The sequence below is a fragment of the Rhodococcus sp. IEGM 1305 genome, from assembly GCF_030058635.1.
Classification (GTDB): domain Bacteria; phylum Actinomycetota; class Actinomycetes; order Mycobacteriales; family Mycobacteriaceae; genus Rhodococcus_F; species Rhodococcus_F opacus_D.
On the sequence record NZ_JASHKX010000015.1, the window covers coordinates 103,362 to 143,733 of the forward strand.

Sequence of the window (40,372 nt, forward strand, 5' to 3'; positions counted from 1 at the left end):
AGCAGCAGGCGGAGCAGATCGCGGTCGCGACGGTCCCGGGTGGCACGGTCGCGAACGCCGAGCAGCAGCAGCGGGATGGTACGGCGGTGTGGCACATTCACATCCGCGACGCCAAGGGCTGGGATTACGACGTGAACGTCGACGCGGCGACCGGAGCCGTCCTTCCCGACAACTGACCGCAGTGGGTAGAACGACCCATGTTCCGCCCGGGGCGGGATGGGTGAATTTTCCGATGCCCGGGTGGTGACGTCGCTCTAGCGTCGAAGGCATGGTCAACACGTCAGTTCTCGTGTCGCGCTCCGACTTCCAGCGGTGGGCCGCCCGTGCGGGCGCAGCGGGACCGCTGGTGTTCACCGCGGGGTTCGTCGCCCAGGAGGTATTCCTCCGGGACGACTACAGCTCGATCGCCGACCCGATCAGCGCTCTCGAGGCGGACCCGAGTGGGTGGATCCAGCAGCTGAACTTCCTGGCGTTCGCCGTGCTACTGCTGATCTTCGCGGCCGGACTGCACCGCGGCATCGCGGCGACACGCTTCGGCTGGGCGGGACCGGCTCTGCTCGGCGCGGCGGCGGTGGGGCTGGTTCTTGCCGCCGGGTTCCCGTTGCGTGAGGACGCGACCGGGAACGCCTACGACCCCGGCCACCATGTGATCTCGGGGGTCACGTTCTTCTCCTGCAGCGCGCTGTCGCTGCTGGTGCTGTCGCGCCGGTTCGCCGCCGATCCGCGGTGGCGCGGCCTGGCGTGGTACACCGCGGTCGCCGGGGTCCTCGGACTGGGATGCTTCGTGATGCTGGGCCGGTTCGCGATGCCGGAGGGTGCCCCGCTGCACGACGTCGCCGGACTTCTCCAGCGGTTCACGCTTCTCGCCGTGACATTCCCGGCGCTGGTGACCATCGCCCTGCGGCTCCGTCGCCTCAACTGCCGGCCCCTGGATCTGATCCGGTCGTGAAGGACGGCATCTGTGCTCGCGCGAGGCAACTCGTGTCGTAGCTGCCGACCGGGTTCTCGAGAAAGCCGACCGTGACGGCCGGGGCGCAATCCGAGGACTGCAGCACGTCGTGGCCCAGACCGGGGAACTCGAGGACCTCGGACCGAGGCAGGGTTTCGGCCGCGGTCCGCGCCTGCGATCCGCACCGACACCCGCATGGTCCCGACGCTACGCGGGCGGCCTCCGCAGCCCACATACTTCGCGGTCTGTCGTCCAATTTGCCCTGGTGCGGCACCCGCGGCTGGCAGGATGAATTGGTGTCATCTGCGGCAACTCCGAAGGGCGAACGGCGCCGACAGGCGCTGGTCGAGGCTGCCGCCGATCTGCTGCTCGAGGGCGGATTCGACGCGGTCCGGCACCGCTCGGTGGCCACCCGGGCCGACCTTCCGCTCGCGTCGACCACCTACTATTTCGAGTCGCTGGACGACCTGATCGCGAAGGCCGTCGAATGCAACGGCAACCGCGATCTCGCGGTCATGCGCAGCCGCGTCGACGACGTCACGCACCGGCGCCGCGGCCGCGAATCCACCGTCGACCTCCTCCTCGAGCTACTCGTCGGACCGGCACTGATCAGTGAGGACTGCCGCGAGAGGCTGATCTCCCGGTACGAGCGGTTCACGGCCTGCGCGCGTCGCCCCGAACTGCGCGAGGTGCAGTTGCGGTTGCGCGCGCAACTCGACGACATACTCACCGAGGCCCTGCGACGCTCCGACCGCGACGTCCGGCAGGAGCAGCTCCGGCGGCTCGTCGCCGTCGTCGACGGAGCCCTGGTGACCGCGCTCGGCGAACACGACCCCGACCTGCGTGCCCTCGCCCGGGCCATGCTGCTCGACGTCGTCGACGTCGTCGCGCCGGCCCTCGACCGGCCGGACCACGTCGAGCTGTAGCACCGCCGTAAACTGAGGACTCGTGAGCCGCATCCCGAACGTCCTTGCCAACCGTTACGCCAGCCCCGAACTCGTCGAGTTGTGGTCGCCCGAGCACAAGATCGTCCTCGAGCGTCAGCTGTGGCTCGCCGTGCTGCGTGCCCAGGCGGAACTCGGGATCGACGTGCCGGCCGAGGCGCTCGCCGACTACGAGCGGGTGCTCGAACAGGTGGACCTCGACTCCATCGCCGACCGCGAGCGCGTCACGCGCCACGACGTGAAGGCCCGCATCGAGGAATTCAACGCACTCGCCGGGCACGAGCAGGTTCACAAGGGGCTGACCAGCCGCGACCTCACCGAGAACGTCGAGCAGCTGCAGATCCTGCGGTCGCTCGAGCACGTCCACGCGCACGGTGTCGCGGTCGCCGCCCGGCTGGCCGAGCGGGCCGCCCAGTACGGCAGCCTCGTCATGGCAGGCCGGTCGCACAACGTCGCGGCGCAGGCCACCACACTGGGCAAGCGGTTCGCGTCCGCCGCCGACGAACTGCTCGTCGCGCTCACCCGACTGCGCGAGTTGATCGACCGCTACCCGCTGCGCGGCATCAAGGGGCCCATGGGCACCGCGCAGGACATGCTCGACCTCCTCGACGGCGACGCGTCCAAGCTGGAGGCGCTGGAGCAGAAGGTCGCCGAGCACCTCGGCTTCTCCCACGTGTTCACGAGCGTAGGCCAGGTGTACCCGCGGTCGCTGGACCACGACGTGCTGTCGGCGCTGGTGCAGGTGGCGGCCGGGCCGTCGTCGTTCGCGCACACCATCCGCCTGATGGCCGGCCACGAACTGGTCACCGAGGGCTTCCAGCCCGGCCAGGTCGGGTCGTCCGCGATGCCGCACAAGATGAACACCCGCTCCTGCGAGCGCGTCAACGGACTGCAGGTCGTGCTGCGCGGGTACGCGACCATGGCCGCCGAGCTCGCGGGCGCGCAGTGGAACGAGGGCGACGTGTTCTGCTCGGTGGTGCGCCGCGTCGCGCTGCCGGACGCGTTCTTCGCGATCGACGGACTGATCGAGACGTTCCTGACCGTGCTCGCCGAATTCGGCGCCTACCCCGCCGTCATCGAGAAGGAACTCACCCGGTACCTGCCGTTCCTCGCCACCACCAAGGTCCTGATGGCCCTGGTGCGGGCCGGAGTGGGCCGGGAGACGGCGCACGAGGTCATCAAGGAACACGCCGTCGCCGTCGCGCTGGCGATGCGCGAGGAGGGCAGGGAACCCGACCTCCTCGACCGTCTGGCCGCCGACGACCGCCTGCCCCTCGACCGGGCCGCCCTCGACGAGGCCCTCGCCGACAAGAAGGCGTTCATCGGTGCCGCCGAGTCGCAGGTCGCCACGGTCGTCGCGCAGGTGCAGAAGCTCGTCGACGCCAACCCTGAGGCAGCCGCCTACCAGCCGTCCCCGATCCTGTAGGCGCGTAGCGCCCGTGCGCCTTTTTGGTAGCGGGGACTACCGAAAAGGCGCACAAGCACCGGAGGTGCCTACCCGTGAACTGCATTTTCTGCGAGATCGTGTCGGGCCGATCCGACGCCAGCGTCGTGCACGAGGACGACGACGTGATGGCGTTCATGGACATCCGGCCGTGGACGTCCGGACACCTGCTGGTGGTCCCGAAGCGGCACGCGAGCGGGCTCGCCGACCTCGACCCGGGCGACGGCGCGGCGGTGTTCGCGGTGGGACAGCGCATCGCGACCGCGCTGCGTCACGGGCCGATGCGTGCCCAGGGCGTCAACTTGTTCCTCGCCGACGGGATCGCCGCCGGCCAGGAGGTCTTCCACGTCCACCTGCACGTCGTTCCCCGGACGGCCGGTGACGGGTTCGGGCTGCGCGGAATGCCGAAGTCGCCGAGCAGGATCGCGCTCGATCAGACGGCGGGCGTCATCCGTTCCTCCCTCACCTGACGTGAGTGGCAAAGCGTGCGGGAGCACACTTTGTCACTCACGTGCGGGGAAGCGGACCTCGCCGGTGGGGCCGTTCTCGTCGAACCGTCGTTCGGTGATGTCGAAGGTGCCGTCCGGCCGGACCCGCAGCAGCGTCGACGCCCGCGTCCCGTAGTCGCCGTAGTGAATGAACCGGGACGACAGGGCGCGCTCGAGTTCGGGTTCGATGCCCGTGTCGGGCAGTGAGTCCCACGGTGCGGGGTCGCTGTCGGCGAGCACGTCGAAGTATGCCCCCGGGTCGGCCTCGGGGCTGCCGTCGTCGGCTGCGAGGGCGGCGGCGAATGCCTGCTTGCCGCCGGTCACCTTCGGCCACGGCGTGTCGAGTTCGGCGTTGGACAGGCCGTGGACGCCGGGTTCCACCCGCTGCCGCCTGCCGTGGGGCCGGTTGGTGGCCCACCACAGTTCCGTGGGGTCGCCGACGAGCAGGTTGAAACTGCCGTACTCGGCGCCGGTCGCGGCCACCTGTTCGGCGTAGTCGGCGGGTGACAGCCCGCCGCGGAGGTAGTCGACGGGCAGGGCGCCGCGGGACCGCGCCCCGGTCGAGGGGGCGCCGTTGCGGACGTTGGTGACGGCCGCGAATCGCTGGGAGTCGGCAATTCCCATCCAGGTGCCGCCGGCGAGCAGATCGCGGCCCGCGAGGAACCCGTCGTCCCACCTGCTCAGCGGTTCGGTGGGCCGGGCGTAGAACTCGTCGCGGTTGGCCGCGACGACGAGGGGGAGGTCGGGGCGGGTATGCCAGGCGAACAGGACCAGGCACATGCAGACGTCTCCTCGTCACCTCGATCATCCGAACTCGCTTGTGCATGCCCGAGCGTAGCCGCCCTCGTAATACCTCTGAAACAGAGCTATATTGATTTCATGGCACAGAACGAGTCGCCTGCCGAACAGCTCTTCGCCGCAATCGGATTGCTGCGCCGGCACACGCGCCGTCGAGTCGGGCGGCCGTGGCCGGAGACCCCGTTGACGGGGTCACAGGTGGAGTTGGTGCGTCTGCTCCGTCGCAGGCCCGGCACGTCCGTAGCGGAGGCCGCGGCGGCCCTGGGCCTCGCGGCGAACACCGTTTCCACCCTCGTGCGGCAACTGACCGACGCCGGGCTGGTCGAACGGGTGCGGGACGAGTCCGACCGCCGCGTCGCCCGCCTGGCGCTCACCGACGACGCTCGGGCACAGGTCGAGCGTTGGCGCGACCGCCGCAACATCGAGGTCGCCGCCGCATTCGACGGGCTGAGTGCCGAGGACAGGAAGGCCATCGAATCCGCCATCCCCGCCATCACCCGCCTCGCCGGAGCGCTCCACCCGGATCAGGCCGGGCCGACCGATCGGGAGGTCGTCAGATGATGTTTCGCAGGGCGCAGACCGCCGCACGACAGCGGTCGGCAGGCGACGCGCTGGAACTGTCGCACGTGACCTACTCGTTTGGGGACTACACCGCGGTGAAGGACCTGAGCCTCGTGATCGAGGCGGGGGAGTGCTTCGGCCTTCTCGGCCCCAACGGGGCGGGGAAGACCACCACGATCCGACTGCTCAACACCCTTCTCCCACTGCAGGGCGGCGACGTGAGCATCTTCGGGTTCGACGTGCGCACCCAGGCGATGGCCGTTCGACGGCTGCTCGGGTATGTGCCGCAACAGTTGTCGATCGAAGGCGCGCTCACCGCCCGTGAGAACGTGTCCTGGTTCGCCCGCCTGTACGACGTACCCCGGTCCGAACGCAGGCGCCGGGTGGACGAGGTGCTGGAGACGGTGGATCTCGCCGACGTCGCCGACCGGGTCGCGTCGAGTTTCTCGGGCGGCATGGTCCGGCGCCTCGAACTCGCGCAGGCGTTGGTCAACCGGCCGTCGTTGCTGGTGCTCGACGAACCGACGGTCGGGCTCGATCCGGTGGCGCGGGATTCGGTGTGGACCCGCGTCACCGAGATGCAGAAGCAGTACGGGATGACGGTCCTGCTCACCACCCACTACATGGAAGAGGCCGAGGCGCTGTGTGATCGGGTCGCGTTGATGCACCGCGGCGAACTGCGGGCGGTCGGTTCCCCATCGGGACTCGTCGCCGAACTGGGGCCGGACGCGACGCTCGACGACGTCTTCCGCCACTTCACCGGTGACAGCCTCACCGCCGACGAGAAGGGAGGGCTCCGGGATGTCCGTAGCGCCCGCCGCACTGCCCGCCGTCTGGGCTGAACCGCCGACCCGGGATGCGCTCCGGTTGTTGTCGCGGATCGTCACGTTCTGTCTGGTCGAATTGCAGAAGCTCCGCCACGACCGCACGGAGTTGGTGACCCGCGCGATCCAGCCGATCCTGTGGCTCGTCATCTTCGGGGAGACGTTCAGCCGCATCCGCGCGATCCCGACCGGCGACGTCCCCTACCTGGACTATCTGGCGCCGGGCATCATCGCCCAGTCGGCGCTCTTCGTGGCGATCTTCTACGGCATCCAGATCATCTGGGAACGCGACGCCGGGGTCCTGACCAAACTGCTCGTGACACCCACTCCGCGTGCGGCTCTCGTCACGGGTAAGGCGTTCGCGGCCGGTGTTCGCGCGGTGGCCCAGGCCGTGGTCGTCGTGGTCGTGGCGGCGCTGCTCGGCGTCGGAATGACGTGGAATCCGGTGCGACTTCTGGGTGTCGTCGCGGTCGTGGTGCTGGGAGCGGCGTTCTTCTCGTGCCTGTCGGTGGCCATCGCCGGGGTGGTGCTCAAACGCGACCGGCTGATGGGGATCGGGCAGGCGATCACGATGCCGCTGTTCTTCGCGTCGAACGCGCTGTACCCGGTGGAATTGATGCCGGGGTGGGTCCAGGCGATCAGCCGCGCCAACCCCCTGAGTTACGAGGTGTCCGCACTCAGGGGGCTGCTGATCGGCCAGCCGACGAACTACTGGCTGGACTTCGGGGTGCTCGTGGCGGCCGCGGTGCTCGGGATCGCCGTCGCGTCCGCGCTGCTGGGGCGACTGTCCCGATAGCCGGGTGGGGTCACGAAGTCACGAACGTCTTCTCCAGTGCCCGGCGCAGGTCGGACTTGCTGATCTTGCCGACGCCGGTGACCGGGAACTCGTCGACGAACACGACCTTGTCCGGCACCTTGTATTCGGCGAGTCCGCGGCCGCGGACGAACTTCTTGAGTTCGACGGCCTTCGGCTGCTCGCCCTGGACCACGACGAACGCGCAACTCCGTTCACCGAGATACGGGTCGGGCATCGACACCACCGCGACGTCGGCGACGGCGGGGTGTGCGAGGAGATGGTTCTCGACCTCTTCCGCGGCCACCTTCTCGCCGCCGCGGTTGATCTGGTCCTTCGCGCGGCCCTCGACGACGAGGTAGCCGTCGTCCGTGAGCCGGACGATGTCGCCGGTGCGGTAGAAGCCGTCCTCGGTGAACGCCGTCGAATTGTGTTCGGGAGCCCGGTAATACCCGCGGATGGTGTACGGGCCGCGGGTGAGCAGATGACCGGACGTGCCGTTCGGGACGGGCTCGCCCCGGTCGTCGACGACCCGGACCTCGTCGTCGGGGCTGATCGGTCTGCCCTGGGTGGTGACGATCGTGTCTTCCGGGTCGTCGAGCCGGGTGTAGTTGACCAGGCCCTCCGCCATCCCGAAGACCTGCTGCAGCGTGCACCCGAGTTCGGGACGGACCCGCTTCGCGGCCTCGGCGCTGAATTTGGCACCGCCCACCTGCAGCACCTCGAGGCTCGAGAGGTCGCGTTCCGTGCGACCACTGGCGGCGAGCCACGCCAACGCGAGCGGCGGCACCAGCGACGCGATCGTGACGCCCTCCTTCTCGATGAGCGCGAACGCGGTGTCGGGACTCGGATCCGGCGCGAGCACCACGCGACCACCGGCGTGCAGCACACCGAGGATGCCCGGTGAGCTCATCGGAAAATTGTGCGCCGCAGGCAGAACGACGAGCATGCGGGTGCTCTCGTCGACACCGCAGATGCGGTCCGACTCGCGCACCGAGTACAGGTAGTCGGTGTGGGTGCGCGGGATCAGCTTCGACACCCCGGTGGTTCCGCCCGAGAGCTGCAGGAATGCCACGGATTCCGGACCCACCGCCGGCCCGTCCGAGATCGGTTCCGCCGCCCGCAGTTCGTCGAGTGACGTGAACTCCTCCGCGTCCCCGGCCACGATGATTCGGGGCGGATTCTCGGCCGAGGCCACCACGTCGCGGGCGAGGGTGCGGTAGTCGAATCCTGCGTGCGTATCGGTGACGACGTAGGCCGCGGCGTTGGTGAAGCTGCAGAAGTAGGAGATCTCCTGGGCGCGGTGCGCGGGAAGCGCGAACACCGGCAGTGCGCCGAGCCGGAAGACCGCGAAGATCACCTCGACGTACTCGACGACGTTCGGCAATTGCACCACCACCCGGTCGCCGGGCTGCACCCCCGACGACTGCAGCCCGGCGGCGAGCCGGTCGGCGCGGTCGGACAGTTGCCGGTAGGTGAGGGAACGGTCGACCCCGGACGCGTCCGGCCCGGTCACGGCGATCGCGTCCCCGAATTGCTCGGCGCGGGCGCCCAGGAACTGCTGGAACGTCTCGTCCGTCCAGTACCCGGCGTCACGGTAGCGTGCGGCGAGGTCGGCGGGGTAGCCGACGGTGGTCTCCAGGGGAGCGCGAACGCTCGTGGTCATCGAAAGTCCTTTCACGGGCATGGCTGTTCGGGGCGTCAGGCTCGGAGGGTAGCGCCGCCGTCGACGTAGAGCGCCTGCATGGTGATGTGACGCGCCCGCTCCGACAGCAGGAACTCGACGGAGTCCGCGATGTCGGCGGCGTCGGCGATGCGGCCCAGCGGGATACCGACCTTGAACGAGCCCAGGTCGCCGTCGATCGCCCCGCGCGCTCCGGCGTCGTCGGCGGGATCCGACCACAGCGACCGCTGCATCGCGGTGTCCGTCGAGCCGGGGGCGACGATGTTGGCGCGGATCCCGTATTCGGCGAGTTCGAGGCCGAGTACCCGGACGATCATCGAGACGGCAGCCTTGGACGCGCCGTACGCGCCCATGCCGGTGCGGGGGACGCCCGCGGCGTTGGAACCGACCACGACGATGGAACCGGCTGCACGCTCGCGCATTCCGGTGCCGACCGCCCTCAGCACGTTGACGAGGCCGGTGACGTTGACGTCGAACACCCGCTGCCAGCTCTCGGGGTCGGCATCGAGCACCGAGCCGGTCTCGAGCACACCCGCCACGTGCGCGAGTGCGGTGATGGGTCCGTGCTCGTCCTCGATCCGGCGGACGGTGTCGGTGACGGCGGCGGTGTCGCGGATGTCGGTGACGGCGGTGCCGAGCGGCGGGGTGTCGAGCAGTGCCGCGGTGGCGGCGAGGCCGTCGGCGTCGCGATCGAGCAGTACCAGGCGGTGACCGGACCGCGACAGTGTGACGGCCGTGGCCCGCCCGATGCCCTGTGCCGCCCCGACGACCAGTGTCGTGCCGCTCATCGGGGGAGTCCCAGTGCGGCGAGGACGGTGCCCAGTTTGGTTGTGGTCTCGGCGAGTTCGTCGTCCGGTTCGGATGCGGCGACGATGCCGCCGCCGGCGTACGCCGTGACGGTGGTGCGGTCGGCGTCGATCTGCGCGCACCGGATGGTGACAATCCATTCGCCGTCACCGTCGGCGTCGGCCCAGCCCACGGCGCCGGCGTAGAAGCCGCGGTCGCCCTCGAGTTCGCCGATCAGTGCACGCGCCGCGTCGGTGGGGGTGCCGCACACGGCCGGGGTCGGGTGCACGGCGACGGCGAGGTCCAGTGCGGTCACCGAGCGGTCCCGCAGCCGTCCCGACACGGGCGTGCCGAGATGCCACAGTTGCGGTGTGCTGGTGAGGGTGGGCCGGTCGGGGATGTCGAGCTCGGTGCAGAACGGTTCGAGGCTCGCTCGCAGCGCCTCGACGACGAGGGTGTGTTCGCGCAGGTTCTTCTCCGACGACGCGAGGTTTTCCGCGGTCAGCCGGTCGATCTCGGGATCGGTGTGCCGGGGAGCGGATCCGGCGAGAGGGTGGCAGGTCACGGTGTCGCCGTGGCGACGGATGAGCACCTCGGGACTCGAGCCGACGAGGTGCCGTCCCGACCAGCCTGTGCCTGCGGCGCTCAGATCGACGCTGAAGCCGTTGCCGCCGAGGTCGTTCGCGACGAGTTGCGCGAGCAGTGCGTGCGGATGCAGCGGTTCGTCGGCGTGCAGGACGACCGATCGGGCGAGCACCACCTTGTGCAGTGTGGCCTCGGGTTCCCGCAGCACGTGAATGGCGGCGGCGACCCGGGAAATGTGCTCGTCCTCCGCGGGAATCGACGCACCGGCGCGCACGCGCGGAAGGGCCTGCAGTCGAGGGGACCAGCTTCCCGGGTGATGACGCAGCGTCTGTGGTGCGATCAGCGCGGCGGGATGTGACGGGTCGAAGGCGAGCGCGCCGACCACCGACGTCGCGGTGCCGCTCCGCAGGGCCGCGGCGGCGTCGTGGGCGGAGTCGTAACCGGTGCGGATGCCGTCGGCGATCACGGTGCCGTGCGGTCGGGAGAGAATGAACGGCGCGCCCGGCGGGAGGTCCGCCGAAGTCTCTGCGGACTCGGCAACGGCCGTCGACTGCATATGCGATCACCTTTCGTAGCGGACAACTGCGGTGCGTGTGGCGATGCGCACCGTCACGTCACGACCATATACGGTTAGCCTAACCTTTGGTGGTTCAGCTTGTCCGTCTGCGGTCCCGTTGCGACACGTATTCCGTTGCAGACCAGCGATTTCGAGTCACGACGTGGGGCGCGATATCAGCCGCAAACAGCATCTGGATTCTCGCCACCCCCGACTGGCCTAACATCGCATGCACACGTTGCATGGAGGGCAGGCGGCTGCAATGACCGAACGCAGGTTCTCGCTCGATCAGCGGATCGTCGCCGCCCTCCAGGTCGACGGGCGGTGCTCCTGGAGCCGCATCGCCCAGGCGCTCGGCGAACCCGAGCGGAACGTCACCCGGCACGGCATCGCGCTCCTCGAGTCCGGCCGGGTGGCCGTCACCGCCGTCGCGAACAGCGGCGGCACCGCGATCGTCCGCCTCCAGTGCTCCCCGGGAACGGTTCGGGTGGCGGCGAGCGCCCTCGCCCAGCGCAGCGACTGCATCTTCGTGTACATCCTCACCGGCACCGCCGACTGTGTGGCCGAGATCCACGTGTCCCGGGACCGCCTCCCGAAGCTCGTCATGGACGAACTGCCCGCGACGATGGGCGTGGTCCGAAGCTGGACCGACCCCGTGCTGCGATACTTCCGCACGGTCCGCGAGTGGGAGGCCGGGGTGCTGACCCCCGCCGAGAAGGAAGCGATCGGCGGGGTGTCGCCTCCGGCGACGTTTCTCACGGACCTCGAACGCGGCACCCGGGATCCCGTCGACCGGACGATCATCCGCGAGCTGATGCAGAACGGGCGGGTGGGAACCACGGCGCTCGCCCGGACCGCGGGCGTGTCCGAGGCGACGGCCCGGCGACGTGTCCAGTCGCTGCTCGCCGAGGGTGCGATCAGCCTCCGGGTGGTGGTGGATCCGGTCCTGTTCGGGCTGCGTGCCGAGGCGATGCTGTTCATCAAGACTCAGCGCAACCGGATCGAACCGCTTGTGCGGGGGATGCTCGAGATGCCGTACGTGCGGTACGCCGCCGGCACGGCGGGCGAGTACCAGGTGGTCGCCAACATCGCCGCGCCCGACGAGTCGGTGCTCTACGACTACATCACCACCGCGCCGTGGGTGGCGGACGCGGCGGCCCTGGAAACCAACATGGTGGTGCAGGCGGTCAAACGCAGCGGGCGGGCAATGTGACGGATTTCGACATCTGGCGGCCCCTCCGGCGCACCTGATTGCGATCTCCGACAGGCTGGTGGCCGATTTCGCCGAACCTCGTCCAGCTGTTGAGTGCTGTGATCCGCACCACGCATGCTTCCTCTACTCCCCGGATGGAAGAAGGAACAGCATGCAACGAGACGCCATTCTCGGGGCGATCGAGGATTCGCCGCAGCGCCGCTGGCTGCTGCTCGTCCCGGTCGCCCCGGTGCTCGCACTCGTCACCGCCGTGTGGCTGCCGTTTGTGAACACCGCCGACCTGTGGCTGGGAATGCCCCGGCTGCTCGTCTGGTGCTCGGCCTGGGTGCTCCTGCTGCTGCCCGCCCTGGCAGCGGTGGAGTTCGGCCTCGTCCGGCCGCACGAGGAGCGGAGCGACGACCGCCAGCTCGAGGAGGCGACGCTATGACGAACTCAGCTCTGTGGATCACCCTGGCCGGCATGATCGGATTGGCCGTGATCGCGGTCGGTGGACGCCGGAAACGCGCTCAGAACCTGAGCGAGTGGACGGTCGGCAAACGGAACTTCGGTGTGGTCACCAGTTTCTTCCTGCAGGCCGGTGAATCGTTCACCACGTTCACGTTCCTCGGTGTCGCCGGGATCGCGTTCACCGCGGGCATCGGCGCCACCTACGCCATCCCGTACATCCCGCTCGGCTACGTGGCCCTGTATTTCATCGGACCGCGAATCTGGAAACTCAGCAAGGACCGCGGCTACATCACCCAGGCCGACTTCTTCGCGGACCGGTACCGCAGCCCGCTCCTCGGCCGGCTCGTCGCCCTGTGTGGCATCATCTTCCTGCTGCCGTACCTGCAGCTGCAGATCACCGGCCTCGGTCTGATCGTCCGTCTCGTCACGGGCAGCGCGAGTTCGGGCACGCTGAGCATGATCGTCGCGACCGTCCTCGTCGTCGGATTCGTGCTGTGGGCCGGCATTCACGGCCTCGCGCGTACCGCCTACGTCAAGGACGTCCTGATCCTGCTCGCCGTCGTGGTGCTGTCCATCGTGATCCCGTTGCACTTCGCCGGTGGCATCGGCGACGTGTTCGGCCAGATCGCCCAGACCCACAGCGAGATGCTGACTGTGAATCCCGGCGACTACGACAAGGTCTGGTGGACCACGAGCCTGCTGATCTCCGCGATCGGCTGCGGGTTCCTCACCACTCCGCATCTCTGGCCGCCGCTGCTGGCCGCGAAGAACGGTCGAGTGATCCGCTCCAACAACACTTTTCTGCCGATGTACCAGGTGGTCATGATTCTCCCGATCATGCTGGGCTTCGTCGGGATCCTCGCGCTGAATCCCAACACCAGCAGCAACGCCGTCCTGCTCACGCTGGCCGGGGGAGCCCTGCCGAACTGGGCGCTCGGACTGATCGCGATCGCCGCCGCCTCCGCCGCGATGCTGCCTGCCGGCGCCATCTGCATCGGCATCTCGACGCTGGCGTCGCACAACCTGGTGAAGATCGAAAGCGAGCGCACGAAGCTCCGGTTCAACCATCTGGTCGTGATCGCGGCTGCCACCACGGCTCTCGTACTCGGCCTGACGCGCCCCGATCTGCTGGCCAACCTGTTGCTGCTCACGTTCGGCGGTCTCAGCCAGCTCGCTCCCGGTCTGGCGCTGGCTCTGCCCGAGAAGCCTCTGCTCGCCAAGCAATCCGTGTTCGCCGGACTCGTCGTGGGCATGCTCACCGTCATCGTGATGACCGTCTTCGAACTGAACCTCGCCAACATCGACGCCGGAATCTGCGGCCTGGTCCTCAACCTCGCGGTAATCGCCGTCGTGGAGGCCGTCGTCCGCGCCACCCGTCCCCGCACCCCGACCTCCGCGTCGTCGGAAGACCTTCCGGCCGCGACCCCGATCCTGGAGACCACGTAATGACCATCGATCACTACTCGACCGCGCGAGAGATGCTCGCCGCACTGCGTAGCAAGGACATCTCGGCCCGCGAGCTGCTCCACCTGCACACGGACCGGATCACGCAGGTGAATCCGACGGTCAACGCGCTCGTCAGTCTCGACCTCGACCGCGCGCACGCCACCGCTGCCGCCGCGGACGCGCAGACTGCGGCCGGGACCCCGGTGGGGCCGCTGCACGGACTGCCGTTCGCGTTCAAGGACACTCACGACGTCGCCGGATTCCCGACGGTGGCGGGCTCACCGCTCCTCGTCGACAACGTGCCAGAGACCAGTGAGCTGATCGCCGAACGCGTCATCGCGGCCGGGGCCGTCACGATCGGCAAGACCAACGTCCCCGAATTCGCCGCAGGCTCGCACACGTTCAACCCCGTCTTCGGGACCACCACCAACCCGTACGACCCCACCAAGAGCGCGGGTGGCTCGAGCGGCGGCGCCGCGGCGGCGCTCGGTGCGGGACTCGTCCCGCTGGCCGACGGCAGCGACATGGGCGGTTCGCTGCGAAACCCGGCGTCGTTCTGCAACGTCGTCGGATTGCGCCCCACCCCCGGCCGTGTTCCGTGCTGGCCCAACAGCGCGCCCTGGGACTCACTCGTGACGCAGGGGCCGATGGCCCGGAACGTCGACGACCTGGAACTGTTGCTGTCGGTGATCTCCGGACCCGACGCGCGGATCCGCAGTTCTCTCAGCGCCGACGCCGTCGCGCCGCGTCTCGGTGTCGCCGGCCTGCAGGGTCTGCGCGTCGCGGTGTCCGCGGATCTGAACGGCATCTTCCCCGTGGACGCGCCGGTCCGCGAGATTCACGACCGGCAGTCGTCGATCTTCGCCGCCGCGGGTGCCGTGGTGGCCGAGGACGCGCCGTCGATTCCCGACGCCGAGTGGGTGTTCCGCACACTGCGGGCATGGCGGTTCAAGATCGACCTCGGTGACCGCGCCGACGCCACCCCCGAACTGCTGAAGCCGTCGCTGCTCGACAACATCCGGCAGGCAGACCGGCTCTCCGCCGACGATGTCGCGAAAGCCATGGTGGCGCAGGCGGAGATCCAGCAGCGCGCCGTCGAGTTCTTCACCCACCACGACATCCTGGTGATGCCCGTGTCGCAGGTGCTCCCGTTCGACGCCGAGCTCGAGTACCCGGCGGCGGTCGACGGCCGTCGCTGCGACGACTACCTCGACTGGATGACGTCCGCGTTGACCGTGACGGTGCTGGGTTGCCCCGCGATCTCGGTTCCCGCCGGCTTCAGCGCCGACGGTCTGCCCGTCGGCGTGCAGATCGTCGCCGCCCCGGGCAACGACCTGTTCCTGCTCGACGTGGCACGGGCCTACGAGCAGCTCAACCCCGTCGGGGCCACGCGTCCGCACCTTCTCCAGAGGGCGGCAGCGTCTACTTCGTGAAGTCGTCCTCGCCGACCCGGTGGACGTGGATGAGGTTGGTGGATCCGACGGTGTGTGGGGGTGAGCCGGCGACGATGACGACGAGGTCGCCGCGCCGGTAGCGGCCCAGTCGGAGGAGGGCGGTGTCGACCTGGCGGATCATCTCGTCGGTCGATTCGACCGGGTCGACGAGGAAGGTTTCGGTGCCCCAGGTGAGGGCGAGTTCGTTGCGCACCTGGGGTACCGGGGTGAATGCCAGCAGCGGCAGCGGGGTGTGGAGCCGGGCGAGTCGTCGCACGGTGTCCCCGGACTGGGTGAACGCCACCAGCGCTGCGGCGTCCAGGCGTTCGCCGATGTCGCGGGCGGCGAACGAGATCACCCCGCCGTGGGTGCGGGGAGTGTGGGTGAGGGCGGGGACGGTGGTGGACTGGTGTTCGACGGCGGAGAGGATCCGCGCCATCGTCGCGACCGTCTCGGTCGGGTAGGCGCCGACGGAGGTTTCACCGGACAGCATCACCGCGTCGGCGCCGTCGAGGACCGCGTTGGCGACATCCGACGCCTCGGCCCGGGTGGGGCGGGAGTTGTCGATCATCGACTCGAGCATCTGGGTGGCGACGATCACCGGTCGGGCGTTCTCCCGGGCGATCTGCACGATGCGTTTCTGCACCAACGGCACCTGTTCGAGGGGGAGTTCCACCCCGAGGTCGCCGCGCGCGACCATGACGGCGTCGAAGGCGCGCACGATCGCCTCGATGTCGTCGACGGCCTCGGGTTTCTCGATCTTCGCGATGACCGGCACCCGACGGCCGATCCGGTCCATCACGTCGTGGACCCGGTCGATGTCGGTGGGGGCGCGGACGAACGACAGGGCGATCAGGTCGACTCCGAGCCGCAGGGCGAATTCGAGGTCGTCGATGTCCTTGTCCGACAGCGCCGGGACGGACACGTCCATTCCGGGGAGGGAGACTCCCTTGTTGTTGCTGATCGGGCCGCCCTCGGTCACCCGGCACACGACGTCGTTGCCGTCGACGTCGAGGACGGTCAGCGCGATCTTGCCGTCGTCGACCAGCAGTCGGTCACCGGGCCGCGCGTCCTGGGTGAGGTGGGTGTAGGTGGTCGAGACCCGGTGGTGGGTGCCCGCGCAGTCCTCGACGGTGATCCGGACCTGTTCGCCGGTCGCCCATACCGCCCCGCCGTCGGCGAAGCGGCCGAGGCGGATCTTCGGTCCCTGTAGGTCCGCGAGGATTCCGACGGCTCGGCCGGTGTTGTCGGCTGCGGCGCGGACGCGCCGGTAGTTGGCTTCGTGGTCGGTGTGGTCGCCGTGACTGAAATTCAGTCGGGCGATGTCCATCCCGGTTTCGACGAGACTGCGGGTGCGCTCGTCCGTGGCGGTGGCCGGCCCGAGCGTGCAGACGATCTTCGCCCTCCGCGGCGACAGCAGCGACGCCGCGCCGACATCGGCGGCGAGTGGCGAGGGGATGTCAGTGAGAGTCATCGTGGTCCTTCGTTGTGGAGAAGTGAGCTGCGGCCGATGTCGCACCCGATACGGGTGAGGAGTTCGCCGGTCAGCTCCGGGTCGGTGGCCGTGTTCCGGTCGGTGTAGTCGCCGAGGGCATGGATGTATTCGAAACCGGTGGGTGCCCAACGGTTCCGGGAGAGCGTGTTGCGGCCGGCGACGGCGATCACCGGGACCGGGTGGGCGCGGCGGGCGAGGACGGCGAGGAGTTTGCCGTGTTCGGTCTGCTCGTCGATGCTGCCCTCGCCGGTGATCACCAGGTCCATTCCTGCGAGGTAGCCGTCGAAATCGAGCAGGTCGAGGAAGTACTCGGCACCCGAGACCATGCGTGCTCCGAGCATCATGGCGGCGAATCCGATGCCGCCGGCGCTGCCGGCGCCGGGGGAGTTCGCGACCGTACGCGCCTGCGGGTGGCCGCTGCGGGTGAACGCGTCGACGAGGTTGTCGAGGCCGGCGTCGAGTTCGCGCACGGTTGCGGGGTCGGCGCCCTTCTGGGGGCCGTACACGGCGGCGGCGCCGTTCGGTCCGGTCAGTGGGTTGGTGACGTCGCCGGCGATCACGATCTCGATTCCGGAGAGATTCATTGCGCGGGAGGAATCGACCGTGTGGACCTGGTGCAGGGTCCGGCCGCAGGCCCGCAGTTGCCGGCCGTCGGCGTCGGCGAACGTGAATCCCAACGCGGCGAGCATGCCCATTCCGCCGTCGGTGCCGGCGGACCCGCCCAGGGCGAGGACCAACCGGCGGGGTCGAAACCGCAACGCCTTCGAGATCGCTTGTCCCATACCGAGGCTGGAGGCGTCGAGCGGAGCGCGGCGGCCGCCTGGGAGGGTGGCCAGACCGCAGGTGTTGGCGACTTCGATCACCGCTGTGGTGCCGTTGACTGCGATACGACCGCGCTGGGGTGTTCCGGTGGCGCCTGCGACGGTGACCGGGTGTGGAGTGAACCCGACGGCCACCGCCGCGTCGACGCTGCCGTCGCCGCCGTCGGCGAGGGGAAGCTGTGTGCTCTCGATTCCCGCCGAAGAAAGTCCGGCAGAGAGGTGTTCGGCGACATCGGCTGCGGAGAGCGAGCCCTTGAACTTGTCCGGGGCAACCAGAACCCTCATCGGCCTTCCTTTCTCGCGTGCAGTGCGGAGTGCGGTCATCGCTGTGCGGAGTGCGCGGGCGCCGTCGCGGGGTCGAGCCTTTCGTGGTCGACGCGGACCGCGTCCGGTTCCTTGATCATGTGGTGGTGCTTGTCCCGTGGTTCCTGTTCCAGGATCTCCATGTCGAAGTCGTTCTCGACGTCACCGTCGGGCGGGGGAAGTACTTCGCCGGAGAAGACGCGGCGGGCGCGGTCGACGTCGAGTTCGTGGTTCCATTTGGCGACGAACAGGGTGGCGACGGCGTTGCCGATGAAGTTCACCAGGGCGCGGCATTCGGACATGAACTTGTCGATACCGAAGATGAGCATGATGCCGGCTGCGGGGATGGTGCCGAGTGTGCTCAATGTTGCTGTCAGCGCGATGAATCCGCCTCCGGCGACACCTGCGGCGCCCTTGGACGTCAACAACATGACGCCGAGGAGGCCGAGCTGCTGCGGAATCGACAGGTCGGTGTTGGTGGCCTGCGCGATGTACAGCGCCGCGAGAGAGAGGTAGATGGCTGCCCCGTCGAGGTTGAAACTGTAGCCGGTGGGCACCACGAGTCCCACCGTGGGCTTCTTGACGCCGGCGTACTCCAGCTTCCGCATCAGGCCGGGCAGCGCGGGCTCGGCGGTGGAGGTTCCGAGAATGAGCAGGAGTTCTTCCTTGAAGAAGCCGAGCATCCGGAAGATGTTGAGCCGCAAGTACGCCATGACCGATCCGAGGACCACGAAGACGAAGAACGCGGACGTGACGTAGAACAGCAGGATCAGGCTGCCGAGGCTGGTGAGGGTGGAGACACCGTACTTGCCGATGGCGAAGGCCATGGCACCGAACGCACCGAGGGGTGCGAGTTTCATGATGAAGCTCAGGACCTTGAACACCACCGCGGTCAGGCGTTCGACGGCGTCCCGGATCGGTGCGGCGATCTGTCCTACCGCGTTGATGGCGACACCGAAGATGACGGCGAGGAAGATGACCTGCAGGATGTCGCCCTCGACGAACGGGCCGAACACACTGTCCGGGACCAGGTGGGTGATGAACTCCCACCACTGTTTCTCTTCACCGGTCTGAATCAGCTTGTTGGCCGAGTCGGTCGTTTCCAGCGAGGCGGCGTCGGCGTTCACCCCGTCCCCGAGGCGGAAGAGGTTGATCGCGACGAGGCCGGTGAGCAGCGCAAGGATCGTTCCGACCTGGAAGTAGGTCAGCGCCTTGATTCCGGTCAGCCCGACCTTCTTCAGGTCCGCGACACTCGCGATGCCGCCGACGATCGTCAGGAACACGATCGGACAGATCAGCATCTTCATCGCGGTGATGAAGGTGGTGCCGATCGGCTCCATCGCCTCGCCGGTGTCCGGCCAGAGCCACCCGACCAGGATGCCGAGCACGATCGCGATGAGAACCCAGAAGTACAGTTGCCTGTACCACGGTTTCTTCACAGTCGCCGGTTGGTAAGTCGCTGCGCTGCTGGGTATTTCCATGACGTTCACCTCGGGTGAGAGTGTTCGGGTGTGAAGACGGGGTGGCCGAGAGTTACCGACCGTTCGAGGGGTGAGGGCCCGGCTCGGCAGATCCTGCCGAGCCGGGCCGGCTGTGCAGATGGAAGGCGGTCAGGCCGGGGTCAGCGCAGTCTGCAGCGCGTGCACGATCGCCTCGGTGACGGCGTCGGTGTCCGACGAGCCGCCGATGTCGCGGGTCAGTGCTCCGCTCGCGGTGGCGGCCTCGATGGCGGCTTCGACGCGGCGTGCCTCGTCGTGCAGTCCGAAGTGGTCGAGCATCAGGGCGGCGCTGGCGATCGCGCCGATCGGGTTGCTGATGCCCTGGCCCGCGATGTCGGGTGCGGAACCGTGCACGGGTTCGAACATGCTCGGGAAGCGTCGTTCCGGGTTGAGGTTCGCGCTCGCCGCGACACCGAGGCTTCCCGCCAGCGCGGAGCCGAGGTCGGAGAGGATGTCGGCGTTGAGATTCGACGCCACCACCACCGACAGGTCCTCCGGGTGCAGGATGAACTTGGCGCTCATGGCGTCGACGAGAACGCTTTCGGTCGCGACGTCGGGGTAGTCGAGGGCGACGCGGTTGAAGACCTCGTCCCACAGGACCATGCCGTACTGCTGGGCGTTGGACTTGGTGACGCTGGACACCTTCTTCACGGTGCGGGTGCGAGCCAGGTCGAACGCGAACCGCATGATGCGCTCGCAGCCCTTCTCGGTGAACAGCGCGGTCTGCAGTGCGACCTCGTTGCCCGGTCCGCGGCCGCTGAGGTTACGTCCGCCGAGGCCCGCGTACTCGCCCTCGCTGTTCTCCCGGACGACGACCCAGTCGAGTTCGGTGTCGTCGGCCTTGCGCAGCGGGGACTGCACGCCGGGGAGGAACTTCACGGGTCGCACGTTGGCCCACTGGTCGAAGTTCTGGGTGATGTTGAGCCGCAGCCCCCAGAGGCTGATGTGGTCGGGGACGTTCTCCCATCCGACCGCGCCGAAGTAGATGGCGTCGAATGCCTTCAGGGTGTCGAGGCCGTCGTCGGCCATCATCTTCCCGGTCTGCTCGTAGTACCCGCATCCCCAGGGAAATTCTTCCCACTCGAAGGCGAAACGCCCACCGGACTGTTCTGCGAGGACGTCGAGCACGCGCCGTCCGGCAGCGACGACCTCCTTGCCGACGCCGTCGGCGGGGATCGATGCAATCTTGAACGTCTGCGGTGCCATGTCGTTGCCTCCATCGTGTTGTGCTCGTCACAGTGTGTGATGCATTCATTAACCCGTCACAATCGCGCAGCGTCCATGACCAAGAGTCGATCCGGCTTATAGGTTTGACCTAATCGAGCCGTGTTTTCGCAGGTAGAGTGAGTGTCCACGCCGCGGTCGCACTCCAGGGTTCGGCGCGGCTCGACGGGAATGAGGGGTTCGGATGGACGCGCGTCAGTTGAGGTACTTCCTGGCTGTGGTCGATCAGGGAGGCATCAACCGTGCGGCGGAAACACTGCTGATCGCGCAGCCCTCGCTGTCCCAGTCGATATCCGCGCTGGAGCGTGAACTCGGGGTACCGCTCTTTCACCGCGTCGGACGCCGGCTGGTGCTCAGTGACGCCGGCGAAACGCTCGTCGGTCCCGCCCGCGTGGTGCTGCGCGATCTCGCGGACGCGAAGGCCTCCGTCGATGCACTGAAAGGGTTGCGCGCCGGGCGCGTGGACCTGATCACGATGCCGTCACCCGGGATCGAACCCCTCACCACGATCCTCACCAGGTTCAGCCGCACCTATCCTTCGGTCACCGTCAATGCCGAGGCGGCGTTCACTCCCGAAGAGGTGCTGCACGCCGTGCGCACCGGCGTCTGCGAGATCGGGATCCTGGGTTCACCCGCCGCGGTGCGTGCTCCCGAACTCGACGTCGTCGCGCTCGAAAGCCAGCCGCTGATCCTCATCTCCGGCCCGGGCGCCGAAACACCGGCCCGCCCGGAGATTCGGAGATCGGAACTGTCGGGCTTCCGCCTGATCGTCTCGCAGCGGGGGTCGTTGATGCGAACACTCGTCGACGAGGTCCTCGCCAGTGGCGTCGCCGCCACCATCGTCGCCGAGGTCGCCCACCGGACGTCGATCCTGCCGATGGTGCTCAGCGGATTCGGGCAGGCCGTCATGCCGTCGTCGTGGGCACCGTCGGCCCGGCAGGCAGGCGCCACCGTGCACCGCATCGTCCCCGAGTCCTATCTGCACGTCGCCGCCGTCTGCCGGCGAACCCACCTCACACCACCCGCGCGGGCGCTCATGGACGAAGCACGACAGTACGCCGGACGCACACCGGCCGCCTGGGAGGCCCCCGTCGCGGAGAGCCCGCAAAACTCCTGAACGACAGTCGTGCCCACGATCCGTGCGGTTTCGACGCGCGGGGGACTCAGCCCAGGTCTGTCCCTTCGCCGGAGTTCTGTGGTGTCGGGTCCGGTATGCGCCTCATGCGGAACGAATTGAACACCCCGATGAGCCCGGCGAGGATGGGGATGAGCAGGGCGATTTGAAGGGCGAGCGGTCGTGCGTCGGTGTTGATGCGGATGATCTCGTCCTGAATCTCCGGGGGCTGGTCGACGAGCAACTGTTCGAGCTGGGTGTTGCTCATGACTTCGGCGTCGTCCTCGAGCACCTGCGCCACCTGTTGCTGCTCGGCGGGCGGGAGCACGGTGCTCGACTCCGCCATCGAGGTGAAGGTGAAGGACAGCGTTGCCAGCATGATGGCGCCGGCGAACGCCAGCCCGAACGAGAGCCCGAACGATCCCGCCGCGGAATTGACGCTGGCGGCCTCGCTGATCCGCTCCTCCTCGATCGGTGCCAGCGTGTAGTTGTTGAGTTGAGACACCAGCAACCCCAACCCGGATCCGGCGATCACCAACGGGATCACCAGGCCCCAACCGAACTCGGCGCGCGGCACGATCGGGATCAGCGCCGCGATCCCGATCGTCAGAAGCACGAATCCCCACCGGATGATGCTGCTCGGGCGCCGGTCGCCCGCCTTCTTGCCCGCGAGCACCGCCACTGCGAACATGCTGAGCGAGAGAGGTGCGAGGGACAAGCCAGCCTGCATCGCGTTGTACTCGAGCACCATCTGCAGGTAGATCGGTAGCGCGATCATCGTGCCACCCAGGGCGATCTGCTGGAGCATCTGCCCGGAGATGCCCAGTCGGAAGACCTTGGAGCGGAACAGGTCCGGGTCCAGCAGTGCCGGCTTTCCTTGGCGTTTGCGCCGCACGAGCCAGTACGCCAGCACGGCCATCGCAATCGCACCGATCACCAGGAGCGCACCAACGGATTCGCCGCCCTCCTGCCACACCAGGATTCCGAGCACGATCCCGCCCATGCCCAGAACGGAGAGGGCCGCGCCCACCAGGTCGATGACGCGGGGTCCGGTGTAGGGCACATCGCGGACCAGTTTGATGCCGGACAGGACGACCGCGATGATGACGACTTCGAGCACGAACCCGACGCGCCACGAGAGGTAGGTGGTGATGAAACCGCCGAGCAGCGGTCCGACGGCAGCGGCGATCGCGGCCGCCGCCCCGACCAGGGCGTAGACCTTCTTCTGAGCGGCGCCTTCGAAGTTGCCGTGGATGAGGGACTGCATGGCGGGCAACAGGAGTGACGCGCCGATTCCACCGAGTATCGCCCAGAAGATGATGATCGCGGTCAGGCTCTGTGCGAGTGCCATCGCCGACGCACCGACTGCGTAGCCGAGCAGGCCCAGCACATACGCCCGTTTGCGCCCGATGAGATCGCCGACCTTGCCACCGATGAGGATGAACGCGGCGGATACCAGCGCCTCGAGTGCGATCGCCGCCTGGACGCCGCTGACGGTCGTGTCGAGGTCGCGAACCACCGAGGAGATCGACACGTTCATCAGTGATGTGTCGACGACGAGCACGAACATCGCCATCGCCAGCAGCAGTCCGAGCAGGCGTTGAGGGCCCGCTACCCGCTTCGAATCACTGGAAGTCGGTTCTTCGGTCATCGGAGGCCCACCGTCCGTCCATCGCGCGCTGCACCGAGTGTCCCATGTGTGGGGACGACGAAGCTACATCTTCACTTTGTTCTCGGTTCGATCCGGCCACCGGTCTCGCGACAGTTACGGTGATGAGACACTGCACCGAGGTGAGGAGTCGCCGTGCCCAAACTGGAGATCAAGAGGAAGTCCGAGCTCTCCCGGAAAGAGGTGTCCGACCGGCTCATCGCGCTCGGACAGGCACTCGCGAGCGGCTCCGAGGTGGAACTGGGCTCCGGTGGCGACTCGATTTCGGTCGTCGTCGGCGACCGTGTCCAGTGGGAGCTCGAGATCGAGGTCGACGGCGACGAGACCGAGATCGAGATCGAAATCAGTTGGCGCGACGATCCGTCCGAAGAATCCACCGCCGACGCGGAACCGGAATCGGAGAACCCGCCGGTTAAGACTGCGCCTCCGGCCAAGACCACCGCGCGTCGTGGGCGGCCCCGCAAGAGCACCGCCAAGTGAGCTGTGCGAAGTCAGGCCGGTGAGATCGGTTCGAAGGGCCGGATTTCGTCGTCGCCCGGACGGACCACGCCGGCGGAGGATTCCGGCACTTCGTTCCACGCGCCTTCGAGGTCGCGGAGGGGTTCGGAGACCACGAAGCGGGTCTCCCCGCCCAGGTTGTGCAGGACCTCGACCTCCGGGTGGAGTGCGCGCAGCTTCGCGACCTCGGTGGAGAAGAACAGCGACCTCGACTGCCGCTCACTCGAATAGCGGAAGATCCACAGCGATTCGCCGTCGGTGGTCGCGACGGTCATCTGCACCGGATGCTCGACCCCGTACGTCCGGCCGACGTCTTCGACGAAGCCGACCGCCCGGGCGACAGCGCCGAAGGGGTCGTCGGCGAGGCCGAACGTCAGTGCGAGGAAGAACAGGGCCTCGGAGTCCGTGGACCCCTCGATGTCGGAGAACAGCGTCGGGTCGACGGCCATCACCAGGTCGCGTCTGATCTCGTGGAAACCGCGGAGTGCGCCGTTGTGCACCCACAACCACCGGCCGTGCCGGAAGGGATGACAATTGCTGCGCTGCACCGGCGTCCCGGTCGAGGCCCGCACGTGCGCGAGCAACATCGGTGTTCGCACCTGACCGGCGATCTCCCGCAGATTGCTGTCGTTCCAGGCCGGTTCGATGCTCTTGTACACCGCCGGCTCACTGCCTTCGCCGTACCAGCCGATACCGAAGCCGTCACCATTCGTGGTGGTCGCCCCGAGCCGCGAGTGCAGACTCTGATCGATCAGCGAATGAACCGGTCGGAACAACAGCTCCTCGGCGAGGATCGGCTCACCCGAGTACGCCATCCACCGGCACATACATCAATTCAAGCAGAACGGCACCGCCGAGCCCACCCCTTTGCCGATGAACCTGCTGGTATTTGCCGCCAACGCCCTCCGGGCGGAGGAGAATGGGCAACCGACAAGCCATATCGCGTCGCTCGAGGAAGGCAGACAGCCATGTCCGAGGAATCTACGGCGGCCCGATGACGAACTCCGCGGAACGCGACGACCGGGTGGCACATCCGAGCCGGGCCGAGCGCGCACAACGAGGGACGGCCGCCCGTCGAGACACTCCGCCGTCCGCGCTGGCGGAGCACGGTGTGGCCGATCGGCGCGATCCGGTGGGCCTCCTCGAGAAGCAGGCGACGGAGAGAGTCGCGGAACTCGTTCCGATCCGGTACGGACGTATGGCGGCGACGGCCTTCGCCTTCTACCGCGGCGGCGCCGCGATCATGGCCGACGACCTGTCCCACTCGCCTACCACGGGCCTGCGCACGCAGCTCTGCGGTGACGCGCACCTGAGTAACTTCGGAATCTTCGCCACTCCGGAACGTCGGCTGGCATTCGACGTCAACGACTTCGACGAGACGCATCCCGGTCCCTTCGAATGGGATGTCAAACGCCTGGTCTCGAGCCTCGCGATCGCGGCGCAGGAGAACGGATTCAGCGGCAAGAAGACCAGGAAGATCACCCGCGCGTGCGCCGCCGAATACCGCGAAACCATCGCCAGACAGGCGCAACTGGGAAACCTGGGCGTCTGGTACTCCCACATCGAGCCCACAGCGGAACTCGTGGGACTTCGAGACGAGCTGGACAAGTCGCAGAGGAAACGCGCCAGCACAGCTCTGGAGAAGGCGCGGCGCCGGGACAGCGTCCAAGCGCTCTCCAAGCTGACCGCCGTCGTCGACGGGGAGAGGCGGATCATCAGCAACCCGCCTCTGCTGGTCCCGGTCGAGGAGTTGTACGCGGGCGAAGACCTCGAATCGCTGTACCGAGACCTACGGCATCGCCTGAACGCGTATGTGCAGTCTCTGCGGTGGGACCACCGCGTCCTCTACGACCAGTTCCGGATGGTGCAGATTGCCCGCAAGGTGGTCGGGGTCGGCAGTGTGGGCACCCGCACCTGGATCATTCTGATGCTGGGAGCAGACGACGACGATCCGCTGTTTCTGCAGGTGAAGGAGGCGGGTCCGTCCGTGCTGTCGAGTTACGTCGACGGCCCGTCGTTCGCTGCGGAGGGCGAGCGAGTGGTCAGCGGACAGCGGCTGATGCAGGCCGCGAGCGACATCTTCCTGGGCTGGGAACGTGGCGCGGGCCCCGACGGCGTCGAGCGGGACTTCTACGTGCGCCAACTGAGGGACGGCAAGGGTTCGGCGGTGGTCGAATCCCAGACACCCGCCACGATGATGTTGTACGGGCGATTGTGTGCACGGGTCCTCGCCTATGCGCACGCGCGGGCCGGCGACCGGATCGCGATCGCCGCTTATCTCGGGGACGACACCGAATTCGATCATGCGATAGCAGAATTCGCCGAAACGTACGCAGAGCAGAACACCCGAGACCATGCGGCGTTGCTCGAGGCCGTCGCCGGGGGCCGCATCGTCGCAGCCACCGGTTTCTGAAGCAGCGACGCCGGTCGACTGGATTCGGCTTCGACAGTTGGCGAGGCTCAGAAGATCTGCATGAAGCGGTACCAGTCGGATTCGATGTGCTGATATCCAATCTCACCATCACGCTGGGGGCGCCCGATCTTGTCGGTCCCGTCCGGCAGACGAGCGACTCCGACAAGGTTGACCAGGCCGCCTTCGAGGAAGAAGTGGCAGCCGGTGTCCAGCGGCTCGACGCGCCAGGTGTCGTACAGGCCTATCCGCTGGTCCTCGGACGATGGTGTGCACGCCTGCGCGTACGCGGTCAGTGCGCCGACCGACAGCCGCCACCCGAGGTCGGACGGCACACCGAAGAATACGAGGGTCGCGGTCAGCGCCACCATGGCAGGCGCAAGGCAGATGCGTCGATCCCACCGGAACCGCCAGAGCTGCACGCCGGCGAGGATCAGCCACACGGCACCGAGAATGAGCAGGGCGAAACCGGCGAGCACGACGTACGGGAAGACCGGATCGATCGGAATCGTGATCACCAGCGTCGCAGCGCAGGCGAACGCGACGAGGGCGGTGAGGACGATTCCGGTCGCCAACCGCCACCACCGCGGCGTGTCCGTCCGGCGGCGGGGCCCGTGCTGGGCTGACTGTGCGTCGCGGCCGTCCATCAGGGTCTCCGTTCGCCCGGCGCTCTCCGAGAGGTGGTCAGGTCGGTAACCTCCGGTCAGGCTCGCATGGGCGGTGGGCCGCCGAAGCCGCGGAGGTCGCGGGCGGTGGCACCGGGTTCGAATGTGCTGCCGCCGGGGCCGAATCGTCCGATCACGGTGTGCCGGCTGTCCCAGAGCACCCCGCGGGTGGGAAGTGCCCAGCGGGTCGAGAAGGTGGACGCGTCGTCCTCGTCGTCCGTGGACGGGTCGTGCGCCGCGGCGATGTGCGCGGCGTAGGCGCGCAGCGCGACCGCGAAGGCGTTGGGTTCGCGGCCGGCGTCGAGGAAGTGCGCTCGGTCGCCGCACTGCGGGCAGTGCCACGACGCGCGGTCGCATCCGCCGGCGAGGCCGACAGCCGGTGGTTCGTCTCCGGGCGGACCGGCGGTGCGATACGCGTCGAACGGGTCGGGCTGCTCGATCCGATCGGGCGCCTGCCGTGCCGCCGCAACCATGTCCCGCCAGGCGGCGTGCACGTCGAAACCCCCGAGCATCAGCACCTCTTCGGGCATCGGGCCGATGAACGCCGAGCCCGCGCACAGCACCCGGCTGTGATCGCGGGCGTGGCTGTATTTCGGGTCGAGTGCCCGGGCGTGCCGCATCTGCTGCATGCGCTCGGTGATCGCGAGCCCGTGCCATTCGCGTCCACAGTGCGGGCAAGGGTCCTGGTTCACATTCGAGTCGTGCCCGGATCGGTTGTCGTGGTTCGCGAGTTGGTCGTGTACGAGCCGGTCGATCCGGTCGACGAGGTCACGGTCGGTCATGGTGGATACCCACGGTAGCGGCGGCGGCCGCTCTGTGCGGTCAGTATCCCGCGTCGAAGTCGAACTCGTTGATCAGCGCAGCGTCACCCGACAGGTAGCGTCCGAGATTCTCGACGAACAGATCCACGATCTTCCCGTTCTCGGACGGCACGTTGGCGGCGCTGTGCGGGCTGAGGATGACGTTGTCGGCCGTCCACAACGGCGAGTCCTCGCGGAGCGGTTCGGTGGAGGTGACGTCCAGGACCGCCCCGCCCAGCCTGCCAGTTGACAGTGCTTCTGCGAGAGCGTCTTCGTCGATGATCGGTCCCCGGCCGAGGTTGACGACCAGTGCGCCGTCCGGGAGGGCGGCGAGTTCGCGGCGTCCGATCAGTCCGCGAGTGTCGTCGGTGAGGGCGCAGGAGATCACGAGGATGTCCGCGGCGGGCAGGTGCTCGGCGATCCGGTCGGTGGTGGTCATGCTGTCGAAAGGCGCGCCTGCGGGGCGGGGGGTGCGGGCGACCCCGCTTGCGGTGACGGAGAAACACCGGAGGAGTTCCGCTGTGCGCGAGCCGATCTTGCCGGCGCCCACGATCAGCGCGTGGCGTCCTGCGAGCTCGGTCGTTTCCTGCTTGCGCCAGGTCCGGGTCTGCCGGTCGGCGATCAGCCGGGGGAGGCCGCGCGTGAAATGCAGAATGCCGGCGAGCGCGAACTCCGCCAGCGGATCGGCGTGGACTCCCGCGGCGGTCGTCACCGTGAGCGGCACGCGCGACAGCCCGAATTTCTCGATCAGCTGCCCGGCGCCCGCGGACGTCGCCTGAATCCAACGCAGATTCGGCGACTGTTCGAGGGTGCGTTCGGGGTGCCGCCAGTCGAAGTCGAACATCACGTCGGCGGTCCGCAACATCGACGACCACCGGTCGTGCTCGCCGGCCGTCAGATCACGCGGCACCCCGACGTGGTCGCTGTGCCATCGAGGCCGGGGGAGCAGTTCGGGTGCGTACGACACCCGGATCCGTGGGTCGCAGGCTGCGATCCTGTCGACCAGGTCCTGCTCGAGATACGAGGCGATCAGCACGTCGACGCACGGGTCGGGCACGGTCACTCCTTCACAGCCGGCGGTTCGGACGTCGGTGCGCTCGGCTCGACCTCCGGCGCGGAGGCGGACTTCGGCATCGCCGCCGCGGCGACGACGAGTACGACGGCCGCGCCGAGGGCGGCCACGAACACCAGATGCAGGGCGCCGGCCAGGTCGCCGGGGGCGGGGTTGTCGGCGCCGCCCAGTCGCGCGTTGACGAGGGCGCCGAACAGGGCGACCCCCACGGCGCTGCCGATGGACCGGGCGAACATGTTGGTCGAGGTGACGACGCCGCGCTCCGACCAGTCGACGCTCGACTGCGCCGCTATGAGGGTGGGGCTCGCGACGAGACCCATGCCGCCGCCGATGACGAAGCAGCAGATCGCCACCTGCCACACCGCCGAGTCGATGGACAGGCTCAACGTGAGAGCGGTGCCCGCCACGACCAGCAGACTCCCCGCGGTGGCGGTGACACGGAAGCCGAAGCGCAGGTACACGCGCCCGGACTGCGACGCGGCGATCGGCCAGCCGATGGTCAGGGTGGCCAGCGCGAACCCGGCCACCAGTGCGCCCGTCCCGAGGACGCCCTGGGTGAAGGTAGGCACGTAGGTGGTCAGGCCCAGGACGATCGCCCCGACCAGCAGTGACACGAGGCTGCTCGCCGCGAGAACCCGCCGGGTGAACACCCACAGCGGCAGCACCGGTTCGGCGGCGCGGCGTTCCACGAGGACGAAGACGATCAGGAACACGAATCCTGCCGCGAAGATGCCGAGGCTGATCGGGGATCTCCACGCCCAGGCCTGCCCGCCTTCGAGGAGTCCGAGGATGAGCAGTGTCGCCCCGACCGCCAGGATTCCGGCGCCGGCGTAGTCGATGGACCGCTGGGTGCGCGCCCGCTTCTCGTCGAAGTTGCGGATCAGCATCACGGCCGCGAGCAGGCAGAGGGGAATGTTGACGAAGAAGATCCACCGCCACGACAGGTACTCGGAGAACACCCCGCCGAGGGTCGGGCCGATCACCGCCGACATGCCCCACACGCTGGCCAGATAGCCCTGGGCCTTGGCGCGTTCGGCGAGGGTGTAGATGTCTCCGGCGATGGTCATGCTCATCGGCTGGACGGCCCCGGCGCCGAGACCCTGTACCGCGCGGAACGCGATCAGCGCGGGCATGCTCCACGCGATCCCGCACAGCACCGAGCCGACGCCGAACAGGGCGATGCCCAGGAGCATCACGGGCCTGCGGCCGAAGATGTCGGCCAGCTTGCCGTAGATCGGCACCGACACGGCCTGGGTGAGCAGGTAGATCGAGAACAGCCACGGGAACTGCGAGAAGCCGCCGAGGTCCCCGACGATGGTGAAGACGGCGGTGGAGATGATGGTCGCATCGAGCGCGACCAGTGACGTCGTGAGCATCAGTGACACGAGAATCGGTCCGCGTTCCGAACGGAACCCGACGTCGACCGGGGTCGTGTCCGTCGCCATTACCCACCTTCTCCGGTTACCGCGATCACAAGAGTTCCTGACCAACGGTAACGACAACGGGAGACGAAGTGTTCCGCGGCTGTGCCCCCGACGCCGTTACGCGGTCGCCGAGGATCCCCGGAACGCCGCGCGGTACGAATGGGGGCTGGTGCCGACTACGCGCTTGAACCGGTCGCGGAACGCCGTCGGCGACCCGAAGCCCACCTGCGCGGCGATGCGGTCGACGGAGTGCGTGGTGGTCTCCAGGAGGTACTGCGCCTGATGAATCCGGACGCGGTGAAGCCACTGCAACGGTGTGGTGCCGGTCTGCTCGCGGAATCTCCGATTGAGGGTGCGGGTGCTCGTCCCGGCTCGCCGGGCGAGGTCGTCGAGCGTCAGATCGTCGCGGCTGTTCTCGTGCATCCACCTCAGCAGCGGGTCGAGGCTCGTCATTTCCGCGGACGGTGGTCGTTCGTGAACGATGAACTGCGCCTGCCCGCCTTCGCGTTCCAACGGCATGACCGACAACCGGGCAGCGTCGGCGGCGACCGCCGACCCGTGATCCGAGCGGATCATGTGCAGACACAGATCGAGGCCTGCCGCGGCACCGGCCGAGGTCAGGAACTGGCCGTTGTCGACGTAGAGCACGGCCGGATCCACGTCCACCAGTGGGTGACGCGCGGCGAGGAGTTCGGCGGCCGCCCAATGCGTCGTCGCCCGTTTGCCGTCGAGTAGTCCGGTGGCGGCCAAGGTGAACGCCCCCACGCAGATCGACGCGATTCGGGTGCCACTGTCGGCGGCCCGGCGCAGCGCCTCGAGAATTTCGGGTGCAAGCGGAGCGGTGGGGTCGGCGAGCCCCGGCAGAATGATCGTGTCGGCCGCGTCCAGAATGCTCAGATCCCACGGCGCGCGGAGTGTGAATGCGCCGGCATCCACGTCACCGCCGAGGGCACACACCTTCACCCGGTAGGCCGCGCGCCCGTCCGGCAGCCTGGTGCGGCCGAAGACCTCGATCGGGGTGGCGAGATCGAACGCGATGACACCGTCGAGTGCCAGGACTGCCACGGTGTGCATGGCTACAACCTACGCAGTCGATCGATTTCCGCCAAGGGCGAATAACGGCGGTAAATGGCGATGCGAAATGCAGAAATCTGCGCAGATGGCGTGGCGACAATCTGTTGGTATGTGGCGAAAATGCCAGTTCTCCGGTCTCGATCGGCTGGCTAACGTCACTAGCGCCTCGTGTACTCGGCACGAGGCGGACAGGGAAAGGCACCACGGATGCATGTCCAGATCGCGCTGTTCGACGGGTTCGATCCGCTCGACGTCATCGCTCCCTTCGAGGTACTGCACGCGGGTGGCCTGTACGCCGACGGCGCGCTGACCGTCGAATTGGCCTCCGCCGAGGGCGTGCGTGAGGTCCCGAGCGGAACGGCGCCGCTGAGTCTGCGGGCCGCCGCCACGCTCGACGCGGGCCGGGCCGATGTGATCGTCGTGCCGGGTGCGTCGGGGCGCGTGGAGGAGCGCACCGAGGGCGACGACACCATCCCGAGAATTCTCGGACGGACCCTCGAGACACGGCTCCCCGAAGTACTGCGGGAGGCCTGTGCCGACCCGGACCTGATCGTCGCCACCGTCTGCGGTGGGTCGCTCGTGCTCGCGATGGCAGGACTCGTCGAAGGCCGCCACGCCGTCACCCATCACCTGGGGATGGATCTGCTCGACGCCACCGGGGTGGTCGCCGTGGACGCCCGCGTCGTCGACGACGGTGACCTCGTCACCGCGGCCGGCGTCACCTCAGGTCTGGACCTCGGACTGTATTTACTCGAACGGGAACTGGGACCGCGCATCGCGCACGCGGTCGAGACATTGTTCGCCTACGAGCGCCGCGGCACCGTCTGGCGTGCCCGTGGGCTCGAACCCACCACCATCTGAGGAGCAGAGCCATGTCTGTCGACGGCACCTGGAACGTCGTGATCGCCACGCCCATCGGAAAGCAACGAGTCGAACTGACCTTCGTCACGCAGGACGGGGAACTTCGCGGCATCGCTCGCGGAGCCGCCGAGGAAGTCCCGCTCACCGACCTGACACTCGACGGGAACCGGCTTACCTGGTCTCAGTCCATCACCAAGCCGCTGCGCCTCCACTTGCAGTTCGATGTCCTCGTCGAGGGCGACGAGATGACGGGGAAGTCTACGGCGGGACGTCTGCCCAGCTCGAAGGTCAGCGGCCGCCGGTCGGTGCCCGACCGATAGGCTGGGTCACCGTGCGCCCCTCACTCGATTCATACGCCCATCTGGCCGGTGGCAAGGTCCGCGACCTCTACACGATCGACGACGAGCACCTTCTGTTGGTCGCGAGCGACCGGATCTCCGCCTACGACCACGTCCTGAGCACCCCGATCCCGGACAAGGGGCGGGTGCTCACCGCGATGAGCGTCTTCTTCTTCGGCGTCCTCGGCGGCAACAACCATCTGGCCGGTGAACCCGACGACAGCCGGATCCCCGAAGAGGTCCTCGGCCGCGCGCTGGTGGTCCGGAAGCTGGACATGGTCCCCGTCGAGTGCGTGGCCCGCGGCTACCTCACGGGGTCGGGGCTGATCGACTACAACGAGACCGGCGCGGTGTGCGGCGTCGCACTGCCCGAGGGCCTGGTGGAGGCGAGCCAGCTTCCCGACCCGATCTTCACGCCCGCCAGCAAGGCCGAGCTGGGCGAGCACGACGAGAACATCAGTTTCGAGGCCGTGGTCGAGAAGGTGGGCCAGGACCTGGCCGTGAAGCTGCGCGACGACACCCTCGACATCTACGGCCGGGCGTCCAACTTCGCCGCGGACCGGGGCATCATCCTCGCGGACACCAAGCTCGAGTTCGGACTGGACCCGCAGGGCAACCTGGTTCTCGCCGACGAGGTCCTCACCCCCGACTCGTCCCGGTACTGGCCGGCCGACGGGTACGAGGCCGGGAAGGTGCAGCCGAGCTTCGACAAGCAGTTCGTCCGCAACTGGCTCACCGGCCCCGAATCCGGCTGGGACCGCGCGTCCGACACTCCGCCGCCGCCGCTGCCCGCCGAGATCGTGGAAGCGACCCGCGAGCGGTACATCGAAGCGTACGAGCGGATCTCGGGTCTGTCGTTCGCGGACTGGGTGGGCTGAGACATGACCTCCGAAGGCGCGAAACTGACCCCGCCGGTCGCGAAGACGGTGCCCACCGAACGCGTCCACCACGGTCACACGTTCGTCGACGAGTACGAGTGGCTGCGCGACAAGGAAGACGCCGAAGTCGTCGCGTATCTCGAGGCCGAGAACGCGTACACCGAGCAGGAGACCGCGCATCTCGCGCCGCTGCGGGACCAGATCTTCCAGGAGATCAAGTCGCGCACGCAGGAGACCGACATGTCGGTTCCCACCCGGATGGGCGACTGGTGGTACTACGCCCGCACCATCGAGGGCAAGCAGTACGGCGTCCAGTGCCGGGCACCGATCGCCGGACCCGACGACTGGACCCCGCCGGAACTGGCTCCCGGTGTCGAACTGCCCGGTGAGCAGGTGCTGCTCGACGGCAACGCCGAGGCCGAGGGACACGACTTCTTCTCCATCGGCGCCTTCTCCCTCAGCCACGACGGCACGCTCCTCGCGTACTCGGTCGACGTGGTCGGCGACGAGCGCTACACGCTGCGCTTCAAGAACCTCGTGACCGGCGAACTGCTGCCCGACGAAATCCCCGAGACCGCACCCGGCGCCACCTGGGCCATCGACCACAGTCACGTCTTCTATCTCACCGTCGACGAGTCCTGGCGCCCCGACACCGTGTGGCGGCACAAGCTCGGCACCGACCGCGCGCAGGACGTCACCGTGTTCCACGAGCCGGACGAGCGGTTCTGGGTGTCGGTCGGGTCCACCCGGAGCGAGAAGTACCTCATGATCTGGGTGGGGTCGAAGATCACCAGCGAAGGCTGGGTGCTCGAATCGGAGAACCCCGAGGGCGAGTTCCGGGTGGTGCTGCCGCGACGCGAGGGCGTCGAATACGGCGTGGAGCACGCGGTGGTCGCAGGGGAAGACCGCTTCCTGATCATGCACAACGACGTCGTCGACGGTGAGAAGGCCGAGAACTTCGTGCTCGCCGACGCGCCGGTGTCCGACCCGACGTCGCAAACCATCCTCATTCCGCACCGCTCCGACGTGCGGTTGGAGGAGGTCGACGCGTTCGCCGACCACCTCGTGCTCGGCTACCGCCGGGAGGCGTTGACCCGGCTGGCGATCTGGCCGCTCGGTGAGGACGGCTACGGCGAGTTCACGGAGATCGAATTCGACGAGGAACTCTTCAGCGTCGGGCTCGGGGCCAACCCGGAATGGCGGCAGCCGACACTGCGGATGGCGTTCACCTCGTTCATCACGCCCGGCCAGGTCTACGACTACGTGCTGTCGACGGGCGAACTCGCCCTGCGCAAGTCGCAACCCGTGCTCGGGGAATTCGATGCCGGCAACTACGAGCAGCAACGCGACTGGGCCGTCGCCGAGGACGGGACGCGCATCCCGCTCTCGATCGTCCGGCGCAAGACGAACGGCGTCGACGACCCCGCCCCGACCCTCCTCTACGGGTACGGATCGTACGAGGCCAGCATGGATCCCGCGTTCTCCGTCGCGCGGCTGTCCCTGCTCGACCGCGGAGTGGTGTTCGTGGTCGCGCACGTGCGCGGCGGCGGCGAGATGGGCCGGCACTGGTACGAGACCGGCAAGACGCTCACGAAGAAGAACACCTTCACCGACTTCGTCTCGAGCGCACAGCATTTGATCGACACTGGACGCACCACGCCGCAGCAGATGATCGCCGACGGCGGCAGCGCGGGCGGCCTGCTGATGGGTGCGGTGGCCAACCTGGCACCCGAACTGTTCGCCGGAATCCTCGCCAACGTTCCCTTCGTGGACCCGCTGACGTCGATCCTCGACCCCTCACTGCCGCTGACCGTCATCGAATGGGACGAGTGGGGCAACCCGCTCGAAAACCCCGAGGTCTACGAATACATGCGCTCGTACAGTCCGTACGAGAACGTCGAGGCCAAGGACTACCCGGCGATCCTCGCGATCACCAGCATCAACGACACCAGGGTGCTCTACGTCGAACCGGCGAAGTGGGTCGCCAAACTGCGCGCCACCAAGACCGGCGACTCGCCGCTCCTCCTCAAGACGGAGATGAGCGCCGGGCACGGCGGCGTCAGCGGACGCTACGAGAAGTGGAAGGAAGTAGCGTTCGAATTCGCGTGGGTGCTCGACACGATCGGCGATTAGGTACTGCGGCACGCGCGCCGAGGATGCGATACCTCGGCGTGTGAAAAGCATGGCGGGCGAGGCGGAAGTCGGCTTGTCAGGGGACTTTCCGCCTCGCAGGGCTCAAATGCAGAAGCTGATGCTGGCCGACCCCAGTGGCAGGTTGAGGCAGACCGAGATCGAACCGGCTGCCGGGGTCGGTGCGGGAGCGAGCGGTGCGGCGACAGCTGCGGGGGCGGCGAGAGCGCCGAGTGACAGGGTCATTGCGATTGCGGCGAGTGTGGTGGCAATTCTGCTAGACATGTGAAGGTCCTTGACTGAGTTACTGCGAGCCGGAGGTGACTCCTCTCCAATCGTCCACCGATGTGATGCAGGTCACAACCTCTGGCAGAGCTTTTCTCGACCGTCTCCGGTGGCGCCTTCCGTGTCATGTCAATTCCGTTGCGCCGCAATGGTAGTCGGATGTCATTTGTAGGAGTCGAGCATCTCCTTCGGTAGCGGCTGCTCCATTACGACCCTGGACCCGTCCCAGGAGTAGGTGATCACCGCGGGTCCGCCCGACGGGCAGCAATTGGCGTCCTGCTCGCCGAGCCACCTGTACTGCACCGAGACGGAGTCGTCGGTGGACCCGACCACCCGCGTGTAGGCATACGATTCGGCTGTCGCGGTGCCCAGATACGTGCCGTCGTGGAAGAACAGCACCTGGGTCGGTGAACTCACCGTCCCCATGGGTGTCTCCGCCGTGGCCCACAGCAGCGCGGGGCAGTCCTCGCCGGCGGCATCGGACGCGGCTCCGGGTACCCACGGATCGCCACCTGGTGCGTTGCCGAGCGTCGCGAACGCGTCGGTGACCAGTGTGGAATCGAGGTCGAGGCACGGTCCGCTGCGTACTTCTGCGGCAGAAGCGGCCTGTGGGACCGGGGAGGCGGCGGATTCTGCCGCGTCGTCGCTTCCGGTGCACCCGGTGAGCGCGGTCGCGGCCGCGACGGTCAGAAATGCTGCCACGTGAGTCTTCATGTGCTCTCCCTGCATCGTCCCCGACAGGAATTACTTCGCCTCACTCACTGTCTCGCGTGGCGTGGCCGGTTCGTTACGGGGTCAGCGCAGCGCGTACCGAATCTGCGGGCGCCCCGCCCGGCCGTACTCGGTGTGCCGGGCGAGCACCCCGTCGTCGGCGAGGCGTTCGAGATACCGCCAGGCCGTGACCCGCGAGACCCCGATGCTGGCCGCCACCTCGGCCGCCGTCAGCGGTCCCGCAGCGTCACGGACGCAGGCGGAGACGTGGTCGAGTGTCTGTGGTGCAACGCCTTTCGGGGACGCCGCGCGCTCGTCGGAGGTGCGCAGCGCCGACATCGCCCGATCGATGTCGTGCTGACTCAACGCGTTGCTTCCGGCGGGCAGGGCGTCGCGGAATTCCCGGTACCGCTCGAGTTTGTCGCGGAACGCCGCGAACGTGAACGGCTTCAGGAGATACAACGCGATTCCGCGCGCAACGGCGGTGCGGACCATCTCGAGGTCGCGGGCCGAGGTCACCGCGATCACGTCGGGGCTCGGTCGCACGCCGCTCAGTGCCGCCGCCACGTCGAGTCCGCTGGCATCCGGCAGGCCGATGTCGAGGAGGACGAGGTCGATGGGGTCGTCGCTGCCGTTCGCGGCGGCGACCGCGCGCATGGCGCCGTTGCCGTCGTGAACGACGGTGTGGACCGAAAAACCCGGAATGCGTTCCACATACGCCCGATGCGCCTCGGCGATGAGCGGTTCGTCCTCGACGATCATCACGCGGATCACGAGGCGGCCTCGTCGATCGGGATCTCGACGACGATCATCGATCCGAGCGACGGCTCCGTGTGGATCGCCCCGCCGTGCCGCGCCACCACCTGGGCCACCAACGCCAGCCCGAGTCCGCGCTGGCCCGACTTGGTGGAATAGCCGCGCGTGACCGCCTTGTCGAGTTCGTCGGCGGGAATACCGGGGCCGCTGTCGGCCACGCGCACCACCATCATCGAATTATCCTGACGGACGGTCACTTCCACCCACGCATCCTCTCCGGGGGATTCCGTCGCACCGCGGGCGGCGTCGATCGCGTTGTCCACGAGATTACCCACCAGCGTGACGAGTTCACGCGCACTGAGCGGCGCGACGGGTCCGAGAGCGGTGTCTTCGGTGACGGTCAGGTCGACTCCCCGTTCGGCGGCCACACCCACCTTGCCGAGCAGCAGTGCGGCCAGCGCGGGTTCGTGCACCGCCGTCATCAGGCGGTCGATCAATTCCTGCGACAACCGTAGATCCTCGGTGGCGAACGCGATCGCGTCGTCGTAGCGGCCCAGTTCGACCATCGTGATGATCGTGTGCAGACGGTTCGCCGATTCGTGCGCCTGCGACCGCAGCGATTCCGCGAATCCGCGCACGGAGTCGAGTTCGCCCATGACGCTTTGCAATTCGGTGCGATCGCGAAGGGTCAGCACCGTCCCGAGACGCTGTCCCTCCCACGTCACGGGCTCCCGGCTGACTAGCAGCACGCGGTCGGGGGTCACGTGTACCTCGTCCCGGGAATCGTCGTCCTGCGACTGCCGCAACGACTCCGGCAGCGCGGCCACCGGGACGGGGCCCTCCGGGAGATCGAGGAGGCGGCGCGCTTCGTCGTTCACCACCTCGGCCTTCGCGGTGTCACCGCTGTCGCGGCCGAGCACCACCAGGCCCTCGCCGATCGAGTGCAGGACGGCGTCGTGATGCTCGTACATCTGCCGCAGCTCGTCCGGCGCCATCCCCAGTGTCTGACGGCGCAGGCGCCTGCTCAGCAGGAACGAGCCGGCCGCCGACACCGCCAGACCGATCGCGGCGACCGCGAAGATGGTCGGCAAACTTGCGGCGAACTGGTCGCCGATCTTCTCACGCGTGACGCCGACGGACACGAGACCCGCGATCCGGTCGCCGTCGTACACCGGGGCCACGGCCCGGATCGACGGTCCCAGCGAGCCGGCATACGTCTCCGTGAACGTCTCCCCGCGGAGCGCGCGCTCGATGTTGCCGGAGAACACCCCGCCGATCAGCTCCGGATTGGTGTGGGTGAAGCGGATGCCGGCGGGCGTCATCACGACGATGAAATCGGTGCCGGTCGCGGCACGGATCCGCTCGGTCTGAGGCTGGAGAACCGCCGTTGGGTCGGGGGACCGCAAAGCCTCGACGGTGCCGTCCGACATCGCGAGCGTGGTCGCGACGGCCGTGACGGCACGTCGGGTGGTCTCGTCGCTGTCGCGACGCTGATCGACGATGGCCAGCGCGGTCCCGGCGCCGATGACCAGCACCAACACGACGAGCTGCAGGAGGAAGAGCTGCCTCGCGACGCTCATGGGCCGTCTCGGCGGATGGTGCGGCAATGCATTTCTCCTGAACGTAATGAACACAAACTTCTCCAGCCAAGCGATCGCTTAGAAGATTCTTCCAAGACGTGATCGCGGTCACTAACCGGCCTCACCGATCAGCTTGCCACTCGAATTGGAGGACAACCCCATGAGTACTGCGACAGGGAAGACCAAGAAGCGCGACCGGACACACTGGTTGTACATGGGGGTCATCGTCGCCGTCGTCGCGGGCGTCCTCGTCGGATGGCTGGCTCCGGGAGTCGGCAAATCGCTCGGCGTGCTCGGCACGATGTTCGTCGACCTCATCAAGATGATGATCAGCCCGGTCATCTTCTGCACGATCGTCCTCGGCATCGGATCGGTGAAGGCCGCCGCCAAGGTCGGCAAGGTCGGCGGACTCGCGCTCACCTACTTCATCGGCATGTCGACGGTCGCGCTCGGCATCGGCCTGCTGGTGGGCAACCTGCTCAACCCGGGCTCCGGCCTGAACATCAGCGCCGACACCGCGGGAACCGGAGCGGCGCTCGCCGAGAAGGCCCACGGCGCCGGCGGCACCATGGACTTCCTCCAGTCGATCATCCCCACGTCGCTGATGTCGGCGCTGACCGAGGGAAGCGTGCTGCAGACCCTGTTCGTCGCGCTGCTCGTCGGCTTCGGACTGCAGGCCCTGGGCAAGCAGGGTGAGCCGATCCTGCGCGCTGTCGGCTCCGTGCAGAAGCTCGTCTTCAAGATTCTGTCGATGATCCTGTGGCTCGCACCGATCGGTGCCTTCGGTGCCATCGCGAACGTCGTCGGCCAGACCGGTCTCGGCGCCGTCGTCCAGCTCGCCACGCTCATGCTCGGCTTCTACCTGACCTGCCTGATCTTCGTGTTCGGTGTCCTCGGATCCGTGCTCCGCGTGGTCGCAGGCGTCTCCATCTTCAAGCTGGTCCGGTACCTGGCCCGCGAGTACCTGCTGATCTTCGCCACGTCCTCGTCCGAGTCGGCCCTGCCCCGTCTGATCGCGAAGATGGAGCACGTCGGCGTCGAGCGCACCACCGTCGGTGTCGTCGTCCCCACCGGCTACTCGTTCAACCTCGACGGCACGGCGATCTACCTGACCATGGCGTCGATCTTCATCGCCGACGCAATGGGCCAGCCGCTGTCCTTCCCCGAGCAGTTGTCGCTGCTGGTGTTCATGATCATCGCGTCCAAGGGTGCTGCCGGAGTCAGCGGCGCCGGGCTCGCCACCCTCGCGGGCGGCCTGCAGAGCCACCGTCCCGAACTGCTCGACGGCGTCGGCCTCATCGTCGGTATCGACCGGTTCATGTCCGAGGCCCGCGCGGTCACGAACTTCTCCGGCAACGCCGTCGCCACCCTGCTCGTCGGTTCCTGGACCAACACGATCGACAACGAGCGCGTCCGCACCGTCCTCGACGGCAAGCTCCCGTTCGACGAGTCGACGATGGTCGACGACGGCCACGGCGAGGTCGTCGAAGAGCAGGCCACCGAGACCCCTGCCGCCGACGAGCCGCGGGTCCTCGTGAAGAGCTGACACCCACTCCGAAGTAAACCTCTGTGCGCCCGGGCGATTCGAAGCCTGGGCGCACAGAGGTTTGTTGGCTACGTTGGTGCGCATGACGACACCTGTTCAGAACATCGGCATCAACACACTCGGCGGCACCCCGACCTCGCTCGGCGAATACGACGGTCGCGCCGTCCTCGTGGTGAACGTCGCCTCGAAGTGTGGACTGACCCCGCAGTACAAGGGCCTCGAGAAGCTCGCCACCGACTACGCCGACCGCGGACTGACCGTGATCGGC

Annotated in this window: 39 protein-coding genes and 1 pseudogene; 21 read left to right on the top strand and 19 right to left on the bottom strand. The window is 67.9% G+C overall.

The window, feature by feature from the left end; translation table 11 throughout:
* From QM693_RS21150 to QM693_RS21170, 5 genes are all read left to right on the top strand, one after another.
* The coding region (locus tag QM693_RS21150) for a PepSY domain-containing protein (RefSeq protein WP_283353374.1) at nucleotides 1–176 on the top strand (176 nt) is incomplete at its 5' end.
* A gap of 92 nt (nucleotides 177–268) precedes the next feature.
* Nucleotides 269–949, top strand: a complete 681-nt coding sequence (locus tag QM693_RS21155) for a DUF998 domain-containing protein (RefSeq protein ID WP_283330596.1) — start codon at nucleotides 269–271, stop codon at nucleotides 947–949.
* A gap of 296 nt (nucleotides 950–1,245) precedes the next feature.
* Nucleotides 1,246–1,875, top strand: coding sequence for a TetR/AcrR family transcriptional regulator (locus tag QM693_RS21160; RefSeq protein WP_283330597.1), 630 nt, complete (start codon nucleotides 1,246–1,248; stop codon nucleotides 1,873–1,875).
* A 22-nt stretch (nucleotides 1,876–1,897) separates the two neighbouring features.
* Complete coding sequence (gene purB, locus QM693_RS21165; protein WP_283353354.1) at nucleotides 1,898–3,319, top strand: adenylosuccinate lyase; 1,422 nt, start codon at nucleotides 1,898–1,900, stop codon at nucleotides 3,317–3,319.
* Between the two features lie 74 nt (nucleotides 3,320–3,393).
* Nucleotides 3,394–3,807 carry an HIT family protein gene (locus tag QM693_RS21170; protein WP_280778775.1) on the top strand — a complete coding sequence of 138 codons (414 nt, stop codon included), beginning with the start codon at nucleotides 3,394–3,396 and terminating at the stop codon, nucleotides 3,805–3,807.
* Nucleotides 3,808–3,840: 33 nt separating this feature from the next.
* Here the strand turns inward: QM693_RS21170 and QM693_RS21175 are convergent, their stop codons facing one another.
* A complete protein-coding gene (locus QM693_RS21175) occupies nucleotides 3,841–4,605 on the bottom strand; it encodes an NRDE family protein (protein WP_283330600.1) in 765 nt (254 codons plus the stop codon).
* A gap of 99 nt (nucleotides 4,606–4,704) precedes the next feature.
* On the opposite strand from QM693_RS21175, the gene QM693_RS21180 reads away from it, so the two are divergent.
* Genes QM693_RS21180 through QM693_RS21190 form a run of 3 tightly spaced genes read left to right on the top strand, consistent with a single transcriptional unit; the run spans nucleotide 4,705 to nucleotide 6,804 of the window.
* Entirely contained in the window at nucleotides 4,705–5,184 is a 480-nt protein-coding gene (locus QM693_RS21180) for a MarR family winged helix-turn-helix transcriptional regulator (RefSeq protein ID WP_280778773.1), read from the top strand.
* Nucleotides 5,181–6,026 carry an ABC transporter ATP-binding protein gene (locus QM693_RS21185; protein ID WP_283330601.1) on the top strand — a complete coding sequence of 282 codons (846 nt, stop codon included), beginning with the start codon at nucleotides 5,181–5,183 and terminating at the stop codon, nucleotides 6,024–6,026. Before QM693_RS21180 ends, QM693_RS21185 begins: the two co-directional genes overlap by 4 nt.
* Nucleotides 5,986–6,804 (top strand): ABC transporter permease, encoded by an 819-nt coding sequence (locus QM693_RS21190; protein ID WP_283330602.1) that lies wholly within the window; start codon nucleotides 5,986–5,988, stop codon nucleotides 6,802–6,804. Before QM693_RS21185 ends, QM693_RS21190 begins: the two co-directional genes overlap by 41 nt.
* A gap of 10 nt (nucleotides 6,805–6,814) precedes the next feature.
* Here QM693_RS21190 and QM693_RS21195 read toward each other — a convergent pair whose 3' ends face one another.
* From QM693_RS21195 to QM693_RS21205, 3 genes are read right to left on the bottom strand one after another with little or no spacing between them, the layout of a single operon-like run.
* Nucleotides 6,815–8,467, bottom strand: a complete 1,653-nt coding sequence (locus QM693_RS21195; RefSeq protein WP_283330603.1) for a (2,3-dihydroxybenzoyl)adenylate synthase — start codon at nucleotides 8,465–8,467, stop codon at nucleotides 6,815–6,817.
* Nucleotides 8,468–8,502: 35 nt separating this feature from the next.
* Complete coding sequence (locus QM693_RS21200) at nucleotides 8,503–9,273, bottom strand: SDR family oxidoreductase (protein WP_283353355.1); 771 nt, start codon at nucleotides 9,271–9,273, stop codon at nucleotides 8,503–8,505.
* Entirely contained in the window at nucleotides 9,270–10,412 is a 1,143-nt protein-coding gene (locus QM693_RS21205) for an isochorismate synthase (RefSeq protein ID WP_283330605.1), read from the bottom strand. Before QM693_RS21205 ends, QM693_RS21200 begins: the two co-directional genes overlap by 4 nt.
* 262 nt (nucleotides 10,413–10,674) lie before the next feature.
* On the opposite strand from QM693_RS21205, the gene QM693_RS21210 reads away from it, so the two are divergent.
* The 4 genes from QM693_RS21210 (at nucleotide 10,675) to QM693_RS21225 (ending at nucleotide 14,951) form a co-directional block, all read left to right on the top strand.
* Nucleotides 10,675–11,625 carry an Lrp/AsnC family transcriptional regulator gene (locus QM693_RS21210; RefSeq protein ID WP_009477863.1) on the top strand — a complete coding sequence of 317 codons (951 nt, stop codon included), beginning with the start codon at nucleotides 10,675–10,677 and terminating at the stop codon, nucleotides 11,623–11,625.
* 151 nt (nucleotides 11,626–11,776) lie between these two features.
* Nucleotides 11,777–12,052, top strand: coding sequence for a hypothetical protein (locus QM693_RS21215; RefSeq protein ID WP_283353356.1), 276 nt, complete (start codon nucleotides 11,777–11,779; stop codon nucleotides 12,050–12,052).
* The gene (locus QM693_RS21220) at nucleotides 12,049–13,518 is read left to right on the top strand and encodes a sodium:solute symporter family protein (protein ID WP_280778762.1); all 1,470 of its coding nucleotides are present in this window, start codon (nucleotides 12,049–12,051) and stop codon (nucleotides 13,516–13,518) included. Before QM693_RS21215 ends, QM693_RS21220 begins: the two co-directional genes overlap by 4 nt.
* Complete coding sequence (locus tag QM693_RS21225; RefSeq protein ID WP_005254857.1) at nucleotides 13,518–14,951, top strand: amidase family protein; 1,434 nt, start codon at nucleotides 13,518–13,520, stop codon at nucleotides 14,949–14,951. Before QM693_RS21220 ends, QM693_RS21225 begins: the two co-directional genes overlap by 1 nt.
* Here the strand turns inward: QM693_RS21225 and pyk are convergent.
* The 4 genes from pyk to QM693_RS21245 form a co-directional block, all read right to left on the bottom strand.
* A complete protein-coding gene (gene pyk / locus QM693_RS21230; protein WP_283330609.1) occupies nucleotides 14,941–16,425 on the bottom strand; it encodes a pyruvate kinase in 1,485 nt (494 codons plus the stop codon). The genes QM693_RS21225 and pyk overlap by 11 nt on opposite strands.
* Nucleotides 16,422–17,552 (bottom strand): glycerate kinase, encoded by a 1,131-nt coding sequence (locus tag QM693_RS21235; protein WP_283353357.1) that lies wholly within the window; start codon nucleotides 17,550–17,552, stop codon nucleotides 16,422–16,424. Before QM693_RS21235 ends, pyk begins: the two co-directional genes overlap by 4 nt.
* Before the next feature lie 35 nt (nucleotides 17,553–17,587).
* Nucleotides 17,588–19,051 carry a C4-dicarboxylate transporter DctA gene (gene dctA / locus QM693_RS21240; protein WP_283330611.1) on the bottom strand — a complete coding sequence of 488 codons (1,464 nt, stop codon included), beginning with the start codon at nucleotides 19,049–19,051 and terminating at the stop codon, nucleotides 17,588–17,590.
* A gap of 129 nt (nucleotides 19,052–19,180) precedes the next feature.
* A complete protein-coding gene (locus QM693_RS21245) occupies nucleotides 19,181–20,275 on the bottom strand; it encodes a tartrate dehydrogenase (protein ID WP_009477870.1) in 1,095 nt (364 codons plus the stop codon).
* 202 nt (nucleotides 20,276–20,477) lie between these two features.
* Between QM693_RS21245 and QM693_RS21250 the strand changes: the two genes are divergently transcribed.
* Complete coding sequence (locus QM693_RS21250; protein ID WP_283353358.1) at nucleotides 20,478–21,410, top strand: LysR family transcriptional regulator; 933 nt, start codon at nucleotides 20,478–20,480, stop codon at nucleotides 21,408–21,410.
* A 46-nt stretch (nucleotides 21,411–21,456) separates the two neighbouring features.
* Here QM693_RS21250 and QM693_RS21255 read toward each other — a convergent pair whose 3' ends face one another.
* Complete coding sequence (locus QM693_RS21255; RefSeq protein WP_005244430.1) at nucleotides 21,457–23,058, bottom strand: MFS transporter; 1,602 nt, start codon at nucleotides 23,056–23,058, stop codon at nucleotides 21,457–21,459.
* Between the two features lie 153 nt (nucleotides 23,059–23,211).
* On the opposite strand from QM693_RS21255, the gene QM693_RS21260 reads away from it, so the two are divergent.
* The gene (locus tag QM693_RS21260) at nucleotides 23,212–23,556 is read left to right on the top strand and encodes an amphi-Trp domain-containing protein (protein WP_280778754.1); all 345 of its coding nucleotides are present in this window, start codon (nucleotides 23,212–23,214) and stop codon (nucleotides 23,554–23,556) included.
* 11 nt (nucleotides 23,557–23,567) lie between these two features.
* Here the strand turns inward: QM693_RS21260 and QM693_RS21265 are convergent, their stop codons facing one another.
* The gene (locus tag QM693_RS21265) at nucleotides 23,568–24,389 is read right to left on the bottom strand and encodes a class II glutamine amidotransferase (RefSeq protein WP_283353359.1); all 822 of its coding nucleotides are present in this window, start codon (nucleotides 24,387–24,389) and stop codon (nucleotides 23,568–23,570) included.
* Between the two features lie 179 nt (nucleotides 24,390–24,568).
* Here QM693_RS21265 and QM693_RS21270 point away from each other — a divergent pair, with 179 nt between their 5' ends.
* On the top strand, nucleotides 24,569–25,987 hold the full coding sequence (locus QM693_RS21270) for a DUF2252 domain-containing protein (RefSeq protein WP_283353360.1): 1,419 nt from the start codon (nucleotides 24,569–24,571) through the stop codon (nucleotides 25,985–25,987).
* A gap of 47 nt (nucleotides 25,988–26,034) precedes the next feature.
* On the opposite strand, the gene QM693_RS21275 is transcribed toward QM693_RS21270, so the two are convergent.
* The 5 genes from QM693_RS21275 to QM693_RS21295 all read right to left on the bottom strand — a co-directional run bounded on the left by QM693_RS21275 (nucleotide 26,035) and on the right by QM693_RS21295 (nucleotide 31,019).
* Nucleotides 26,035–26,631, bottom strand: coding sequence for a DUF1129 domain-containing protein (locus QM693_RS21275; RefSeq protein WP_283353361.1), 597 nt, complete (start codon nucleotides 26,629–26,631; stop codon nucleotides 26,035–26,037).
* A 56-nt stretch (nucleotides 26,632–26,687) separates the two neighbouring features.
* On the bottom strand, nucleotides 26,688–27,431 hold the full coding sequence (locus tag QM693_RS21280; RefSeq protein ID WP_283353362.1) for a hypothetical protein: 744 nt from the start codon (nucleotides 27,429–27,431) through the stop codon (nucleotides 26,688–26,690).
* 40 nt (nucleotides 27,432–27,471) lie between these two features.
* Complete coding sequence (locus tag QM693_RS21285; protein ID WP_349307513.1) at nucleotides 27,472–28,512, bottom strand: D-2-hydroxyacid dehydrogenase; 1,041 nt, start codon at nucleotides 28,510–28,512, stop codon at nucleotides 27,472–27,474.
* The gene (locus tag QM693_RS21290) at nucleotides 28,509–29,966 is read right to left on the bottom strand and encodes an MDR family MFS transporter (RefSeq protein WP_283330618.1); all 1,458 of its coding nucleotides are present in this window, start codon (nucleotides 29,964–29,966) and stop codon (nucleotides 28,509–28,511) included. Before QM693_RS21290 ends, QM693_RS21285 begins: the two co-directional genes overlap by 4 nt.
* Before the next feature lie 96 nt (nucleotides 29,967–30,062).
* Nucleotides 30,063–31,019: a GlxA family transcriptional regulator gene (locus QM693_RS21295; RefSeq protein ID WP_280778747.1), complete on the bottom strand. Its 957-nt coding sequence runs from the start codon at nucleotides 31,017–31,019 to the stop codon at nucleotides 30,063–30,065.
* 207 nt (nucleotides 31,020–31,226) lie between these two features.
* Between QM693_RS21295 and QM693_RS21300 the strand changes: the two genes are divergently transcribed.
* The 4 genes from QM693_RS21300 to QM693_RS21315 are packed head-to-tail and all read left to right on the top strand — an operon-like array spanning nucleotide 31,227 to nucleotide 35,229.
* Entirely contained in the window at nucleotides 31,227–31,880 is a 654-nt protein-coding gene (locus QM693_RS21300; RefSeq protein ID WP_283353364.1) for a DJ-1/PfpI family protein, read from the top strand.
* A gap of 11 nt (nucleotides 31,881–31,891) precedes the next feature.
* Nucleotides 31,892–32,200, top strand: coding sequence for a hypothetical protein (locus QM693_RS21305; protein WP_280778745.1), 309 nt, complete (start codon nucleotides 31,892–31,894; stop codon nucleotides 32,198–32,200).
* A gap of 11 nt (nucleotides 32,201–32,211) precedes the next feature.
* Nucleotides 32,212–33,096 carry a phosphoribosylaminoimidazolesuccinocarboxamide synthase gene (locus QM693_RS21310; RefSeq protein ID WP_005566431.1) on the top strand — a complete coding sequence of 295 codons (885 nt, stop codon included), beginning with the start codon at nucleotides 32,212–32,214 and terminating at the stop codon, nucleotides 33,094–33,096.
* Between the two features lie 3 nt (nucleotides 33,097–33,099).
* Nucleotides 33,100–35,229, top strand: coding sequence for a S9 family peptidase (locus QM693_RS21315; RefSeq protein ID WP_283353365.1), 2,130 nt, complete (start codon nucleotides 33,100–33,102; stop codon nucleotides 35,227–35,229).
* A 102-nt stretch (nucleotides 35,230–35,331) separates the two neighbouring features.
* On the opposite strand, the gene QM693_RS21320 is transcribed toward QM693_RS21315, so the two are convergent.
* The 4 genes from QM693_RS21320 to QM693_RS21335 form a co-directional block, all read right to left on the bottom strand.
* Nucleotides 35,332–35,511, bottom strand: a complete 180-nt coding sequence (locus tag QM693_RS21320; protein WP_164058811.1) for a hypothetical protein — start codon at nucleotides 35,509–35,511, stop codon at nucleotides 35,332–35,334.
* Between the two features lie 162 nt (nucleotides 35,512–35,673).
* The gene (locus tag QM693_RS21325) at nucleotides 35,674–36,225 is read right to left on the bottom strand and encodes an LppP/LprE family lipoprotein (RefSeq protein WP_283353366.1); all 552 of its coding nucleotides are present in this window, start codon (nucleotides 36,223–36,225) and stop codon (nucleotides 35,674–35,676) included.
* An 81-nt stretch (nucleotides 36,226–36,306) separates the two neighbouring features.
* Entirely contained in the window at nucleotides 36,307–36,996 is a 690-nt protein-coding gene (locus QM693_RS21330) for a response regulator (RefSeq protein ID WP_283353367.1), read from the bottom strand.
* The gene (locus QM693_RS21335) at nucleotides 36,993–38,558 is read right to left on the bottom strand and encodes a sensor histidine kinase (protein ID WP_283353368.1); all 1,566 of its coding nucleotides are present in this window, start codon (nucleotides 38,556–38,558) and stop codon (nucleotides 36,993–36,995) included. The genes QM693_RS21330 and QM693_RS21335 overlap by 4 nt, the downstream gene beginning before the upstream one ends.
* A gap of 160 nt (nucleotides 38,559–38,718) precedes the next feature.
* Between QM693_RS21335 and QM693_RS21340 the strand changes: the two genes are divergently transcribed.
* Nucleotides 38,719–40,104 carry a C4-dicarboxylate transporter DctA gene (locus tag QM693_RS21340; RefSeq protein WP_005244413.1) on the top strand — a complete coding sequence of 462 codons (1,386 nt, stop codon included), beginning with the start codon at nucleotides 38,719–38,721 and terminating at the stop codon, nucleotides 40,102–40,104.
* Between the two features lie 82 nt (nucleotides 40,105–40,186).
* Nucleotides 40,187–40,372: pseudogene (locus QM693_RS21345) on the top strand (glutathione peroxidase); the annotation flags it as partial.

What these genes read in the sequence shown, in the direction of transcription:
- QM693_RS21155 (WP_283330596.1), top strand. Translation starts at nt 269, where the DNA reads ATGGTCAACACGTCAGTTCTCGTGTCGCGCTCCGACTTCCAGCGGTGG.
- QM693_RS21175 (WP_283330600.1), bottom strand. Translation starts at nt 4,605, where the DNA reads ATGTGCCTGGTCCTGTTCGCCTGGCATACCCGCCCCGACCTCCCCCTC.
- QM693_RS21180 (WP_280778773.1), top strand. Translation starts at nt 4,705, where the DNA reads ATGGCACAGAACGAGTCGCCTGCCGAACAGCTCTTCGCCGCAATCGGA.
- QM693_RS21185 (WP_283330601.1), top strand. Translation starts at nt 5,181, where the DNA reads ATGATGTTTCGCAGGGCGCAGACCGCCGCACGACAGCGGTCGGCAGGC.
- QM693_RS21190 (WP_283330602.1), top strand. Translation starts at nt 5,986, where the DNA reads ATGTCCGTAGCGCCCGCCGCACTGCCCGCCGTCTGGGCTGAACCGCCG.
- QM693_RS21195 (WP_283330603.1), bottom strand. Translation starts at nt 8,467, where the DNA reads ATGACCACGAGCGTTCGCGCTCCCCTGGAGACCACCGTCGGCTACCCC.
- QM693_RS21200 (WP_283353355.1), bottom strand. Translation starts at nt 9,273, where the DNA reads ATGAGCGGCACGACACTGGTCGTCGGGGCGGCACAGGGCATCGGGCGG.
- QM693_RS21205 (WP_283330605.1), bottom strand. Translation starts at nt 10,412, where the DNA reads ATGCAGTCGACGGCCGTTGCCGAGTCCGCAGAGACTTCGGCGGACCTC.
- QM693_RS21210 (WP_009477863.1), top strand. Translation starts at nt 10,675, where the DNA reads ATGACCGAACGCAGGTTCTCGCTCGATCAGCGGATCGTCGCCGCCCTC.
- QM693_RS21215 (WP_283353356.1), top strand. Translation starts at nt 11,777, where the DNA reads ATGCAACGAGACGCCATTCTCGGGGCGATCGAGGATTCGCCGCAGCGC.
- QM693_RS21220 (WP_280778762.1), top strand. Translation starts at nt 12,049, where the DNA reads ATGACGAACTCAGCTCTGTGGATCACCCTGGCCGGCATGATCGGATTG.
- QM693_RS21225 (WP_005254857.1), top strand. Translation starts at nt 13,518, where the DNA reads ATGACCATCGATCACTACTCGACCGCGCGAGAGATGCTCGCCGCACTG.
- pyk (WP_283330609.1), bottom strand. Translation starts at nt 16,425, where the DNA reads ATGACTCTCACTGACATCCCCTCGCCACTCGCCGCCGATGTCGGCGCG.
- QM693_RS21235 (WP_283353357.1), bottom strand. Translation starts at nt 17,552, where the DNA reads ATGAGGGTTCTGGTTGCCCCGGACAAGTTCAAGGGCTCGCTCTCCGCA.
- dctA (WP_283330611.1), bottom strand. Translation starts at nt 19,051, where the DNA reads ATGGAAATACCCAGCAGCGCAGCGACTTACCAACCGGCGACTGTGAAG.
- QM693_RS21245 (WP_009477870.1), bottom strand. Translation starts at nt 20,275, where the DNA reads ATGGCACCGCAGACGTTCAAGATTGCATCGATCCCCGCCGACGGCGTC.
- QM693_RS21250 (WP_283353358.1), top strand. Translation starts at nt 20,478, where the DNA reads ATGGACGCGCGTCAGTTGAGGTACTTCCTGGCTGTGGTCGATCAGGGA.
- QM693_RS21255 (WP_005244430.1), bottom strand. Translation starts at nt 23,058, where the DNA reads ATGACCGAAGAACCGACTTCCAGTGATTCGAAGCGGGTAGCGGGCCCT.
- QM693_RS21265 (WP_283353359.1), bottom strand. Translation starts at nt 24,389, where the DNA reads ATGGCGTACTCGGGTGAGCCGATCCTCGCCGAGGAGCTGTTGTTCCGA.
- QM693_RS21270 (WP_283353360.1), top strand. Translation starts at nt 24,569, where the DNA reads ATGACGAACTCCGCGGAACGCGACGACCGGGTGGCACATCCGAGCCGG.
- QM693_RS21275 (WP_283353361.1), bottom strand. Translation starts at nt 26,631, where the DNA reads ATGGACGGCCGCGACGCACAGTCAGCCCAGCACGGGCCCCGCCGCCGG.
- QM693_RS21280 (WP_283353362.1), bottom strand. Translation starts at nt 27,431, where the DNA reads ATGACCGACCGTGACCTCGTCGACCGGATCGACCGGCTCGTACACGAC.
- QM693_RS21290 (WP_283330618.1), bottom strand. Translation starts at nt 29,966, where the DNA reads ATGGCGACGGACACGACCCCGGTCGACGTCGGGTTCCGTTCGGAACGC.
- QM693_RS21295 (WP_280778747.1), bottom strand. Translation starts at nt 31,019, where the DNA reads ATGCACACCGTGGCAGTCCTGGCACTCGACGGTGTCATCGCGTTCGAT.
- QM693_RS21300 (WP_283353364.1), top strand. Translation starts at nt 31,227, where the DNA reads ATGCATGTCCAGATCGCGCTGTTCGACGGGTTCGATCCGCTCGACGTC.
- QM693_RS21305 (WP_280778745.1), top strand. Translation starts at nt 31,892, where the DNA reads ATGTCTGTCGACGGCACCTGGAACGTCGTGATCGCCACGCCCATCGGA.
- QM693_RS21315 (WP_283353365.1), top strand. Translation starts at nt 33,100, where the DNA reads ATGACCTCCGAAGGCGCGAAACTGACCCCGCCGGTCGCGAAGACGGTG.
- QM693_RS21320 (WP_164058811.1), bottom strand. Translation starts at nt 35,511, where the DNA reads ATGTCTAGCAGAATTGCCACCACACTCGCCGCAATCGCAATGACCCTG.
- QM693_RS21325 (WP_283353366.1), bottom strand. Translation starts at nt 36,225, where the DNA reads ATGAAGACTCACGTGGCAGCATTTCTGACCGTCGCGGCCGCGACCGCG.
- QM693_RS21335 (WP_283353368.1), bottom strand. Translation starts at nt 38,558, where the DNA reads ATGAGCGTCGCGAGGCAGCTCTTCCTCCTGCAGCTCGTCGTGTTGGTG.
- QM693_RS21340 (WP_005244413.1), top strand. Translation starts at nt 38,719, where the DNA reads ATGAGTACTGCGACAGGGAAGACCAAGAAGCGCGACCGGACACACTGG.